We start from the raw sequence: 55,004 nt of genomic DNA on the forward strand, positions 1-55,004 counted from the left end.
GGCCGCCCCCATGCGTCGCGCCGAATCCATCAGAAAATCCCGTTTTCCTTCTGAAGGGCGCGCACATAGGCGGTGATCGCCTTCACGTCGGCATCTGTCACGCCGTCCACCGGCGGCATGTTTCCATAGCGCCAGTGATGCGCCCGGACACCATTCTTAGCCGCCATCACGAAGGCCATGTCCGAGTGATGGCTGGGTTCGTAAATCTTGTGCACCAGGGGCGGGCCTTTGCCTTCGCGACCTGCGGCATCGTCCCCGTGACAGGCTGCGCATTTCGCGTTGAAGGCACGCTCTCCCATTTGCGCCAGGGACGACAAGTCGTCCGGCACGCTGACCGCGACGATGGCCGCACCGTCCGCGATGTCCGAGGTGTCGGGCGGGGTCATGGAATGCCCGTTCGGGCCTGGCCCGGTACGTGTGCTCTGCCAAACGAACGCACCTGCCCCCGCAACCAGCACAGCCGCGATCATCCAACCGAGTTTGCTCATGCTTGACCGACCATGTTGCAAGTGACGGGAACAGGCGCACCGAAAGGATCTCGCCGATCACACGGTTTGCGCAACGAAGTGATGCGATGGGCAGGGTTTGGCTGTCCCGAGTTCTCGATCATCGATGGCATGTGCAAGATATTGAACGTTGCCGCGACGCTCATTGCTGCTGAAAGGGCTCGGTGTCTTTCGCACAAAACCATTGGCAAACTCAGCATATTCAGCCTCACAACACGTCATGATTTGATCGAGCATAGCTATGTTCTTGCACTGAAAGGTCAAGATAAATCAAGGCCTTAGGCGCGAAATTATTGTAACGAAATGTATCCTTGATCTTTCGCGGCAATCGCGCTCTTTTACGACGATACGAGGCCACGGGAACCTATGCGTTTTTTCAGACTGACACGAATGGCACATATTCTGTCGCTCATCTTCCTGATGGGTGCGGCCATGCCATTTGTAGGAACTGAAGCAGGCTCGCCGCACGAAGATCAGAGTGACGTCGTCGCGATGGATGTGCGTGATTGTGGCCAACATCTTGTGTCGGACGATGCCATCCCTGGCTGCCCGGGTATGATGATACACTGCGCCACTTTTTCTAACGTGGACCATGCATTGCCCGAACTGAAACTCTTTGTCGTACATCTCTATCATCGGTCACACGCAGTCGACGCCGAGAGCTTGACGCCAGAAGCTTCTTCGCCCCCGCCGCGAGCCTGAACAAGCTTCGATTTCCATTCCTGCAGCTTGCGTTTGCGGTCTCGGTTCGCGCCCAAGTTTGAATGGGTGTGAATGTCTGACGAGTGCCCCGGTTGGGGCAGCGTCTGAACACCTCCGGCGCTCGCGGGAACACTCCTCCTCAAGCAAATCCATATCTGCCCTTTTCGGGCGAACCCTCACGTCAATCATCAAAAGGGAGAAGAGTATGCGACTCTTCCAAGGAAAACAGCGCGCGCTTTCCGATACCGCGCTCAGCTCGTCGAAACATCTGGCAACAGGTCTGTCCCGGCGTCAGTTCGGTTTGACCGCGGCTGCCGCACTCGCCATGCCAGCGGTGCTGCGCGCGCATGAATCGCCCAAGATCACGTCGAAAGGGACTTATGACGTCACGGTCGACCGGGTTCGGATCGATACTGGGAACTTTCGGAAAATGGGGGTCGGATACAACAAGAGCCAGCATCCAACGACCCTGCGTTTCAAGGAGGGCGAGGAAGTCACCATCAACGTGACCAACAATCTTCGCGAGAGCACCTCGATTCATTGGCACGGGCTGATCCTGCCCTTCCAACAGGACGGCGTCCCAGGCATCAGTTTCAACGGTATTGCTCCGGGTGACACCTTCACCTACCGGTTCCCGATCCAACAGGCTGGCACTTACTGGTTTCACAGCCACTCGGGCTTTCAGGAGCCCGACGGTGCCTACGGGGCGATCGTGATCGAGCCGCGTGACGGTGAACGGGTCCGGGCCGATCGCGATTATGTCGTGCAGTTGGCCGACAAGCACCCGCATCCCGGCAGCCGGATCATGCGCAACCTCAAGATGATGCCGGATTACTACAACCGCTCGCAACGCACCCTGCAGACGCTGATCGAGGACTCGCGTCAGGACAGCCTGCAGGCGGCGCTCAAGGATCGCGGAATGTGGGGCCGGATGCGGATGATGCCGACGGACATCGAGGATGTGCAGGGATTTACCGCCCTGATCAACGGGCGCAGCACCTCGCAGAACTGGACAGGGCTGTTCCGGCCCGGTGAGAAGGTCCGCCTGCGGATTATCAATTCCTCGGCCATGACCTATTTCGACATGCGTATCCCGGGCCTGAAGATGACCGTGGTCCAGGCTGATGGCAACGACGTCAAACCGGTTACGGTGGACGAGCTGCGTGTTGCCGTGGCGGAGACGTATGACGTCATCGTCCAGCCGCGGGAAAACAAGGTTTATAGCATCATTGCCGAGTCCATGGGTCGCACCGCTCTCGTGCGCGGAACCCTGTCGCCAAAAGAGGGCTATGCCGGGGCCGTGCCACCGCTCCGGCCCAAGCCTTTGCTCACCATCGCCGACATGAGCGGGATGATGGGGGGCATGGATATGGGTGATAACGTCATGCAGAGCGCTGGCGGCATGCAGAACATGACCGGCATGGATCACTCGAACATGGGCGCCGCAAGTGCACCGACACCGCAGGCGATGGACCCTTCGGCCATGCAGGGCGCGGACCATTCCGACATGGAGCCGTCGGCACAACCTGCGATGAAGGACATGGATAACTCGCAGATGTCTGGTTCGAGCACGCCTGGCATGAACGGGATGGACCGCTCCGGCATGGCGATGTCTAACGGTGACGACCCGTTCTACGCGCCCGGCAGCGGGCTGACACCCAAGGCCTATAACGGCGGGAAGTTCCTGTCCTACACCGATCTGCGCGCCGCACGACCGCTCTATCGGAACCGTACTCCGTCGCGCACCATTGAGCTCCGTCTGACGGGCAACATGGAGCGCTACATCTGGTCGATCAACGATGTGAAATTCGACGACGCTGATCCTATCGTCCTCAACTACGGCGAACGCGTGCGTATCCGGTTCATCAACGAAACGATGATGGCGCATCCGATGCACCTGCACGGGATGTGGTCGATCGTCGATACCGGTCAGGGCGCGCGCAATCCCATCAAGCATACGGTGAGTGTCCAGCCCGGAGTGACCTCCGACATCGAGGTCGAAGTCGATGCCCCTGGGCAATGGGCCTTCCACTGCCATCTCTCCTACCACGCAGACGGCGGCATGTTTCGCAAGGTTGTGGTCAAGGGGCGTCCAGCCTGAGCCAGTCAATATAAGGAAAATCATGATGAAATGTTTCAAACTGGCCGGACTGGCCGGCTTTCTTCTTCCCTTTGCTCAGGTTGCACAGGCCGAACCGTTGATCTGGGGCTTTCAAGCGGAGCAATTCGAATATCGCTCGATGGATGGCGAGGACGCCCTGGTCTGGGATTTCGACGCTCTGGCGGGGTCGGATGAGATGAAATTCGTCTGGCGCAGCGAGGCGGAACTTGGTCTCACATCGGATGATTTCGAGAAGCTGGAAAACCAGCTGCGTCTGCAGTTTCCGGTCTCGACGTTCTTCGACGCCGTGGTGGGGGCCTATGCAGGCACACCGGACGGTGCCCCCGACCGTTACGCTGGCGTGGTGGGCATCAAGGGCCTCGCACCGCAGTGGTTCGAGATCGATGCCGATCTCTTTGTCTCCGATCATCCCTTCTTCCGTTTCGAGGCGGAGTATGAGGCGCTTCTGACCAATCGGCTGATCCTCACCCCGAGTATAGAGGTTGATCTGCCTCTCAAGGATGATCTGGCGCGCGACCGGGGCGCGGGCGGCGCCGTTGTAGAGATCGGAGCAAGGCTGAGCTACGATGTCATCGACCGCGCGTTCTCTCCCTATATCGGCGTGAACTACGAAGCCTCGTTTGGCGACACAAAGGACATTCTCCGCGCCAATGGCGAGGATACGGATGCGTTCGCCATCGTGATCGGCACGCGTCTGATGTTCTGACAATAGGCCGCTCCGGTTGTAGGCCGGGGCGGCCTAAAGATATCTTTTTCCCAAAAGATGCGCCAAAGTTTGAAAACCAAACTGGAAAGGAGACCATGATGAGCGGACAGGGACACGCAGGTCACATGCCGCAGAGCGGTCGTGGCATGGCAATTTCAGCTTGGTTAACAGGTGTTTATTTCGTCATCGAGATGGCAATCGGCCTCTGGACCGGTTCCATCGCGGTGATCTCGGATGCGTTCCACACCTTCTCCGCAGTGGGGGGTGTCCTCGTGGCAATCATTGCAGCGCGACTCGCCCGCCGTCCGGCAGATGAGGATCGCAGTTTTGGCTGGTATCGCACGGAAATCATCGGCGCGCTGGTCAATGGCGGTTTCCTGCTTGCCATGGCGATCGTGGTGATCGTGATGGCGGCAATGCGTCTGGGGTCTCCTATTGATCTGCCGACCGGGCCAATGCTGTGGGCAGCGGCTGGCGGCCTTGTGACCGAGTTCATCTCGCTCGGGTTGATCTGGAAGCAGAGCCAGAGCGATCTGAACGTCAAGGGCGCGCTCTGGCACATCATTCAGACGTTCATTGGGAGTCTGCTGATCATCATCACTGCACTGGTCATCAAGTTCACCGGTTTTCTGCTCATCGATCCAATTCTCGGCATGGCTTTCGGCTTCGTTCTGGTTTGGGCAAGCTGGGGAATCCTGCGTGATTCCATCCACTTGCTCATGGAGGGCACCCCGAGCGACGTTAGCCTTGGCGAGGTCACGCGGAACCTGGAGGCAATCGATGGCATCGCGGACGCACATCACGTCCACGCCTGGGCACTGACCAGCGGCAAATATGTCTTTTCGGCTCACCTGCGTGTCCGGCAAGGGGCCGATCCGCAAGAGACGCTGAAGACAGCCCATAGTATGTTGCGCAAGCGCTTTGGCTTCTTTTTCGTCACCTTGCAGGTCGAGGACCGCTGCCTCGATGAAAGCGGCGCAGAAGCCATCGACATAACTGCGGACGGGAACCACAACACGCCTAGCCGCTCCTGACGCGCACCCGTGTCCGCCGTGTCGCGGCACTCACGGGCCTTTTGAGGCACATTCGGGCGCTTTGTTCACAGACGTCACCTGATCGGATGCCGGATATGAAAACCATATTTCTTTTACTTCTGATCACATTGTCCGAGGCGACGATCGGTGTCTTCGTCAAGCTGACCGACGGCAGAATCCCGATTCAGACGTTGAATTTCTACGCGATCCTGACAGCAGCCGCCTTCCTGATGCTCGCGTTGCCAGTCGCCACCGGCCGACCGATCCGCCTGCCCTGGGGGAATTTGAAGGACACCATCGTCATCGGTGTTCTTATCGCGACGCAGATCAGTGTCTTCAACTACGCCATGACGCTGGTGCCAATCGCCAATGCCGTCATTTTCTGGAGCGTGGCGCCCTTCTTTACCTTTATATTCTCGGCGATTTTCCTCGGCGAGAAGGCAGGCTTGGGCCATGTTCTCGTCTTCGGTATCGCCATCGTCGGCATCGTCCTCGCCAAACCCCTCTCAGGTGGATACATGATCGGCAATCTCGTCGCGCTGACGGACGGCGCGATCTATGCGGCGATGATCACCTACATGCGATACGAGGGCAAGTCAGAGACGGGCAACGATATCGCGTGGTCGATGCTTGCGGCGGCGGTCGTCCTGTCGCCGGCGCTGTTGATTTACGGCACCGGCGACCTGCTGGGCACGGCGGAAAACGAGAGACTGGGCATCATCGTGCCTGCCGGTGTCTGGGCGCTGGCGCTTGGGTTGGTATCTACGGGATTTGCCTATTTCGGCATCTCCATCGTCCTCAAGACTCTCAACGCGAACGTCTATTCCCTCGTCGATATCATCGTCTCGCCGGTCGTCGCGAGCACACTGGGGTTCTTGGTCTTTGCCGAGATGCCGGCCAAGGGGATGATCTATGGCGGCGGGCTGTTGCTGTTGGCCGGGTTTCTGCTGACATGGATGATGACCCGTGATCGACCCGATATCGCGGCCCATCCCTGTCAGTGCGCCGGGTGACCCACGCTGTGGAGCTTCCAAAAGAGTAAGGACGCCACCGCGTCTCGCGCCAACCTTCCAGTTCTTCCAGCGTGTTCCCGCTGGTACTCGGCCAAGGCGAGGCTGGGCGATTGTGGGGATTCAAGAAAAGCCGGTGAGGTCATTCGCATTCGGTTGTCAGAGTTGCCTTTGGCAAGCAGCAAATCGAAACCGTGTGAGGAACTTTTGCCGAGCGTTTCGATACAAAACGTTACACCAAAGTCTGGCGGCACCGGATGAACGGGCCTTGGGACATCTTATATCGGCATGGTGATTCAGGAATAAAGGAGATCACCATGTTACGACATTCTTTTCTCGCCCTCTCGGTGGCCGCTGTAACCGCAGTTGGTGGGGTCGCTTATGCCCAAAGCGCCCATGGCCACGGTTCGATATCCGGGCCCGCCGGTGGTGGCATGATGATGCAGGGCGACGGCTCCGGCATGATGGGCGATATGTCCGCCATGATGCAGATGATGAACAAAATGCACGGTATGCATGGCGGCATGATGGGCGGAAAAGGGCACGGAATGATGCGCGGTGCCATGATGCAGATGCTCGATGCCGATGGTGATGGCCAGGTCACACCACAGGAGATGCGCGAAGGAATGCAGGCCAAGCTGACCGAGTATGATAGCGATGGCGATGGCACACTCTCGATCGCAGAATTCGAAACCCTGCACAGCGCCATGATCCGCGAGAAGATGGTTGATCGGTTCCAGCACCTCGACGCGGATGGCGATGGCGCCATTACGAGCGAGGAAATGACAAAACCTGCCAAGAGGATGGAGCGCATGCAGAAGATACGTGCCCGCATGGGGCAGCAGCAGGGCCCGCAAGGCAACGGTCAAGGCATGGGGTCCATGATGCAAAGCACTGATGGCTCCGACGACAATTGAACATTGCGGCGCCGACATGCGATCGGCGCCGTCTCAATACTAAGGGGGGCAGGACGACCTGATCGGTTTCGGAATGGGCGGTTTCTGGATGCTGCTTGTTATCGTGCTGATCGTGCCGGGGATACTGGCGCTGGTCAAACACCCCTCCAAGCGACCGGAAAAGAAATCGACTTCGATAAGGAGCGCTATTCCAGATAATGGCTTGAGCTTCCATCTACTGGAATGATTAGAGTTGCGGTGGCTAGGCCGCAACGCCGGTGAAGATGAGGACGGCACGCCGCATGACAAGCTATGGAACGCGGGTCAGCAGGATCGCTAGCGGGAAGCTTGGCCCAAGCGCGATTGGTGCGGGCCTGTTCGTTGCCTTTGCGCCGATCCACCTGTGGGTCACCGAAGAGGTCTCGGCGGCGATCGCCGCCCTGACCCTTGCCTTGATCGCGGGCACCTATATTGGCTTCGGGGCGTCCGACGGTTCCGTCCGTGTCTTCTGGCTGGAGCCGGGCGTCGCCGCCTTCTACACGGGAGGCGCTTTGGCCGGGCTGCTCTGGACTCCGCTCGCCCTGCCCTTGGGGCTGGCGGCGCATGCGGCCTGGGACATTTTGCATCATAACGGCGCTTTCGGCGCCCCGGTGCCAAGATGGTATATCCCCTCATGTGTGGTGTTCGACCTGCCCGCCGCTGCTTTTCTCCTTCTCCTTTATCGCCCGTGAGGTCCATTCGGTGGCGCAAGTTGTCTCGATCAGAACAATAGCGAAGATCGGCGTGGCAGTTGTCATCGTCGTTGTCGCCGTGGCGCTGTTCCTGGGCCCACTTTCCGGCCTCTGGGAAGATCTGAGTGGCGAACGAATATCGGCATGGGTGAAGGCCTCCGGTGCGTGGGGTCCAACCGTCATCATCGGCTTAATGACGCTCGCCATCGTCGCCACGCCGATTCCGAGCGCGCCCATTGCCCTGGCCGCGGGTGCCGCATATGGCCATACGATCGGCACCATCTATATCGTTATTGGCGCTGAACTCGGTGCCATGGTGGCCTTCGTACTGGCGCGGCTACTGGGGCGCGACGTGCTGACCAGATGGCTGGGTGACAAGGTAGACAGGGGCTTGCTTGGCTCTCAGAATGCGCTGACCTTCACTGTGCTCGCCAGCCGGTTGATGCCTTTCATCTCGTTCGACATCGTGAGCTACGCCGCCGGGCTCAGCTGCCTGCATTTCTGGCGTTTTGCACTCGCGACTCTCGCCGGGATTATCCCGGCCAGTTTTGTCCTGGCCCATTTCGGCAACGAAGCGGTCAGCGGCGGCCCCGGGCGCACCGCTTTGGCAGCCATCGGACTCGGTGCGCTGACACTAACCCCGCTTGTCTTTGTGGCTATGAGGGAGAAGCGCCGAAAGGAGGCGACGCATGAGTAAACTGCGGACATCGCCGGAACCAACACCGCTCCACTGGAAAATGGTGCGCTGGCTTCTCTGGCGCGAACTGCGCCGCACCTGCCACCGGCATCTGGCGAACCGGACACTGCACGACGAGGGCGGCGCCGCGATGCGCTGGCTGCGGCAGGACAGGGACAGGTTCCTCGAGACGTTGGATCAGATCGTCGAAGAGATGCGAAAGGTCGCCGGGCTGCACGCTCTGCCCAACGGCGGAAGCCGTCTGATGGTCGAACTCGCCGTATATACCGTCGCCGCCGATGCGGCGCTGCGACGGCACGGGGTCAGAACGGATTGCGCGCATTCGGTAGTGGCCGATATCGGCTGGGACCTCTACCGCCGCATGCTGCGCCTGTCGTCGCTGCCGGCGCGGATCGCTAGCCGCGATCCCGGGCGCAGGCTGCGCTGGACGATCCGGGCTCTTCTGGTTTTTCCGTTCCGCCCGGTCGGTGCGCCCGGCTATGAAACGCGCGTCTTCCGGGAGGGCGACGATCTGCACACGCATTTCACCCATTGCCCGCCCCAGAGCTTTGCGCGCAGGGTAGCCACGCACCACGAGGATCCCGAACTGCTGGAGGCTTTTCGGCAAAGCTGGTGCCTCTACGATTGGCCCGGCGCGGACCTCATCGCCGGGGATGGCCAGCGAGGGCATTACCGCAGACCTAGCACGCTGTCGGCTGGTGATCCGGTCTGCGACATGTGCTGGCGCGCGCGCAGCGCGAAGCGCACAGACCGAACCGAGGACACCTCCTGGTCAGACGAAGGGGCAGGTGTAGAATGAACTCGGAATACAAGGCGAACAGCACAATCCAAAGGGCTCCGGTTCCGGCTGGATGAAAGTTCAGTGGCAGGTCACCACAGCCCATAACCGGGGTCATGCGTCATGGCTTGTCATCTCCGCCATGCCCCCCGTGTCCACCGTGCATGAAGAAATGCATGACGACGCATCCCAGAAGTAGCAGCGCGAGAAACCCATTGCCTCCGAAAATATGGACACGGTGTTCGAACGCGAGCAGGAACGCACCGATCCCGAGAGCAATCAAAAGGTAGATGCCCGTGCGGGACTTCCAGAAACCCTTGTCGCGATTGTCGTGATGATTGTCCTCGTCCTGATGTTGCTTTGTCATTTGGTCTGGCCCTACTCAGGTTGAATGGTGGAATTATCCACCATAAGCGGTTCAGAATTTCAGTCGCCGCAGCCGAAGGGAGTTCACAACGACCGACAGTGAAGACGCGCTCATCGCAAACGCGGCGAAGATCGGTCCGATCAGGATACCCAGGAATGGGTAGAGCACGCCGGCCGCGATCGGCACGCCCGAGGCGTTGTAGATCAGCGCGAAGAACAGGTTTTGGCGGATGTTGCGCATCGTGGCCTGACTCAGTTTCCGGGCGCGCACGATGCCATCAAGATTGCCCTTGACCAGGGTGAAACCCGCGCTCTCGATCGCGACGTCTGCGCCGGTGCCCATGGCAATGCCAACATCGGCCTGGGCCAGCGCCGGGGCATCGTTGACCCCGTCGCCTGCCATCGCGACTTTCCTGCCCTGATCCTGCAGTTCCCTGATTATCCGGGCCTTGTCTTCGGGCAGGACATCGGCGCGGATCTCGTCGATGCCCAGGCGGTTCGCGACGGCCTGCGCGGTGCGCTCGTTATCGCCTGTGGCCATGATGATACGAAAACCCAGCTCGTGCAGCGCCTTCAGGGCCGCTGGCGTGGTTTCCTTGATCGGGTCGGCGACGCAGACAAGCCCGGCGATCGTACCGTCCAGCACGATGAACATAACGGTTTCGCCCTCGTCGCGCCGCGCATTGGCGGTATCCACCAGCGCGCCGCTGTCCAGCCCCATATCCCGGATCAGGGCCGCATTGCCGAGCGCGACCGATTTGCCGTCGACCCGCCCCTTGACGCCCTTGCCGGTGACGGCCTCGAAATCCTCGGCCTTGGCAAGATCGACGCCCCGTTCCTCGGCGCCACGCACGATCGCCTCGGCCAGCGGATGTTCCGAGCCGCGTTCGAGCGACGCGGCAAGGCGCAAGACTTCATCCTCGTCATGGTCGGCTTCAGGGAGTACCGCGACCAGCCTGGGCTTGCCTTCGGTGAGGGTTCCTGTCTTGTCCACGATCAGTGTATCGATCTTCTCGAAACGCTCCAGCGCCTCCGCGTTCTTGATCAGCACACCCAATTGCGCGCCCCTGCCAGTTGCCGTCATGATCGACATCGGCGTGGCAAGGCCAAGTGCACAGGGACACGCGATGATCAGCACCGCCACGGCCGATACAAGGCCATACGCCATGGCCGGGTCCGGCCCCCAGATTGACCAGGCGACGAAAGACACGATGGCAGTCGCGATAACAGCAGGCACGAACATGCCCGCCACCTTATCCGCATATTTCTGGATTGGGGCGCGGCTGCGCTGCGCGTCGGCCACCATTTGAACGATCTGGCTGAGCGTCGTGTCCGCGCCTACGCGCGTGGCCTCGATCACGAGGCTACCGGTGCCGTTGATCGTCGCCCCGGTGACGGGTTCGCCCGCGACCTTCTCGACGGGAACGGGCTCGCCGGAAATCATTGACTCGTCCACCGAAGAACGACCTTCGACGACGACACCATCGACCGGAACCTTGTCGCCCGGCCGCACGCGCAGGTGATCGCCCAGTTCCACTTGGTCGAGATCGATCTCTTCCTCGGTTCCATCGGGGCGGATCACCACGGCCGTCTTCGCGGCCATGTCAAGCAAGGCGCGGATCGCTTTTCCGGTGCCTTCGCGGGCGCGCAGTTCCATTACCTGCCCCAGGAGAACCAGCGTGACGATCACGGCCGCGGCCTCGAAGTAAACTCCGACATTGCCATTCTCGTCGCGGAAACCCTCGGGGAATATCTGGGGTGCCACGACAGCAAGAATACTGAACGAATAAGCCGCACCCACGCCCATGCTGATGAGGCTGAACATGTTCAGGTTCATTGTCCGGAAAGAGTGGTAGCCGCGCACGAAGAACGGCCAACCCGACCACAGGATCACCGGTGTCGACAAGACCAGTTCCAGCCAAAGCGACGTACGCTCGCCCAGCAATTCCATGAAATAGGTGAAGCCGACAAACGGTCCCATCGAAAGGATAAGAACCGGGATGGTCAGAACGGCACCGATCCATAACCGCCGGGTGAAATCGACCAGTTCGGGGTTCGGGCCCTCGTCTTCGGCGGCGACGGTCTCCGGCTCTAGCCCCATGCCGCAGATCGGGCAGGAGCCAGGGCCGGGATGCCTCACTTCGGCGTGCATCGGACAGGTATAGACCGTGCCGGTATAGCCTTCGGGCACGGTGTCGTATTCGCCTCCCCTTGTACCGACCGAAGCAGAACCGTGAGCATGGGCATCGTGGCCGTGATGGTCATGCGTACACCCGCTTCCTTCGGCAACCATTGTCTCCGGCTCCAGGAACATCCCACATTTTGGACAGGAACCTTCTTCTATGCGGCGCACTTCGGGATGCATCGAACAGGTATAGACGGTGCCGGAATATCCGTCCGGTACCGTGTCATAGCTCTCGTTATCCTGTTCTTTTCCGCCTCTCCGGCCTTTTGTCACGTTCATCCTGCGTCCTTTCCTGTCCACGGTTAGCTCGTCACAAATGGGTCGAAGTATCCGACGCCCCCAATGCGCAACGGTGATCGCCAAGCCGTGGCTTCTGGAGACTTGCTCATTGGTTTGTCATGCCTTCGCCTTGCGCGAAAAGAAGTTGAACGCCGGCACGAAAATCACGGCAATATACCAGCCATAGGCGAAACTTTCGATCAGCCCCAGAAGGGCGCTTGGCCAGCTGATCCAGGTCACGCCGGGCAGCAGAGGCAGCCAAGCCTGATACATGGTGGCGTTCGGGAACAATAGGCCAAAGATGACGCACAGCACAAAGCTGAGCGCAAGCAATATCCCAAGGGCCATGCCTACGGGAAAAATGCGAACAGGTGTGAAATCTGACATGATTTTTCCTTCCAAGTCTTTTGAAGCGATATCGTTATGAGGGTGAGCGCACCCACAGACGGAGGGGTGTCACGACATTTCCTGTATCGTTTTGTCGTGATGGACGCCAAAAGTAGCACCCGATGTGTGATCTCGTTCGCGGATAATCGGAATGGCTATTTCGCGATTTCGCAGCGAGTAACGCGATTGGACGAGAAGCAGGACACAGAGCCCCGCAAATGCGCTTAGCGTAATCATGACTATCATGTCCTTCCATTGACGAATGTTGACACGTTACTGGCCTGACCTTCTTGGTTTGCGAGGTCGTATCACGGCCGATCTCATTTGTTGCTGCAGCAGCATCCCCCTGACCTTGCAGACGTTGGCCGAACCTCTGACCCAACATCAGCGGCGGGGCTGGCGGAATGACCGCCACAGCACCCGTCGGGTTTTGGCTTCCGGGTTTGGGAATTATCGGTCTGGGTGGTTTTCTGGTCCATCTTGGCCTCCTTCAATCAAGGTTTCGTATTGGAGACGCCCGTCACGACATTACATTACAGGGAAAACGGCAGATCTCTCGAACTTTCCGCCAGTTCACGCAGTTCCAATATTCAGCAGCAGATCAGACCCGAGGCTATAGGGCGGAATATCGAGATTGCGCGGCGCCGGGCCTTTGCGAATTCGGCCCGACCGATCGTAATGCGATCCGTGGCACGGGCAGAACCAACCCCCAAATTCTCCTACGCCGGAGCCATCCTGACCGACCGGCACACACCCCAAATGTGTGCACACTCCGATCACGATCAACCACTCACCGCCCTCACCAGCCGATCTGTTCTGATCGAGCGCCGGCATTTCCTGACTGCTGTTGGGATTTTCTCTTGTGTTGTCAATCGGATCTACCAGATCATTGAGCGATGTCGCTCGCGCCTCTGCGATCACCTCCGGCGAACGCCGCCAGATGAAAACGGGCTTGCCCGCCCAACTGACGGTGACCCTGGATCCCACCGTGACGTCCGTCAAATCGATGACAATGCTCGATTGGCTGACAACATCGGCCGAAGGGTTCATGGAATTGATCAACGGCCAGACCGCGGCCCCCGTCGCAACTCCTCCGGTGGCTGCGGTTGCATAGTAGAGAAAGTCGCGCCGATCGGCTGCGCCTGTGTCATTCGTCATCTGTTGAGAAGCGGGCATCATGCTCTCCTTCGCCTGCTCTTGATCGGTTTCACGATGACATCGGTTGCGGTGCCGTCCTGTTGGGTCTGAGGCCCCGAATTGACGCCCCCACATGGGCCTTTCGCAGAAGGGGACGCCTCCTGACGGAAACCATTACAAGCAAACGAGACATTACTCGTTTAGTTGGATGCATCCCTGGGAGCGCAGCACATCTCGTCCTCTGGACTTTCGCTGCCAACCGGAGGGCAGTAGCAATCGTCCCAACCTGCCTTGCAGCACTTGCCACAATGGCCAGTCAGCGCATCACGCAAGGCCGCGCGGGCGCGGTATAGCCGCACTCCAAGCGCGTTCCTGGTCAGGCCCATGTCGTTGGCAACCGCAGCGCGGTCCTCCTCGCCAAAGTCGATCCGACGGATCAGGTCGGCATCCTCATCGCGCAAGGCCGGTATCAGGCCGTTCACGCAACGGCAAAATTGCGCCATCTGTGTGGGAGCATCATCAGCCAACTCCTTGGGTTCCCCGCCATATGCATCGGCCAGGCGCCCGCGACGTGCCGTCTTGCGGAAATGATCGTTCATCGTCGAACGCAAGACGGCGTAAAGCCAGGAATCCATACGCGCCACATCACGCAGCTGATCCTTGCGCGTTAGCACGCGAATGCAGAATTCCTGCAAAACATCCTCGGCATCCGCTTTGTTGCCCAAACGGCGCATCAGGAATCCCAAGAAGGCTTGCCGACCTTCTGAAAGCGCCATTTTGGCCGGGTCGTGGTCATGCGCGATTTCTCGCGTTTCTTTTTCTGCCTCGGTCATACTTTGCCGCCTCCTTCTGACTGAGACGCAAGGGCACCGTCATCAACCCTTAATGCGAGGCCTTCCCGTCCTGTGATGAACCATCGCTATCCCCAAGAATATCAGAACGATACCGACAGTTTGCAAGAGCGATAGCCGCTCGCCATAGATCACAATGCCCAAGCTCAGTCCGAAGACCGGAATAAGAAAGCTGAAGGCGTTGGCCCGGTTCAAGGGAACCGTCTCCAGCGCCGAGAACCATAACCAATACACAAGAGCGGATCCTGCCAAGGCCAGAACAAGAAGCGAAGCGATGAACGCCAGCGTCCAATTTATCGTGGCAGGCTCCTCCGTGATCAAAGCCGCAATGACCAGTGGTATGCTGCCCAACAGCATCTGCAATCCCATTGCCGAAAGGCTATCAACCTTTCCTGCAACGGATTTTATCATGACGTTGCTAAGCGTAACGCCTGCCGCTGCGAGAATGATGTAGAAAACGCCAATTGCATAACTCTCGTTTCCTCCCCCAAGAAAATCTGGCAGCGCAATCAGCACGATTCCCGCGAAGCCTGCGATCAAACCTGAGCTACCCAGGAAAGACAACTTCTCCCCCAGCCAGAACGCCGCGAGGACAGCCGCCAGAAGAGGTTGCGTATTCGCTATGACTGTCGCAAGGCCAGGCGAGACGAACTCTGCCGCATGAAACATTCCAAGGAAACCGAGACTTGTCGCACCGAGGCCAACACCTGCAAGCGTCATCCAAACCCGCCACCCACGCGGAAAGGGCCGCCCCAGGACAAGTGCCAAAAGCGTAAGAACGCTGCCTGCCAGGATCGCCCTCATAGCTGCGAAGGTCAGGTGAGGCGAGTATTCGAGTCCGGCCGCGATGACGGGAAAACACAATGCCCAAAGCACCATGGCAAAGACAATCTTCAGAGTCGCAACTGGCGTCATGGGTAGCCCCAATGTCGAAACGGTCACCTTCGTCCTGACCTGGACCTACAGGATCGAACGCCACTCACCGAGAAAATCTGTCACCAAATGTAACCAGGTGGAGTTCTGTGACAGACCGTTACACGACTACTCCAGGAGCCCGTTGCATAGCACATCCGATTTGCCAAGTTGAACATGCAACACGCAAAATGGAGGCACTCAATGAAACGCAACACCTCACTCATTATCGCAACCGCATTCGCCACGGTTGTCGGCGGCGCGGCACTCGCAGACATGGGATACGTAACCGGGCATCATGACCTGCCTGATCGTGACAATAACATTCACATGACCGACAACATGCGCGGCCATTTCGACCACTCGGATCGGAACGACGACGGCAAGGTCACGCGCGAGGAAATGGATGCCCACATGGCGACGGCGTCAGAGTTTCAGCGTATGTTCGAAGAGCGTACCGGCCCGCAGCAAGGTCGCTGAAGCATTCAATCGGGCGCTCTGGCTGACAAAGGGACGCCCGAATGCGACAAGTAGGACCTGACTGCGGCGCGCGACATGTGCCGCAGTCAGAGTAGACGCCGCGAGGATTACGACCGTGATATGAACCGTGCTTTGCTTCGTGAAAGGGGACGCACGACCGACGCTGTGCGCCGGTTCTGGTTGCGGACAGGGTCGAATGCTCAACACGGAACACCATTGGAAAACAAGGAGCTATGCTATGAGAATTCCACTAATGGCAATCGGTGCCGCACTACTGACTGGCAGTGCTGCATTGGCCGATGTCTACATCCCGGAAGGAACGCGCGGAACGGTGCTTCATTTGGATGAAGCTTTCAGGGCTACGGGCCGCATCGAAGGGCTCGGCAACGTTCACGGGCTGGCAGGCGCACCGAAACGGGGCATTCTGGTAGCTGGCAGTCTCACGGAAACCGAAGGCGGCGAGGTGGCCAAACCCTCCCAGGTTTCCGAAGAGGATCACGAAGCCCACCACGGAGGCGGAGAAAAGTCCGAGACAAGCGCCACGAGTCTGGTCACCCTGGTCGATGCCGACAGTCATGAAATACTGCGCCGCATCGAAGTGCCCGGCATCGTTCACCATGTCGGGATTTCCTCGGATGAACGCTTCGCCGCGATGACTCATCCTGGGCTCGGTTCTGTTTCGCTTATCGACCTGGAAAGCGGTGAGGTGACAGCGACTATCGCCACGGGACCGATCCCCGAATATGCAATCGCTGATCCGAAGACCGGCAATTTCTTCGTTTCCAATGCCGGCAATGACACAATCAGCGAACTCGACCCAGAAGACGGGATTGTAACGCGAAACTTCAAACTGCAAGGCCCACCCAACCACATGCTGCTGGATGCCGAGGCCCGTCAACTGATTGTCAGCGAGTCCGACACCGGGAAAGTTTCCATCATCGATGCCGACAGCGGTGAAGCCCTTGTGTCGTTCGAAATTGGCGGTGAACTGCATGGCGTCGCAGCCGACAAGGATGCAATCTGGTCGAGCGCACGCGACCGCAACCGCGTGGTACGCATTGATCGCGCCACAGGTGAACGTCTGGAAGTCAACGTCGGCCCCGAACCCTATCACATGGCGCGCGTGGGCGACGCGCTTCTGGTGAGCAGCGCGGCGAAGAACGAGCTATGGGTTCTCGACCCAAAGACGCTTGATCTGATCACGACTGTCGAAACGAACAGCACAGGGCATCAGTTCGTCCGAATCCCATAGATGGAGCAATTGAAGCCATGACGGGCGCGAACGTGCCCGCCACCGCGCAAATCAACCGACAAAGCGGGTTGGATCATGCGTGTTGCTATAGCGCGTGACAGCATGGCGGCGAGCGCATGGCTCCAGTCCAACGAAGAGCTTCTCGTATCATTAAACTTGGGATCAATCATCTGCGAGGGTCGAAAAGTCTGACTTTGTTACGTTTCGCGACAAATCTTCTCGGCAACGATCCTTCAACCACCTAGATACAAGCCATGACGAACCCGCCCCACGTACTTCTGGTCGATGACAGCGCAGAAATTCGTAAAGCTGTTGCGCGATATCTGGAAAAGAATGACATGCGCGTCACGAGTGCGGTCGACGCGGCCCAGATGGATGACCTGCTGAAGGTTGGCCGCTATGACCTCATCGTCCTGGACGTTATGATGCCCGGCGAAGACGGGATATCGGTCTGTCGCCGCTTGTCCGCCAAGGGGTCGGCCCCGATCCTGATGTTGACAGCGCTTGGTGAGGAAATGGACCGTATCATCGGCCTGGAGGTCGGTGCGGATGACTACTTGCCCAAACCCTTCAATCCTCGCGAGTTGCTTGCGCGGATCAAGGCAATTCTGCGCCGGGCGCAGAAACCGAAAGCCCTGGCGGGAAGTCTTACAGGCAGCCGTGTACGGTTCGCGGATTGGACGCTCGAAACCGACACACGCCGTCTTGTCGCGGCAGACGGCCGCGAGGACGTGCTGACAACATCAGAGTTCAAACTGCTGACAATCCTGCTGGAACGCCCGCGTATCATAATGAGCCGCGAGCAGCTTTTTGACTTGTCGGTCGGACGAATACCCGCCGCTTTCGACCGGACCATCGACAATCAGATCAGCCGTCTCAGGCGAAAAATCGAGGACAACCCGGGGCGACCCAAAATCATCACCACGGTTCGAAACGGGGGCTATTGCCTTGCAACGGATGTCGAGGTGAAGCAGTGACCCGCAAGCGTCTGGATAGCTTGCGTGTCCAGATTCTGTTGCTCATTATAGGCAGTCTCCTGGTGGCTCAGGCTATAAGCCTCTGGCTGTTCGTGGACGAACGCAGCCTCGCCGTGCGCGCTGCGATCGGGGCAGAGGCGGCCGGGCGCGCAGCGAATGTGGCGCTTCTCCTCGAACGGGCGCCACCGGACCTGCATACCTCTATTCTCCGGGCCGCTGACTCCCCGCTTGCAAGGTTTCGGATCGACCCGCAGGCGGCTGTGGATCATCTTGATCACCGTGCAAGAGGAGTGGTTGAAGCGCGCATCAGGTCGCTGCTTGGAAGCGAAGACAGCCGCGAGATCCGCGTGGAGTTGCATGAGGTTGATCGCGCGTTCCCTCCGATGAAGACGATGTCACCGCAGATCACCGCCGCGCACGAGCAGATGATGCATGACAAGTTCTCGGGGCTTGAACTAACGCTCTCTATCGCGCTTGCAGATAGCACCTGGCTGAATGTCGATACCCGCTTTCAGCGCCCGCCCCTGCAATGGCCGGTCTTTTCCGCGGTGAGCTTTGGCCTCACGGCGGCGTTGCTGATTGGTGTCGCTTGCTGGTACCTGCTTGCCCGCCTGACGTGGCCGCTCAGGCGTTTGGCCCAAGCCGCCGACAGCATTGGTCGTGGAGAGGAAAGCGAACCGCTTCCGGTCGCCGGTCCAAGCGAAGTCAGAAATCTGACAGACTCCTTCAATCGCATGCAGGAGCGACTGGTACGCACGGTTGCGGACAAGACGCGCATCATGGCCGCTCTGGGTCATGATTTGCGCTCGCCACTTACCGCCTTGCGGGTTCACGCCGAGATGGTGGATGAGGAGGAGACCCGCGACGCCTTGGTGAAATCCATCGAGGAAATGCAGGTTATGGTAGAGCGCACGCTGGCTTTTTCTCGCGGTATGGCAATCAATGAACCCCCGGAAACGGTAGAGCTGGGAAAATTTCTCACTGAGCTGAAACAAGACATGCTCAACGCATTTCGACTCGAAGCGGGTGCACCGCTTCAGATCAGGCTCCGGCCTCAATCCATGCGCCGAGCACTGCGGAACATCATAGAGAATGCAGTGCGTTACGGCGAAGGTGTCGAGGTCACCTATTCCCGGCAATATGACAGAGCCTTGATCTGGGTTCGCGATCATGGCCCCGGCATCCCGGACACTCAACTTGAAGAGGTTTTTGAGCCTTTTTACCGGGTCGAGACGTCACGCTCGCGCGAGACAGGTGGCACCGGTCTCGGCCTGTCAATTGCACGCACAATCTTGCGATCGCATGGTGGCAACATCACTTTACGTAACCACCCGGACGGTGGGCTTCTCGTGCGACTTGACTTGCCGTTCTCACAAAGTCTCAACTATCAAGAAAGGACAAGATCATGAATGACTATATGTGGTTGAAAACCAGCGTGATCGCTCTGTTGGCGGGCACCGTGCCGGCGCTCGCGGATCCGGGCAGCAATGCCAATGACACCTATGGGCACATGATGTGGGGTGGCGGACATGGCTGGTGGGCAGGTTTCGGTATGATCCTTTTCTGGGGGTTGATTATCGCAGTTGCCGTTTTCGCCTTTCGAGCGCTTACCAGTAACCGGGTTGGCGAGACCCGCGATCCGATGGAGATCCTCAAGGAACGCTACGCGCGCGGTGAGATCGACGAAGACGAGTTTCGGCGCCGGAAGCAGGAACTTCAAGGTTGAGCCATCAGGCCCCTGCCTGCGTCGTCAACAGCTCTCGCAGAACGATGCCTTCCGGTGTGCTCGGTCCGTAGTCGGCGGCGATCACAGCCCGAATCTCGGCACTGAGCTGGCCGCCGCGTGTCAGCATATCCAAGTCGTCCTGAGCAAATCGAACCGTGAGCCCCTGATCGATCGCGTCGCCAATATCCACCCAGTCACGAAGGGCTAGCCATAGTTGCACATTCTGGCCCGCTCAAACACATGAAAAGAGGTGGGCCAACAGGGTGGTCGACTTCACACCGGCCAAGTTTATTACGTATTTTCAATGTTCTATTATATGTAATGGTGCGGTCGAGAAGACTCGAACTTCCACGGGTGTTACCCCACAGCGACCTCAACGCTGCGCGTCTACCAATTCCGCCACGACCGCACGTGCCTGGTAGGCTGCGGGGCATATACGCAATGCTCATCCGGTTGTGAAGGGGCAAATCGCATCGCCCCTCCGGTTTTTCGACCCCCCTCGCCGGTGGCCTTCCCGGCTCAGTCCACGTCGAAGGTGGGCAGCGTCGAGGCGGGCTGCACGGCCCCGCCCTGCACGCCCGCATCGGCGCCGAACACCGCCTTGCGCAACAGCGCGTTGCGTCCCGGATCGCCGGGGGCAAAGACCGGCTCGGCCCCGTTCTCCACCGCCTCGACCGCCGCGGCGAACCACTGCTTGGCCAGCGCGGGGCGGCGCGCGGTGCCGAATCCCTCGTTGAGGTGATGGCCCATCAGCTCGCCATAGGCATCCTCGCCCAGCGCCGCGAGCAACAGGCCCGAGCCGAGCGCCACGTTCATGTTGTCGATGCGATACCCCACCGACAGGCAGATGCGCGCGGTCCCGGCCAGTTGCGCGGGCGACTGCCCGGTCTGGCGCACGAAGCCCCGCACCCCGTCGAGCACCGTTTCCCGGTCGTCAAGCGACAGCGCCGCCACGTGCTCACGCATTGCCGGGCCGAAGGCGCGGCACTGCTCCTCCAGCTTCTCGGGCGTGATCCCCTGAAGCGAGGCGGCCATGCTCTCGCCCTCGGCGATGGCATAGGTCCGCGCGATGCAGAACTGCTCGCTCAGGGCAAAGCGCGCGTCCTGCATCGAGGCGGCGGTGACAAACCCGCCGTTCGAGCTGGTGACGAGACTCACCTGGTTGCAATGCGATGCCAGCGACGGGCCGTCCCCGCCCGAGGCCATCAGGTTGGGCAGCGCCCCGCCGTCCGATTCCGAGCCGGAGGCCGCCTGCGTCTGCTCATCCTGCGGGGCCAGGGCCATCATCCCGCCCTGCCCCTGCTGCTGCATGCCCAGCGCCTCGTCGCGATAGGCATGCAAAAGACCCCGCGTGCCCTGCCCGCTCTGCGCGGCAATCTGCGCCGTGGCCGCACCGCCCGACTGCGCCCGGTAGTAGGACGAGATCAGGAACTGCCGCTCATAATCCTGCAAATGCCCGCTGACCGGATATCCCATATGCGCCTGGAACTGCGAAGTCGCGTTGCGCGTATTGCGCCCGCGGATGCCATCTGGCGTACCCGCAGGAAAGCCGAAATAGTTGAGCGCTGCCTGCTCCTCGCGGACCTGCTGGCTAGACACGGAGGGCGCGCGATAGACCCGCCTCGTCGTCGTGGTCGTCGTCGTGCGCTTGCGCTCGCGCGCCTTGGCGCTCTCGTTGACGATGATACCGCTCACCGCGCCGCCGACGAGCCCGCCCACGAGACCGTCGGCGAAATCCGCTGCCGCGCGGGTGCCCGGCATCGCCGCCACGCTGGCCGTCAGCGCCGCCATGAGAATTGCTTTCGAACCCATCTCGCTTCTCCCTCATCAGGTACATCGGAACCGCACCGATCATAGCACAAGTCTCGGCACTTGCGCCGCACGAGTCACCCCTCGATGCGCGATTCGCCCCGCGCGCGGCGGCAATCCCCCCGGAGAGGCAGCATTCCGCCGGTCCCGGGGCCAGCCGGAGGGCACCTCCGGCAGCGACGCCCCAAACCGCGCGAATCAGGCCCGCTCCGCGCGCACCCCGGCTGGGCCGATGCCGCCGCAGCCACAGCACCGCCAGCGCCGCCGCGACGGCCAGCGCGACCACGCCAAAGCCGGCCCAGCCGGTCTCGCCCGTCACCATCCGGTGCGCGATGCGCCCCGGCGCGAGGGCGCGCGCGGTCTTGACGATGAGCACGGGACAGGACATTCCCATAAGCCGGTCGCGCGTGGCGACGGTGAAGGAGGCCGGGCTCCTGCCCGGACAGGCACATGGTAGAGTGGATCAGGTCCGACCGTCCCGTCCCCTATCCCGAGGCCCTGGCCCGGATGGAGGCGCGCGCCGACGCCATTGCGCGCGGCGCGGCGGACGAGGCGATCTGGCTGCTCGAACATCCCTCTCTCTATACCGCCGGAACCTCCGCGCGCCCCGCCGATCTGGTGGACCCCGACCGCTTCCCCGTCTTCGAGGCCCGGCGCGGCGGGCAGTATACCTATCACGGCCCCGGTCAGCGCGTGGCCTACGTGATGCTCGACGTGGGCCGCCGCGGGCGCGATGTCCGCCGCTTCGTCGCCCAGCTCGAATCCTGGGTGATCGCCACGCTCGCGGAATTCAACGTGACCGGCGAAATCCGCGAGGGCCGCGTCGGCGTCTGGGTCACGCGCCACGACAAGCCGCTCACCGCCGCAGGCACGCCGCCGGAGGACAAGATCGCCGCCATCGGCATCCGCCTGCGCAAATGGGTGAGCTTTCACGGCATCTCGATCAACGTCGAGCCGGACCTCGCGCATTTCTCCGGCATCGTTCCCTGCGGCATCTCCGAACATGGCGTCACCAGCCTCGTCGACCTCGGCCTGCCGGTAACGATGGGCGATCTCGACGCGGCACTGGAACGCAGCTTCGAGACCGCTTTTCCCCCGGACTGACAGCGACCCGCGTGCCGAAATTGACCTCGTCGCGCGCGTGACAGGCCGCCCACGGATCGACCGTCGCACCATCCCCCGCCACTACTCTACGCGGCGTGGCAACAGCCAGCACCATCCCCGCCGCCGCTGCCAGCCGCAGCACCGATGCCCCCCGCGTCGCCTTCCCCATCACCTGTCCCCCAAGGCCCCCCCTTTGTTTGAAGCGGAGCCTATCCCCGCTCTTCTGACACCCTGCCTGAGCGACCTGCGCAGGGCTGCCCGCCGCGGCGATTTGACGGTTGCATGACCACCCGGCGCGGCTATGGTCGGGGTCGCAAACGCAACCCAACCGAGAGGTAGCCATGAAATCCGTTCTCACCGCATCCGCCGCGCTCGCCCTCCTCGCCCTGCCCGCTTTCGCCGAAGGCGACGCTGCCAAGGGCGAGAAGGAATTCAACAAGTGCAAGGCCTGTCACATGATCGCCGACGGCGACGAAACCATCGTCCGCGGCGGCCGCGTCGGTCCCAACCTCCACGGCGTGATCGGCCGGGTGATGGGCAGCGTCGAAGACTACCGCTATTCCGACGGGCTTCAGGCCAAGGCCGAGGCGGGCGAGGTCTGGACCGAGGAAAACCTTGCCGAATTCGTCAAGGACCCCAAGGAATTCCTCGGCGACCGCTCCAAGATGACGTTCAAGCTGCGCAAGGGCGGCGAGGACGTGGCCGCCTACCTCGCCACCTTCTCGGAGTAAGCATGGGCCACCGGCCCGGACACGACAGGCCGCGCGGCCCCCGCGCGGCCTTTTCACATCCGCCCGCTTCGCCCGTCATCCCCGGACGCGCCCGGCACCCCCCGTCCGCCTCGGCTTGACCCGGGGATATCCCCGCACATGGCGATTCCGGGCGTCACGGGACCGGCCGGCGCGGCGCGGCGCGAGATTGTGGCTTGGAGCGGTCGTTGAATCATCCGGTGATGAGCCGCGCGAGCGCCAGCCCGCGGGATGGCGATGCAACGGCTGGTCTATCGTGCTTCATTCCTGAGTTCCCGAGAGAGATGAAAGCTTTGCGCCAGCGTTACCCGATCGCCAGCCCTCGGGGGCGGGCTGGCGATCGCGCGGCGGCGTGCAAGCACGCCTTGTTCCGCGCGGGGCGCAGGAGGGGAATGGCAGTTGAACGCCAACAGCTCAGTCACATGCACCCGCGGGCCCTTCCCCAACCGCGCGCCACCTGCTACCTGCCCTCATGCTCAGCTACCAGCACCATTACCACGCGGGCAATCCGGCGGATGTCCACAAGCACGCCGCGCTCGCGTGGATGCTTGCCTACCTCACCCGCAAGGACAAGCCGCTTACCTATATCGAGACCCATGCCGGGCGCGGGCTCTACGACCTCGCCGACCCCGCGGCGCAACGCACCGGCGAGGCGGCGCAGGGCATCGGGCGGCTCGAATCCGCGCTGCCCGCCGATCACCCCTACCGCCTGCGCCTGCACGAGACGCGGGCGCTGCACGGCGCCTCGGCCTATCCCGGCTCGCCGCTTCTTGCTGCTCTATCACTGCGCCCCGGCGACGCCCTGCACCTCGCCGAACTGCATCCCGGCGAGCACTCCCGCCTCAGCGCCGCACTTGCCCCCCACACCGCCCGCATCCGCCGCGAGGACGGCTTCGCGATGGCCCACGCGATCTGCCCGCCGACGCCAAGGCGGGGGCTGCTGCTGTGCGATCCGAGCTACGAGGTAAAGGCCGATTACGACAGCATTCCCCGCCACTTCGCCCGGATCGCGCGGGCCTGGAACGTGGGCATCCTGGTGCTGTGGTATCCGATTCTCGCCAGCGCCGCGCATGGCCCGATGCTCACCGCGCTCACCGCCACCTTTCCGGGTGGCCTGCGCCACGAAATCCGCTTCCCCCCGGTCCGCGAGGGCCACCGCATGACCGGCTCGGGCCTCTTCGTGGTCAACCCGCCCTACGGCCTGGCGGAAGAGACTGCGCACCTCTCACAGCTCTTCGGCTGACCGGTCATCCCCCAAGGGGGGGTGCGACAAGATTCTTTGATCTGCATCAAATTCGCACATTGCCCGCCCGCGCCCGAGGCTCTAGAACCAAGTCAATAACGGAGACGTGAGGCGAGGGTCCGCGTCCCCTGCGGTATTGTCAACAGGAGGCACCCAATGGCAGACGCAGCCATTCACGGCCACGAGCACGAGGATCAGCGCGGCTTCTTCACCCGCTGGTTCATGTCCACCAACCACAAGGATATCGGCATCCTCTACCTGGTCACCTCGGCGGTGGTCGGGCTGATCTCGGTTCTGTTCACCGTCTACATGCGGATGGAACTGATGGAACCGGGCGTTCAGTACATGTGCCTCGAGGGCGCGCGCTTCTTCGCCTCCGATACCGCGAGCTGCACGCCCAACGGCCACCTGTGGAACGTGATGATCACCTATCACGGCGTGCTGATGATGTTCTTCGTGGTGATCCCGGCGCTGTTCGGCGGCTTCGGCAACTACTTCATGCCGCTGCAGATCGGCGCGCCGGACATGGCGTTCCCGCGGATGAACAACCTCAGCTTCTGGCTCTACGTCGCGGGCACCTCGCTGGGCGTCGCCTCGCTGCTGGCGCCGGGCGGCAACGGTCAGCTCGGCTCGGGCGTGGGCTGGGTGCTCTACCCGCCGCTCTCGACCAACGAGTCGGGCATGTCGATGGACCTCGCGATCTTCGCGGTCCACGTCTCGGGGGCGTCCTCGATCCTCGGCGCGATCAACATGATCACCACCTTCCTCAACATGCGCGCCCCCGGTATGACGCTGTTCAAGGTGCCGCTGTTTAGCTGGTCGATCTTCGTCACCGCGTGGCTGATCCTCTTGTCGCTGCCGGTTCTGGCGGGCGCCATCACCATGCTGCTCACGGACCGCAATTTCGGCACCACCTTCTTCGACCCGGCGGGCGGCGGCGACCCGATCCTCTACCAGCACATCCTGTGGTTCTTCGGGCACCCCGAGGTTTACATCATCATCCTGCCGGGCTTCGGCATCATCTCCCACGTGATCGCCACCTTCGCGCGCAAGCCGGTGTTCGGCTACCTGCCGATGGTCTGGGCGCTGATCGCCATCGGCTTCCTCGGCTTCATCGTCTGGGCGCACCACATGTACACCGTGGGCATGTCGCTGACACAGCAGAGCTACTTCATGCTCGCCACGATGGTTATCGCGGTGCCAACAGGGGTAAAGGTGTTTAGCTGGATCGCCACCATGTGGGGCGGCTCGGTGGAGTTCAAGACACCGATGCTCTGGGCCTTCGGCTTCCTGTTCCTGTTCACGGTGGGCGGCGTCACCGGCATCGTGCTCAGCCAGGCGGCGGTGGACCGCGCCTATCACGACACCTATTACGTGGTGGCGCATTTCCACTACGTGATGAGCCTCGGCGCGGTGTTCGCGATCTTCGCCGGCATCTACTTCTACTTCCCCAAGATGACCGGCCGCATGATCCCCGAATGGATGGGCAAGTTGCACTTCACCGCGATGTTCATCGGCTCCAACCTGACCTTCTTCCCGCAGCACTTCCTGGGTCGTCAGGGCATGCCGCGCCGCTACATCGACTACCCCGAGGCCTTCGCGGTCTGGAACTGGTGGTCCTCGGTGGGCGCGTTCATCTCGTTTGCCAGCTTCGTGTTCTTCTTCGGCGTGGTGTTCTACTCGCTCTTCCGCGGCGCCCGCGTGACCGAGGCGAACCCGTGGAACGAATACGCCGACACGCTGGAATGGACCCTGCCCTCGCCACCGCCGGAGCATACGTTCGAAACGCTCCCCAAGCGCGAGGACTGGGACAAGCAGCCGGCGCACTGATCCCCGGCTGACAAGACAAGCAAAGGCCCCGGGGCACCCCCGGGGCCTTTTGCCATCCGGCGGCAGGGGGGACATGGCCTGTTGCGGACTCGGGATTAGCCGCGCATCGACGGGCCGCGGCGCGGCGATCCAACGGTGGTTCTGCCGCGCTTTATGGCAGCCAAATCCGAAAAGGCCCGAGCGGCGCACAGGTTGCAGCCATATCGCCGGGCCAGGGGGCGGCCCGGCGATGCGCGGCGGCGTGCAAGCACGCCTCTATTTCGCGCCGGGGCCAGACGGCGACCGTCCCCTCCAAACCAAAACCTGCCCACCCCCCTGCCGCACCCCTCCCTCCATGCGTCGGATTCCCCCATTCCCCGCATCGTCCCCCCATGCTACCCAATCCGCACGAAACACAGGGACCGCCCGCATGAGCCACGAAATCCGCCTCGCCTTCGAGCATCCGCAGGCCCGTGCCCGCGCCACCGCCCCCGATGGTCCGCTCGACCGCATCTCGGTGCGCGATCACATCGTCGCGGTCGAGATCGGCGCCTTTCAGGCCGAGCGCGGCACCACCCAGCGCATTGCCTTCAACGTGGTGGTCGAGGTCCGCCCGATGACCGGCGCGCTTGAGGATGACGTGGATCGCATCCTCTCCTACGACCGCGTGACCGAGGCGATCGAGGCGGCACTCGCCGAGGAACGCCTCAACCTGCTCGAAACTCTGGCCGAGCGCATCGCAGAGCGCATCCTGTGGGAGCCGCAGGCGGTGCGCTGCTTCGTCCGCATCGAAAAGCTCGACCGCGGCCCCGGCGCGCTCGGGGTCGAAATCGTGCGCTCGGTGGATGATCTCGCCACCCGGGCCCCGGTCGCGCCCGACACCGCGCCGCACCCGCATGTCGTCTACCTCACCAACGCGGCCATCACCTCGCCCAATCTCGGGCGCTGGCTCGACCAGCTTCAGGCCCGGGCCGAGCCGGTGATCCTCTGCGTCGGTGCACCCGACACCCCGGCGCCCGACACCGGCCACCGCATGACCCAGCGCCGCGTGGACCTGCTCGCGCTGGAACAGAACGCCTGGGTGCTTGCCGGGCGCGACGACCGTTGCGTCGTCGTCGCCACCCGCACCGAACTCGACTGGGCGATGAAGCACGACCAGATCAGCGTCTGGGCACCGTCCAAGATCGTGCTCGACGCGGTCGACGGCCCCGCACCCTCGACCCACAACCCCGTCGATCTCGCCGCGTGGTTCGCGGGCCATATCGAGGCGTCAGACCTCCTGCTCATCGGCGCGACCCCGCCCGCCGCGTGCCGCGTGCCGGTGCTGATCCAGGACATCGCCCGCTCCGGCCTCTAGATGACCTATTATCGCCCGATCCCCCGCACCGATCACCACCACCACGCGCGCCCCGAGGGCGCGCTGCCGCTTGCGGGTGGCTGGTGCTGGTTCGACACCGTCGAGGTGCTCGCCCGCGACGCGCCGCCCCGCCTCCTGCCCGCGCGCGACCTGCCCGCCGACGTCGCACATCGGCTCACCGCACCGCGCCCGCCGCTCTCGGGGATGGACATGGACGCGCCGCGCCTCATGGGCATCCTCAACATCACCCCCGACAGCTTCTCCGACGGCGGCCGGCACTTCGACCCCGCGACCGCGCTCGCGCATGCCCGCGCCATGGCGCAGGCTGGGGCCGACATCCTCGACGTGGGCGGCGAATCCACCCGCCCCGGTGCCGCACCCGTGCCGCTCGACGAAGAGATCGCCCGCACCGCGCCGGTGATCGCCGCCATCCGTGCCGAGATCGCCACCCCCATCTCCATCGACACCCGCAAGACGCCGGTGGCCGACGAAGCGTTCCGCGCGGGCGCGACCCTCGTCAACGACGTGTCGGGCTTCACGTTCGACGCCTCCCTCGCCCCCTTCGCCTCTGAGCACGCCCTGCCGGTCTGCATCATGCACGCCCAGGGCACCCCCGAGACCATGCAGCAGGATCCGCGCTACGCCGACGTGCTCCTCGATGTCTACGACTGGCTCGGGGCGCGCGTCGAGGCGCTCACGGCTCTAGGCATCCCGCGCGGGCGCATCGCCGTCGATCCCGGCATCGGCTTCGGCAAGACGCGCGACCACAACCTCCGCCTGCTGCAAGGTGTGTCGCTCTTTCACGGGCTCGGCTGTCCGGTCCTGCTCGGCGCGTCGCGCAAGCGTTTTATCGGCGACCTGACCGGCACGCCGGTCGCGTCCGACCGCGTGCCCGGCTCGCTCGCCATCGCGGTGATGGCCGCAAACCAGGGCGTGCAGATCCTGCGCGTGCACGACGTGGCCGAGACGCGTGCCGCGCTTGATGTGTGGGACGCGATCCGGTCTTGCTGAATCTCCACTTTGGGGGCCAATTCACCCCCGAATTCTCGCCAATTCTTTACAAAACCCTGCATCGCCGTGCGTTTATCCCTGCGAACCTATCGGTTCGCGCGTTGAACCTTCAGGTTGGCCGCCCCGCGAACAACCGCCGCAGCGCGCCCCATTGGCTGATCGCCACGCCCGCCAGGATCATCGCCATCGCCAGGAACAGCCGCGGCGGCACCGCCTCCGACAACAGCACCGCCCCGAGGATGACCGACCACACCGGCACCATGTAATTGACAAGTCCGAAGAATCCCGGCCCCGCCTCGCGCGTGACCTGCACCAGCAACAACTGCGCCACCCCCGTGGGCAGGATGCCCAGATAGATGAGCGCGAAAAACCCTTTCAAACTCATAGAGTTAGGGATGCCTTCCACGATCAGCGCCACCGGCACGATCATCCCCGCCGCCAGTGTCATCACCGCCGCCGCCAGCGCCAACAGGTGCACGGGCGGGCACAGCCGCGTCAGGATCGAGCCCGTCGCATAGCACATCGCCGCCCCGAGGCAGGCCAGCCTTGCCAATGATTCCAGGTCCTTACCCGTTGATGCAAAGGCCTCCGCCCCGATCAGCACCACCACCCCCGTGGTGCCCAGGACAAACCCCCCGGCCCGCCGCAGGTGCATCCGCTCACCGGGCACGAAAACATGCGCCAGCGGCAGGATCAACAGCGGCACCGCGGCCATGCACACCCCGGCAAAGCCCGAGGCCACCGATTGCTGCGCCCAGCCCAGCAAGGAGAATGGAATAACGTTTGAAAACAAGGCCATGAAGACCGAAAAACGCCACACCTTGCGCCCCGGTCCCGGCTCCGTGGACGGCAGGCGCAGCCCGCGTATCCGCAGCAGCGACAGCAGAAACACCGCCCCCAGCGTGATCCGCACCGCCGCCACGGTGAACGGCCCCACGTCCCGCAGCGCCACCGAGATGAAGGTGAACGACGCCCCCCAGATCAGGCCCAGCGCCCCGATCCTCAGCCAGTTGACCGGCGCGATGTCCTGCAAGGGGCCCCTCCCGGTTTGAAAAGGCGCCCGCGCGGGGCGCCCTTTCCTTTTTATTTCAGTGGGTTCAGTTCTTTTCCTGATCCACGAGCTTGCCCGCGCTGATCCACGGCATCATGCCGCGCAGCTTGCGGCCGACCTCCTCGATCTGGTGCGCGTCATTCATCCGCCGCGTGCCCTTGAAGAAGGGTTGGCCAACCGTATTTTCCTGCATGAAATCACGGACAAAGGCGCCACTCTGAATGTCGTGCAAAATCTTTTTCATCTCCGCCTTGGTGCGCTCATAAGGCAGCACCCGCGGCCCGCTCACATACTCGCCGTATTCCGCGGTGTTGGAGATCGAGTAGTTCATGTTCGCGATGCCGCCTTCGTAGATCAGATCGACGATGAGCTTCACCTCGTGCAGGCATTCAAAGTAAGCCATTTCAGGGGCATAGCCCGCCTCGACCAGCGTCTCGAAGCCCATGCGGATAAGCTCGACCAGACCGCCACAGAGCACCGCCTGCTCGCCGAAGAGGTCGGTCTCGCATTCCTCGCGGAACGAGGTCTCGATGATCCCCGAACGCCCGCCACCGATGGCCGAGCAGTAGGAAAGCCCTAGTTCCAATGCCTTGCCGGACGCATCCGTGTCCACCGCCACGAGGCAGGGCACGCCGCCGCCCTTGACGTATTCGCCGCGCACCGTGTGGCCGGGGCCCTTGGGCGCCATCATGATGACGTCCACACCTTCCTTGGCGTCGATGAGCCCGAAATGCACGTTCAGCCCGTGCGCAAAGGCGATCGCCGCACCGGGACGGATGTTGTCGTGCACGTATTTGCGATAGGTTTCGCCCTGCAACTCGTCGGGCATGGTGAACATCATAAGGTCGCACCACGCCGCGGCCTCGGCGATGCCCATGACCTTGAGCCCCTCGGCCTCGGCCTTCTTGGCCGAGCGCGAGCCTTCACGCAGCGCGACGACAAGGTTTTTTGCCCCGGAATCCCGCAGGTTAAGTGCGTGGGCGTGGCCCTGGCTGCCATAGCCAAGGATGGCGACCTTCTTGTCCTTGATGAGGTTGATATCGCAATCGCGATCATAATAGACGCGCATGGCGGTCTCCTTTCTTTGGGGTTCTGACTGTAGCGGAGACTACGCCTTGCTGGTGGTGAAGGTGTATGATTATTGGGGTTTATACTGGGCTATCTTGTATATATCATTCTTACTTGATCAGATATTCGGAAATATCATGCTCGACGACACCGACCGCCGCCTCCTCCGCCAGTACCAGCACGCCCCGCATCTCGGCCCGGCAGAGCTTGCCGAGCGCACCGGCCTCACGCCCGCCACCTGCGCCCGGCGGCTCGACCGGCTGCGCAGCGCTGGCATCATCCGCGCCAACCGCGCGGTGATCGACTGGCGCGCACTTGGCTACGAGGTCGAGGTGAGCTTGCGTGTCTCGCTTGACAAGACCGCCCCCCGCGCCTTCGACGAGTTCATCACAGAGGCGAGGAACGTGCCGGAAGTCATTGAAATACAGACATTCCTTGGTCGTGTCGATCTGCGGCTCTCGGTGATCGCGCGCGACATGGCGCATTATCAGCAGATCTACCGCAGCGCCATCCTGACCCTGCCGCATATCGCCGATATCGAGGCGCTGATGCACGTGGCGCGGATCAAGTCCGACGAGGGCCTGCCGCTGTGATCGCGCTCGACACCATCGACCGGCGCATCCTGCGGCTGCTGGCCGGGGATGCCACGCTCTCGGCCAGCGCCATTGGCCGCCGCCTCGGCCTGTCCCAGCCCGCCGCGTGGCGACGCGTCCGGCGGCTCCTCGACAGCGGCGCGATCAGCGGCCAACGTCTTGAACTGGATCATGAAAAGCTGGGCTTCGGCGTGACCGTCTTTCTTGGGGTCAAGCTCGCCACCAAGGGGCGCGTCAGCCTGGAGGATTTCGAACGCGCGGTCACCGCCATCCCCGAGGTGCAGACGGTCGAGCACATCCTTGGCCTATATGACTACCGCCTGCGCGTCGTCGCCCGCGACATCGCGGATTTCGAGCGCGTGCTGCGACGTCGCATCATGACGCTGCCGGGCCTCGGCAATGTCGAGGCCAACGTGCTCCTGAGCGAGGAGCGCCGCCCCGGCCCGATCGGCTAGGCCGACCACTGGACATCCCCGCACGCCCGCTGCATCCTGCCGCCGACCCAACAGGAGACGCCTCATGACCGCCCTTCTCGACCATGTCGATCCCGACGGACTTCTGGAATACTCGGTCGTGTTCACCGACCGCTCGCTCAACCACATGAGTAAATCTTTTCAGCATGTTATGCGCGACATCTCATCCATGCTGAAAGAGGTCTATTCCGCCGACGCCGTGGCGCTCGTGCCCGGCGGCGGGACTTACGCGATGGAATCCGTGGCACGGCAGTTCGGGCACGGCGCCCATGCGCTGATCGTGCGCAACGGCTGGTTTTCCTTCCGCTGGAGCCAGATTTTCGACGCAGGCCAGTTCACCGCCGAGACCACCGTCTGCATGGCCCGCCAGACCGGCAACGGCGCGCAGACACCGTTCGCCCCCGCCCCGATCGAGGAGGTGGTGGCCAAGATCCGCGAGGCAAAACCGGACGTGGTCTTTGCCCCGCATGTCGAGACTTCCGCCGGGCTGATCCTTCCCGACGACTACATCACCGCGCTGGCAGAGGCCGCGCACGACGTTGGCGCGCTCATGATCCTCGATTGCATCGCCTCGGGCTGCGCCTGGGTGGACATGAAAACCACCGGCGTCGATGTGCTGATCTCGGCCCCGCAAAAGGGTTGGTCGGCCTCGCCCTCGGCAGGGCTTGTCATGCTGTCCGACCGCGCGATGGCCCGGCTGGAAGAGACCACTTCGGACAGCTTCGCGCTCGATCTGAAAAAATGGCGTGCGATCATGCAGGCTTACGAGGATGGCGGCCATGCCTATCACGCGACCATGCCGACCGATGCCTTGCGCGGGTTCCGCGACACGATGATCGAGACGCGCGATTACGGGTTCGACCGGCTGCGGCAGGCGCAATGGGAGTTGGGCGACGGCGTCCGCGCAATGCTGGCCGCGCACGGCGTGACCTCGGTCGCCGCCGAGGGCTTCGGCGCGCCGGGTGTCGTGGTCAGCTACACCGACGACCCCGACATCCAGAACGGCAGCAAATTTGCTGCCGAAGGGATGCAGATCGCAGCGGGCGTGCCGCTTCAGTGCAATGAACCCGAGGGCTTCCGCACCTTCCGCCTTGGCCTGTTCGGGCTCGACAAGCTCTACGACGTGCCGGGCGCGCTCGCGCGGCTGGAAGCGGTGCTTGATCGCGTGCTCTGACCCTCAGCCACGCGCCCCGAGGCCCATCTGCATCAGCGTCCTGCGCACCGGGGCCAGCGAATAGATCGCGTCGAGCGCCTGCGCCCGCGCGTCCCGCAGGGGGCGCGCGCGCAGCATGGACGCGCGGTTGAGCACGTCGATCCCCGTCACCCGCGCGCACACCTCCATATGGCGACAACGGTGATAGGTCTCGAGCATCGCGCGCTCACCCAGCCGCTCCGGCGCGGCCTCTGCCAGCTCCAGCAGCACCCGCATGTCGCCAAGGCTCATGTTCAGCCCCTGCGCGCCGATGGGCGGCACCACATGCGCCGCCTCGGCCACCAGCGCCACGCGCTCGGACCACATGCGCTCGGCCACCTGGCTGATGATCGGCCACACCGTGCGGCGCGAGGCGAGCGTCAGCGGCCCGAAGAGATGGCAGGAACGCGCGTTCATCTCAGCCTCGAACTCCGGCACCGGCAACCCGGCGAGGCGCATGGCCTCCGGCCCCTCTTCCATCCAGACGATCGCCGAGGACGGTCGCCCGTCGAAATCCGGCAGTGGCACCAGCGTGAACGGCCCGCCCGAGCGGTGAATCTCGGTCGAGACATTGTCGTGCGGGATCGGGTGGGTGACGGCGAAGGCCAGCGCCTTCTGCCCGTAACGCGTTGTTTTCACGTCGATTCCCGCCGCCTCGCGAATGGGCGAGTTGCGCCCATCGGCAGCGATCACCAGCCGCGCGCGCACGCCAGTCCCGTCGCTCAGGCCCACGAGCGCCTCGCGCTCGCGCGTCAGTAGCGTGGTTGTGCCGGTGCCAGGGCGAAAGCGCACCCCCGGCAGGCTCTCCAGATGCGCCACCATCTCGCGACGCAGGAGCCAGTTGGGCAGGTTCCACCCAAAGGGCCGGTCGGAAATATCCGCAGCGTCGAAATCCTTGACGATGCGCGGCTCCGGCTCGGCGCCCCCGGCATCGACGATCCGCATCACCTGAAGCGGCATCGCGTGAGGGCCAAGCCGCGCCCACAGCCCGGCGCGCTCCAACAGCGCCTGCGCCGGTTGCAGAAATGCCGTGGTGCGCAGGTCAGCCCCTTGGGCCTCGCGCTCGGTGACCGGCGGGGCGGGATCGACGCAGAGCACCGAGAATCCCGCCTGCCCGAACACCGCCGCCGCCGCGAGCCCGGCCACGCCCCCGCCCGAAATCAGGATATCGACATCTTCGCGCGTCATCCGAGCCTCCTTGCCGCGCGCCTCTTCACCGTTCAGACGCGCGAGACGGTGATGAGCAGCCCCCACACGACCGGAACCAGCGCCAGCGCAGGAATATAAAGCCCGGGAATACCCCAGAGCGCAACGCTTGTCGCCCAGCCGGCGACGAAGACGGCGACGCTCAGCAGGATGCGCAGCACCGTGGCGGTCTCGGCGTCGGTCTCTGCCTGCGGCGTGGCGTGGGTTTCGGTCGCGGTCATGGTCGGTCCTTTCAGGAAAATGGTGACTTCGACGGTCACCTAGGCCAGGCCCGCACCCCCTTCAAAGAGACGTCTCGCCGCAGGCCCCGAGACTCAGACCAGCCGCGCGAGAAACCCGCCGAGATCATCGGTGTGGTAATGGATATGCGTGGCCGGCACCGGCTCGGGTGCGACGTGGACGGTGCGCATCCCCATGTCGTGCGGAGCGGCGAGGTTGCGCGGATCGTCCTCGAACATAGCCGCGCGCCCCGCCTCCGAACCATCGCGCTCGAGCACGGCGGCAAAGGCGCACGCCTCCGGCTTGGGACGAAACCCGGCATGTTCCACGCCATAGACCGCATCGAACGCCCCCGACAGGCCCCGCGCCGCCACCACGCGGCCCGCATACTCGCCCGAGCCGTTGGTATAGACGATCTTGCGCCCCGGCAGCGCGCGGATCGCGCCCGCGAGGTCCGGGTCGGGCGCGAGATGGTCGAGCGAGATGTCGTGAACCTCGCGCAGGTACCGGTCGGGATCGAGATCGTGGCACCGCATCAGCCCGGCCAGCGTGGTGCCATGCTCGCGCCAATACGCGTGCCGGATGCGGTCTGCCTCGGCGCGGTCCACGCGCAGGATCTCCATGACAAAGGCGGTCATGCGCGCCTCGATCTGGTCGAAGAGCCGCGCCTGCGGCGGGTAGAGCGTGTTGTCGAGATCAAAAACCCATGTCGTGACGTGGGTGAAATGCTGCCTGACCATGACCCCGCGTATAGGCCAATGCGACACACCGCGCAATCGTCCGGGCTTGATCATGCTCTCAAAGCGCGTAAGCTGCCGTTTCACTGGCATAAAGGACCGCCATCCCATGAAATCGCCGAGCACAGATGCCTATTCACTGATCCTCGAGGCCATCGACAGCGGCGTGTTCAAGCCCGGCGACCGGCTGGTGGAAAGCGATCTGGCAGAACGCTTCGGCGTGTCGCGCACGCCCATCCGCGAAGCGCTCCAGCGGCTTGAGACGCAATCCATGCTCACCCGCGACGGGCGTAGCCTGATCGTCGCCTCGCTCGATTACAACCAGCTCTCCGAGCTGTACACCGTGCGGGCCGAGCTCGAGGGGCTGGCCGCGCGTCTCGCCGCGATGCACGCCACGCCCGAGGAGATGCGCGTGCTGCGCGACATGGTCGAGGACGACCGCGCGCTCATCGGTCGCCCGCAGGACATGGCGCGCGCCAACCGCCGGTTTCACAAGCAGGTCCACCTGACCTCGCACAACCGGTTTCTGGTTCAGCAGCTCGATCTCGTGCACCGTTCGATGGCGCTCCTCGCGACCACCTCGCTCGCCGCCGAGGGCCGCGGCGAGGACGCGCTGACCGAGCACAATGCCATCGTCACCGCCATCGAGACCCGCGATGGCGACGCCGCCGCGCAGGCGCTGCGCGATCACATCTCAAAGGCCTTCGTGACCCGGCTCAAGCTTGATTCCGGCGAGATCAAATCCACCGTCTGACCGCCGCCGCCCGCGCGCGGCGATCGACAGGCCGTGCACCGTCTTGTCCCAGAAGAACGGCTTGAGGATCAACTCGTAGAGCGCCTTGTAAGCGGCCACCGCCGCCAGCGGGGCATAGAAGTGCATGGTCGGCACCCATCCAAGAAGATGGCGATGCCGCCGCCCCGAGACCGCTTGCGCGTAGATACTCAGGTTTATCACTTCGACAATGAGGAATAGACTGCCAAGCAGCACCAGGAGCGGCCAGGCCACCACCGCTTCGAGGGGATGGGGCAACCCGAACAACAAGAGCCAGAAAGACCACAGAACCGGCGCGAGCAGCACCTGGCTGACAGACGAGACAAAATGCGCCTGGAACCCCCAGAACCGCCATCCCCCCAGTTGCGAATAAAGCTGCCGAGGCGCGCGCATATGCACCAGGTAAGTGGTCATATAGCCCTTGAGCCAGCGAGAGCGCTGCTTGACCCACGCCCAGGGATGGCAATTGGCTTCCTCCTCGGTGACCGTGCCAACCATCTCGGTGCGATAGCCGTGGCGCGCGAGGCGAAAGCCGAGATCGGCATCCTCGGTCACGTTATGCGCGTCCCAGCCCCCCAAACTCTCAAGCACGTCGCGCCGGATATAGAGCGTGGTGCCCCCCAGCGGCAACGCCAGCCCAAGCCGCGCCATCCCCGGCATGATCGTGCGAAACCACGTGGCGTATTCGATTGTGAAGCAGCGCGCCACCCAGTTCTGGCGCGGGTTGTAGTAGTCGAGCACCCCTTGCAGGCAAGCGAGATCGTGCGGCGCGGTCTGAAAGCGCCGCGCGACCTGCGTGATCTGGTCAGGGTCGGGCGCATCCTCGGCGTCGAAAATGCCGATGATCTCACCCTGGCAGAAATCGAGCGCGTAATTCATCGCCCGCGGCTTGGTACGCGGCTGGCCATCGGGCACGATCACCGGCCTGATCCAGGGCGGCAGGTCGATGGTGGCCAGCGTCTCCTGCGTGAGCCGGTCCTCCTCTTCGAGAACCAGGATCACGTCGAGCAGGCATTTGGGGTAGGTCAGCCGGGACAATCTTGCCACCAGCGCGTGCGCGATCTCGGTCTCGCGAAACAACGGCACGAGGATCGAGACGCGTGGCAGCGGGGCATTTGTCGCGGCAACAGGCATGTCATGCTTGCGCGGACCGGTCATCGCAGCGACGAAAGCCGTAATCTTGAGCCCGGCGGCCACGATCAGCGTCAGCACCGCCCACAAGGCGAGCGCCCCGAAAACCCCCAATGGAAAGACCAGACAGAGCGCGCAGGCCACTGCCAGCACCGCAAAGGTCAGGCCCATCCGTGCATTGGCATGTGCCTCCCAGGTTCGACAGCTTTCGTTTTCAGGCGTGCGCGCGGCAGCCATATCGCGGAGCACGTCGCGCTGCAGCTCTGCGATGCGCCCCTGAATCGCCGCCCGCGGGGCGACAAGCGACCGGGCACCGGCCAGATCGGCGGGCAGCACCGAGCGCAACGCACCAAGAGGCTCGGCGCCGTCGCTCACGATCCGCGGCTGTCCATCCTCGGCACGCAAGATCGCCGCGCCGTGCCTGAGCAGAACGCGCGGATCGAGCCCGGTCTCGACCGGCGTCATGTCGGTGAGGGTATCCGCCTCGATCCGCTCCGCGTTGATCCGGCGGGCATGAGCGGTGAGGAGATCGTCCTCGCGCGCCAGCCCCTCGGCCATCAGGATACGATCGAGCGAGGTATCGCAACGCCTCTGCACGAGCTCGGCGAGCGTGGCATCGGCACCGCTTATGACCCCTTGGCGCACCAGATCGCGGCCCAGCGGGTGCATCGGCACCCGCGTGCTCTGTCGCTGACGGTCAAAGCCGCCCTGACGCAACTCGGAAATTCCCATGTCCGGCCTCCGCTGCCTGTCCCCTTCGGAAAAGCTAGCGGGCGGAAGGTTAACGATCCTTTAACAAGCAGTTAACGCTGGCCAAAAAGCTGACGGTATCGCGGGCTTACCCGGCCATGGAGTCAGCGAACCGTTCGAACAGGTAAAAGCTGTCCTGCGGGCCGGGACTGGCCTCGGGGTGGTGCTGCACAGAGAATACCGGGCGGTCCTTCAGCCGGATGCCGCAATTCGAGCCATCGAACAGCGAGACATGCGTCTCGATCACGCCATCGGGCAGGCTCTGCCCGTCCACCGCGAAGCCGTGGTTCATCGAGGTGATCTCGACCTTGCCGGTCTCGATCTCCTTGACGGGGTGGTTGGCACCGTGGTGGCCGTGGTTCATCTTGACCGTGCGACCGCCCAGCGCCAGTGCCAGCATCTGGTGCCCGAGACAGATACCGAAGAGCGGCACCCCCCGGTCGAGCACACCACGGATCATCGGCACCGCATATTCCCCCGTGGCCGCCGGATCGCCGGGGCCGTTCGACAGGAATACGCCGTCGGGTTGCTGCGCCAGCACCTCCTCTGCGGTGGTCGTGGCGGGCATCACCGTCACCTCGCAGCCCGCGCTCGCCAGGCAACGCAGGATGTTGCGCTTGGCGCCATAGTCGATCGCGACCACCTTGTGGCGTGCCTCGGTTTGCCGCTTGTAGCCCTCGGGCCAGGCCCAGCGCATCTCGTCCCAGCGATAGGATTGCCGGCACGATACCTCGCGCGCGAGGTCCATCCCCTCGAGCCCGGCAAATCCGCGCGCCTTCGCCACCAGCGCGGCGGCATCGAAATTGCCCGAAGGGTCGTGCGCGAGCGCCACGTGCGGCGCACCCTGCTGGCGGATCGCGCGCGTGAGCCGCCGCGTGTCCACCCCCCCGATAGCGATGCGCCCGCGCCGCGCCAGCCATGTCGAGAGATGCTCTTCGGCGCGCCAGTTCGACGGCTCGGTCGGATCCCACTTGACGACCATCCCCGCCGCCACCGGCTCGGCGGTCTCGTCATCGTCGGTGTTCACCCCCACGTTGCCCACATGCGGAAAGGTGAAGGTGACGACCTGCCCGGCATAAGAGGGATCGGTCATGATTTCCTGGTAGCCGGTCATCGCGGTATTGAAACACAGTTCCGCCACCGTCTCGCCAATGGCGCCAAAGCCCTGCCCGTAAAACAGCGATCCATCGGCCAGCGCAAGGCAGGCGGTCGGGTGAGGTCTGGACGCTTGGGCCATCGCGGGGGTCTCCGGGCTGGGGGTAAATCGGCGCATCAATACGGCCAGCCCCTGCCTTGGTCAACCCACCACCATGCGCGGCCCGGACGGTTGTCATGCCCGCGCCTACCCGCTAGGCTTAATGCCTTGCAAACGGTCATGGGGATGGACCTGATGGAGTTACGTGACCGGATCGGTCAGGCGCTGAAACAGGCGATGAAGGACAAGGATCAGAGTCGCCTCGCGACCCTGAGGCTCATCAACGCCGCGATCAAGGATCTTGAAATCGCCAACCGCGGCTCGGACGACGTCGCCGCGCTCGGCGATGCCGAGATCAGGGCGATCCTTGCCAAGATGGTCAAGCAGCGCAACGAGAGCGTGCGCGCCTACGAAGAAGGCGGGCGCGTCGATCTTGCCGAGCGCGAACGCGCCGAGATCGCGGTGATCGAGGAATTCCTGCCGCGCCAGCTCGACGCTCAGGAAATCGACGCCGCCATCAACCGCGCCATCGCCGATGTCGGGGCCGCCTCGATCCGAGACATGGGCAAGATCATGGCCAAGCTCAAGGAACGCCACGCGGGGCAGATGGATTTCGGCGCGGTCGGCGCACAGGTCAAGGCGCGGCTAAGCTAACGCGGGGCGCGGGTCTGGCCTGGCGCGCGCGGAGGGGCAATCAGCGATGAGCCACGCGGGGGACTGTCCTGAACGTCCACCCCCGGCCAGCACCACCGCCCCCTTATCCCGTCATCGGCGCGGGGGGTGGGCGGATGGCGTCGGCCAGTTCACCGTGCAGGACCTTGCGCTCATCCTCCGAAAGGAACGCGCCGATCTCCACCTCGCGCCCGCCGCCCCTGAGCGTCAGGTAATGCTCCACCGGCCCGCCCTCGGGATGCATCTGCACCCGCGCCCAGTAGCGATTGCACGCCCATTCCTGCACGTCGCCGCGCGGGTTGGTGCGCACCAGCCGCAGCTCGTCGGGCGTGATGGTCAGCACCTCGCGCAGCCGGGCGCTGCGATAGGTCGCCTCGAGCCCCCACCACACGCCGCCCACCGCCAGCAACAGGAACGGCAACAGCCCCCACAGAAGCATCGTGCCCAGAAGCGGGTAAAGCGGGATGGTGATGAGCGCGAAGGTCGCCAGCACGAACGCGGCAAAGCCGCGGCGCGGCAGCGACCGGTGCGGCCAGAGTTGAAGTTCGAGATCGGGGTCCGCGCCCTGCGGCGGGCTGCTCCATTGATATGGCATGCCTCGTTTGTAGCCTGACAGGCGAAAATGAAAAGAGCGCGCGGAGGGCCTGTAAGCCGGATTCTGTCCCGGGGGCGCGGGGCCCCCTTCGGATGACCATTCGTCTCGACGCGCGGTTGCCCGCGCGCCTCTAGCTGCCTACCCGGACCGCCGGGCCAAGACGTGGCCTGCGGGCGGTATCGGTTGCCCGACCTGCCCCGCGCGCGGTCCCTATTCGGCATTGCTCCCGGTGGGGCTTGCCGTGCCGGTCCGGTTGCCCGTCCCGCGGTGGGCTCTTACCCCACCGTTTCACCCTTGCCACGGTCGTAACCGGGGCGGTCTGTTTTCTGTGGCGCTTTCCCTCGGGTTGCCCCGGCCGGGCGTTACCCGGCACCGTCGTCTTGTGGAGTCCGGACTTTCCTCGCCACCCCGTTGCCGGGGTGTCGCGGCCATCCGGCCCTCCGCGCGCCCCATCGCTTAGGCGTTCGGCCCTGCCCGGTCAACGGGAAAGCGTGCCGCCAGATCGGCCATGCGCGCGCAATCCGCACGGTCCAGCGACCCCGTGGCATGCGGGCGAAAGCGCAGCCGAAACGCCGCGAGCAGCGCCTCGCGACCCGCATCGCCCACGGGATAGCCGAACCGCGCCGCCGCCGCCTCGAACCGCGGCCAGCCCGCGGCCCCCTCCGCCCCGGCGTCCGACCACACCGACAGCCCCGCGCACGCCAGCCCCCGCCAGTCAAAGCGCGGGCCGGGATCGGTCTTGCGGCCCGGTGCCAGGTCGGAATGCGCGATCACCCGCGCGGGCGGGATCGCCCGTCGCGCCATGATCCCGCGCATCAATGTCTCCAGCGCGGCCATCTGCGGTCGCGGATAGGGATGGTCGCCGCAATTGGCCAATTCTATCCCGATGGAGCGCGAATTGACGTCGCCCACATCGCCCCAGCGACCTGCCCCCGCGTGCCACGCGCGCGCATCCTCGTCGACTAGCTGCCAGACGCGCCCCCGCTCGCAGATCAGGTAATGGGCCGAGACCTCTGCCACGGGATCGCACAGACGCGCCAGCGCCGCCTCGGCGCTCTCCATCGCGGTGTGGTGCAGCACGATGAGATCGGGCCGCGCCCCATCCCGGCGCGGCCCGTGGTTGGGCGAGGGATACGCCGCGACGCCCGCGCCCGGATCAGTCGGCCAGGGCACGGCGGAACGGTGCCGGATCCCAGTCGCAGGCATAGCCGTCGCCATCGGGATCGAGCGCCATCCGGTCGCGCTCGGGCCCGCCCTTGCGCAGGAAATCGAGCTGTGCCTGGTCTGGCGAGGAATATTCCGCGCAGTTGCGCACGTGCCGCGCTTCCGTCGCGAACGCGCTGCGGGAATAGAGCTGCGTGCCAACCGGGTGCTTCGAGGACAATGCGTATTCCACGATGTTGGGGCCCACGTCGCCCGGGCGTGTGCCGACCTCCTCGGGCTGAACCACCTCGTACCGCTCGCGATTGCGCGCGATGCGGGCAGCGTCCTCTTCTATCGAACGCTCGGAATCGACCGCGTCAAAGCTGTTCTCCCGCGAGATGCCGACATCGTTGACAACGGCAGGCGCCGGGTTCGACGGGCTGGCCACAAGCGGCTCATCCCCCGACGCGGCCCCTGATCCGGCCGCTTCCAATGCCGCCTCGGCCTCGGCCGCGATACGCTCGGCCTCGGAGAGTTCGGACGCCTCGGTCGCGCCCCCCGTGGCATCGAGCGGTTCGGACGAGATCGCGCCAGCCGGCGGCAGCGTCTCTCCCGCCAGCGCCGCCTCGCGCGCGGCCTTCTCGCGCTGGTAGGTTTCGTAATCCTCGAATCCCACGCCGGCCCCGCTGTCAGGGATCGCCGGGGCACAGGCAGCCAGCGCCGCCATCACCACAAAACCAAGCGTCAACCGCATCCGCATCATCCCGTCCAGACCCGCATCGTCGCGGGATTTACCACCATTTCGCCGGCTTATCCACAAAGCCCGCCGCCCGCTCCAGCGCATGCGCGGTATTCAGCAGATCGCCCTCTTCCCACGGCCGCCCGATCAGTTGCAGCCCCAGCGGCAGCCCCTGCCGGTCGAGCCCCGCGGGCACCGCGATGCCCGGCAGCCCGGCGAGGTTCACCGTCACGGTGAACACGTCGTTGAGATACATCTGCACCGGGTCGGCCTCGGCCATCTCGCCCAGGCCAAAGGCCGCCGAGGGCGTGGCCGGCGTCAGGATCGCGTCGATGCCTGCGGCGAACGCCTCTTCGAAATCGCGCTTGATGAGCGTGCGCACCTTGCGCGCGCGATTGTAATAGGCGTCGTAGAACCCGGCCGACAGCACGTAGGTGCCGACCATCACCCGGCGTTGCACCTCCGCGCCGAAGCCCTCGGCGCGGGTCTTTTCGTACATCTCGGTGATGCCGTCACCCTGGGCGAGTTTCGCCCGGTGGCCATAGCGCACCCCGTCATAGCGCGCGAGGTTCGACGAGGCCTCGGCAGGCGCGATCACGTAATAGGCAGGCAGCGCGTATTTCGTGTGCGGCAGCGAGATGTCGCGGATCTCCGCGCCCGCATCGGCCAGCATCTCACGGCCCCGCGCCCACAGCGCCTCGATCTCCTCGGGCATGCCGTCCATGCGGTACTCTTTAGGAATCCCGATCACCTTGCCCCGGATATCCCCAGAAAGCGCCGCTTCGAAGTCCGGAACCGGATAATCGGCCGAGGTGCTGTCCTTCGGGTCGTGCCCGCACATGGCAGAGAGCATGATCGCTGCGTCGCGCACCGACTTGGTCATCGGCCCGGCCTGATCGAGCGACGAGGCGAAGGCCACGATGCCCCAGCGCGAGCAGCGCCCGTAGGTGGGCTTGATCCCGGTGATCCCCGCGAAGGCGGCCGGCTGCCGGATCGAGCCGCCGGTATCGGTGCCGGTCGCGGCAAGGCACAGATCGGCGGCCACCGCCGCCGCCGAGCCGCCCGAAGAGCCGCCGGGCGTGAGCGGGCCATCGTCATTGCCGCGCCGCCACGGGTTGACCACGTTGCCGTAAGCCGAGGTCTCGTTGCTAGAGCCCATGGCAAACTCGTCCATGTTGAGCTTGCCCAGCATCACCGCGCCCGCGTCAAAGAGATTCTGCGTCACGGTTGATTCGTATTCCGGGCGAAAGCCGTCGAGGATGCGGCTCGCCGCCTGCGAGGGCACCCCCTTGGTGCAGAACAAATCCTTGATTCCCAGCGGGATGCCGCACATCGCGGGCGCGTCGCCCTGAGCGATCCGCGCATCCGCCGCCCGCGCCTGCTCGCGCGCCAGATCGGGGGTGGGGTGGACAAAGGCGTTGAGCGCCCCCGCCGCCTCGGCGGCAGCGAGACAGGCGTCGGTCAGCTCGAGGCTCGTCACTTCGCCACGGCGCAGCGCGTCGCGCGCCCCGGCGATGGTCATCGCGTTCAGCTCAGACATGCTCACTCCACCACTTTCGGCACGGCAAAGAACCCCTCGCGCGCGTCCGGCGCGTTCGAGAGAACCCGCTCCTGCATCCCGCCCGCGGTCACCTCGTCTGCGCGCCGCTTCAGGCGCATGGGCGTGACGCTCGTCATCGGCTCCACCCCCTCGACATCGACCTCGCCCAACTGCTCGATAAAGCCGAGGATGGTATTGAATTCCTGCGCCAGCGCGGGCAGCGCGTCCTCATCCACGCGAATCCGCGCGAGCTTGGCCACGCGGGCGGCGGTCTCAAGGTCTATCGACATGCGCCTCTCCATGATCGGGTCGGGATGCGTTTACCCGCGCGCGCGGGCAGAGGCAAGCGGTGGCCCCTTTCCTTGCGGCCCATGCCTGCTAATCTCTTCCCGACCAACAGCGAAGGAGACCCCCATGCGCATCACCTGGCTCGGACACAGCTCTTTCCGCATCGAGATCGCGGGGCAGGTCCTGCTCGTCGATCCGTGGCTCGACGGCAATCCGATGCTGCCCGAGGACCAACACGAGACGGCCACCGCGGGCGCCACTCATATCCTCGTCACCCACGCCCATTTCGACCATATCAACGGCCTCTTGCCGCTCGCCAAGCGTCTTGGCGTGCCGGTGGTGGGACAGTTCGACCTGATGTCGCACTGGGCCGAGGCCGAAAAGATCGAAACCGTGGGCTTCAACAAGGGCGGCACCGTCGATCTCGGCGGCGTTGCCGTGACGATGGTCCACGCCACCCATTCCACCTCCATCGCCACGCCCGACGGCCCGCAAGTGACGGGCAGCGAATGCGGCTACATGATCGAGGGCGAGGGCCACGTGATCTACGTCTCGGGCGACACCGACGTGATGGCCGACATGAAGGTCTTCAACGATCTGCACGCCCCCGATATCGGCATCCTCTGCGCGGGCGGGCATTTCACGATGGACATGGCGCGCGCGGCCTACGCGGCGAAAACCTTCTTCGATTTCAATACGGTGATCCCCTGCCATTACCGCACCTTCCCGCTGCTCGAACAATCCGCGGAGGCGCTCGTCGAGGCGCTGCCGGGCGTCGACGTGATCGAGCCGCAGGTGATGGAGGCGATAGAACTCTGAGCGCGGTGTGGGGGCCAGCCCCCACACCCCCGGGATACTTGCGGCAAGATGAAATCAGGAGCGCGGGCGGCGGCTGCGCTGCGGTTTCGGTTTGGCCTTCGATTTGGGCTTGGCGTCCTTGCCGTCGTCCTCGTCCTTCAGCCCCAACTGATCGCGGAGCACGCGGGGGCGGATTTCCTCCACCGTGCCGGGCTTGAGATTGCCGAGCTGGAAGGGGCCGTAAGAGAGCCGGATCAGCCGGTTGACGATCAGTCCCACCGCCTCCATCGCGCGGCGCACCTCGCGGTTGCGGCCCTCGCGAATCGATACCGTCACCCAGGCGTTGGCACCCTTCTGACGGTCGAGCGTCACGGTCATGGGCTGGAACCGCTCGCCCCCGAGCGTGAGCCCCTGCCGCAGCGGCTCGAACGTGGCATCGTCGGGCGTGCCGTTGACGCGCACGCGGTAGCGGCGCAGCCAGCCGGTCGAGGGCAGCTCCATTCGCCGCTTGAGCGCGCCGTCATTGGTCAACAATAGCAGCCCCTCGGAATTGAGGTCGAGTCGGCCCACGCTCATCACCCGGGGCATGTCCTCGGGCAGGTCGTCGTAGATGGTGGCACGGCCCTGCTCGTCGCTCGTCGTGGTCACGCGGCCACGCGGCTTGTGGTAGAGCCACAGCCGTGGCGGCTCTGGCGCGTCGAGCGCGCGGCCATCCACGGTCACGCGGTCAGCGGGTGTGACATTGAGCGCGGCGCGGGTGATCTTCTGCCCGTTTACCGTGACACGTCCCGCCTCGATCAGGCGCTCGGCCTCGCGGCGGCTGGCGCGGCCTGCGCGGGCGATGACCTTGGCGATGCGTTCGCCCTTGGGGGTGTTGCTGTCCATGCCCGCGCGCATAGCGCAAAGCCGGGGCTTGCGAAAGGGACATGCGCACGCCACAAGCGGCGCATGGTGTCCCAGGGTCACATGCAGGCCGCGCTTGCCGAGGCGCGGGCCGCCGCCGGGCGCGGCGAGGTGCCGGTTGGCGCGGTGGTCGTGGCGCCCTCGGGCGCGGTGGTGGCGCGCGCAGGCAACCGCACCCGCGAGCTCAATGACCCCACGGCGCATGCCGAAATCCTCGCCATCCGCATGGCCTGCGCCGCGGTCGGGTCCGAGCGGCTGCCGGGCCACGCGCTCTACGTCACGCTGGAGCCCTGCGCCATGTGCGCCGCCGCTGTCGCCGCCGCGCGGATCGCGCGGCTGTGCTACGGCGCGGATGATCCGAAATCGGGCGGGGTGGCGCACGGTGCGCGGGTGTTCGCGCATCCGCAATGCCACCACGTGCCGGAGGTCTATGACGGCATCGGTGCCATCGAGGCCGAAACGCTGCTCACCAGCTTCTTTGCCGCGCGGCGCGGCTCATAGGATCGTCACCCCGTCGGCAAGGAACGGGTGCGCCGCGATGGCCGGGGCGACAATGGTTTCGGACAGCACCGGCTTGAGCCGCGCGGCCAGAGTCTCGGGCATGTCCTGCAGTATCCCCTTGCGCGCGGTGACGGCGATGGTGCGCGTCAGCGGTGCCAGCGGCAGCTCCATCACGTCGATCTGATCGGCGAATCGCCGCGCCCGCATCAGCGCCAGCGGCGTCAGGATCGACCAGCCCGTGCCCTGCCCCACCAGCGCCAGGATCGAGTGATAGCTGTCGAGCTCAAACCGGTAGGGCAGGTTTAGGTTCTCGCGCGCCAGATGCGCCGAAATGAGCCGTCCCATGTAATGGCGCTGCGTATACTGGATGAGCGGCAGCCATTTTAGCTGGCGCAGGATATCGCGGTCCGGCCGGATCGCGCCACGCGGCGCCACCACGACAAAGCGCTCGCGCAGCACCGGGTGCACCTCGGTCCAGTCCGCGCCATCGCCAAGCTGCGCCGACACGATGATGTCGAGCGCGCGCGCATCGAGCTGATCGTAGAGGTAATGGCTCGCGCCCGTCTCCAGCAGGAACTGGCAGCCCTTCAACTCGCCCGCCATGTGGGTCAGAAGCTGCGGCGTCACGTCCGCCTCCAGATCCTCGATCATGCCGAGCCGGAACCGCGTGAGCGTGGTGAGATGCGACATCGCCAGCTCTGCCCGCGCCTGCGCCGCCTCGTTCAGGATCGCCTGCGCGCGACGGTGCATGATCTCGCCCGCGGGCGTGAGGCGGATGGGCCGGGCGTTGCGTTGCAACAGCGTGGCGCCCACCGCGCCTTCGAGGTTGGTCAATTGCTGGCTCACCGCCGAGGGGCTTGCCCCCAGCCGCCGCGCGGCGGCAGAGATAGACCGCTCATCGGCGGCGGCCATGAATACCTCGATACCCCAGAGCGTGATCCGGCCGCTTTTCTCGACCATCGTGTTACTTGTCGAGCTTGGACAGCTTGTCCTGCAACTCGGCAAGCTGCTTGCGGATCGTGTCGAGATCGTCGTCCGCGCGGTCGGTCTTGCCGGTGTTGTCGTTGTCGTCCCGGCTCGTGCCCGGCCCGGTGCCGCCCAGCCCGCCAAGACCGCCGGTCATCGCCTTGACGAAGGCCTCCTGCTGCTTGCGCATCGCCTCCATCCCCGGCATCGTGGCGAGCGGATTGGCCTTGGTCATGTTCTCAAGCATCTTGGACTGCCCGTCGCGCAGCATTTCGAAACTGGCGGCCAGGAATTCCGGCACCACGCTGGTGGCCTGCGTTGTATAACTGCGCACCAGGTCGTTGAGCACGTTGATGGGCAGCACGCTCTCGCCGCGGCTCTCGTGCTCGGCGACGATCTGAAGCAGGTATTGCCGCGTGAGATCGTCACCGGATTTCAGGTCGATGATCTGGACCTCGCGCCCCTCGCGGATAAAGCCGGCGATATCCTCGAGCGTCACGTAATCAGAGGTCTCGGTATTGTAGAGACGCCGGCTCGCGTAGCGTTTTATCAGGAGCGGTTTATTCGTATCGGCCAAGGGGGATCCTCCCGCGGAATGCAGCGCTGCGGCAAACCTTAGACGCAGGCGCAGCAAAATGAAAGGGCGAGCCTTTCGGCTCGCCCGGCAAAAGCGCGTCCCGCTTGGGAGGGGATGAGACGCGTCCTGCTGTTCGCTCGCGCCTTACTTGGACGTGGCGGCTTTCTTGGTGGCGGCGGTCACGTCGTCGCTGGCCTTCTTGACGGCGGCAGCGGCGTCTTCCTGCATGGTCTTGCCCGAGGCGAGCAGCAGTTCGACGGTTTCCATCTGCACCTTCTTGGCCACTTCGGCGAAGGCAGCCATGTGCTCGGCGGCGACTTCGGCATTGGCCGACGCGAAATCGGTCATGGCCTTGGCGTAGTCGGCGGGCTCGGTCTTGGCTTTCGACATCTCGTTAAGCTTGGAGAGCGTCTCCTTGGTCCACTTGTTGGAGATCTCGGTCGACTTCTCGGCAGCCGACAGGGCAACGCCCGACAGCTTCTCGTTCAGGGCCGCCTGGCTCTTGAACGCATCTTCCATGGCCTTGGAGTCAACGGGAAAGTTGCCCATGACGTCTTTGAACATCGCGGTGAAATCAGTGGTCTTGGTCATTGTCTCGTCCTTTCGGTTACAGCGGGGGGGCCGCTTCTTTGCTACTGACAGGAATATACTTGCTGCACTGCAGCATTTCAAGTTTTTTCTGCACTGCAGCAAAGAAATTCGCGAAAGGCGCCTCGCGCCGCGTCAGGTGGTCGCCTTCTTGCGCACGTAGGTGCCGGGCGCAGGGGCAAGCGGCGGGTGCTCGGCGTCGCCAGGCTCGCGCGCCGGGACCATCTTGCCCGATCGTTTCTTCAGCCACGCCTCCCAGCGCGGCCACCACGATCCATCGTGCCGCGTGGCGCCCGCCATCCACTCGTCCGCCGTGCCGCTCAGGTCGTCATTGGTGTAATGGCCGTATTTCTTCTTGGCGGGCGGGTTGACGATCCCGGCGATATGGCCCGATTCCGAGACGATAAAGGTGCGGTTCTTCGATCCGGTCTGCTGAAAACCGCGATAGCAATCCTTCCACGCAGCGATGTGGTCGGTCTCGCAGGTCACGGACATCAGCGGGATTTTCACGTCGCGGATATGCAGCCGCTCGCCGCACAGCTCGAATCCGTCCTCGACGAATTCGTTGCGCTGGCACAGGCCCCGCAGGTACTGCATCGTCATCCGGCCCGGCAGGTTGGCCCCGTCGCCGTTCCAGTAGAGCAGATCAAACGCGGGCGGCGCCTCGCCCATCATGTATTTGCGCACCGCGGGCTGATAGATCAGGTCGCGCGAGCGCAGGAACGACATGGTCCGCCCCATGATGAACGAGCGCAGTACACCCTGCGCGGTCACCTCCGCATCGATCCCGTCGATGAAATCGTCCTGCAGGAACGGGGTGAATTCCCCCTGCTCGGCAAAATCCGTGAGCGCGGTAAAGAACGTGGCCGATTTCACCGACTTGTCGCCGCGCTTGGCCATCAGCGCCAGCGCGAGGTGTAGCGTGGTCCCCGCGATGCAGTAGCCCACGGCGTTGACCTGTTTCTCGCCGGTGATCGCCTTGATCTCGCGGATCGCGGTCAGGTACCCCTCCTCGATATACTCCTCGAGGCCCACCTCGGCATGGCTGGCATCCGCGTTGACCCAGCTCACCACGAACAACGTATAGCCCTGCTCGGTGATCCACCGGATCAGGCTGTTCTCGGGCTTGAGATCCATGATGTAGAACTTGTTGATCCACGGCGGAAAGATCACCAGCGGCGTGGCGTGGACCTCCTCGGTCGCGGGCGCGTACTGGATCAGCTCCATCATCCGGTTGCGATAGACCACCTCGCCCGGCGTGGTGGCGATGTTCTCGCCCAGTTCGAACGCCTTGTCGTCGGCCAGCCGCACAACCATCTCGCCATCGTTGGCCTCCAGGTCGGCGATCAGGTTCTCCAGCCCCTTCACCAGGCTCTCGCCCTCGGTCGCCAGCGCGCGTTCCAGCGCGTCGGGGTTGGTGCCGAGGAAATTGGTCGGCGACATCAAGTCGATTATCTGGTGCGCGAAATAACCGAGCCGCTTGCGTTCCTTCTCCGGCAGGTTCTCGTCGATCTCCGCAAGCGCCTTCTCGATCGCCTGCGTGTTGAGCGTGTATTGCCGCTTGACGTATTTGAAATACGGATGGCTGTCCCACAGCGGGTTGGCGAACCGCTTGTCCCCGGCGAGCGGGTCGGGCGCATCCTCCGCCTCGTCCTCGTCACCGCCGCGCAGCATCGTCTGCTGCGCGTCGAGGAAATGGTGCACGGACTTGCCCCAGTATTCGAGCTGCTGCTCATAGAGCTTGCCGGGATTCTCCAGCATCTCGGCCCAGTAGGACGTCGCGGCCGTGGTGAAAAGCTCCTGCGACGGGGTGTTCAGCGTGGGATTCGCGGGGTTTCGGGCGGCCAGTGCCTGGATCAACCGCTGCGACAACTGTTCGACCTTCGCAAGATTTTCGTTGAGTTTCTCGATGTTTGCGCCTGCGACATCGTCTTGCGTTGTCATTTTGAACATTTCCCCTTAACAATTTCTGCCATGCAGCATACCGTTTCGCAAATGCGAAGCTGCCCGCGTCGATCGCCCTCAGCTTCCCGCGAAAGGAGAAGACAATGCGCCAGATGTCCACCTACGACCTGATGGAATCTTTCCGCAACGCCAATCAATGGTTTGGTGCCTCCGCCCTCTCCTTCGCATCCTATCCGCTTTTCAGCATGTTGCCAAACCCCGCCTTTCAATGGATGTCGGCATGGGGACAGGTCACCGAACGCACCTTCGAGCGCATGGTGGCCAAGCCCGACTGGGGCATCCGCACCTTCACCTGCGAGGACGGAAGGGACCACCTCGTCAACATCGAAACGGTGGTGTCGCGCCCGTTTGGCGATCTCATCCATTTCAACGTCTCGGGCCGCGCCGAACAGCCGCGCAAGGTGCTCTTGGTGGCGCCCATGTCTGGCCACTACGCCACGCTGCTGCGCTCGACCGTCAAATCGCTGATCGTCAATTGCGAGGTCTATGTCACCGACTGGCATAATGCGCGCGACATCCCGGTGTCCGAGGGAAAGTTCGATGTCGAGGACTACACGCTCTACCTTGTCGATTTCATGAAGGAGCTGGGCCCCGAGATCAACGTGATCGCGGTCTGCCAGCCCGCCCCGCTGGCGCTCGCCGCCACCGCCTACCTCGCCGAGATCGAGCCCGAGGCACAGCCACGCACCCTGACGCTCATCGGCGGGCCGGTCGATCCCGACGCCGCCGCCACCGACGTCACCGATTTCGGCCGCCGCGTGACCATGGGCCAGCTCGAAGAGCTGATGATCCAGCGCGTCGGCTTCCTCCACAAGGGCGTCGGGCGGCTGGTGTATCCGGGCCTTTTGCAACTCGCCTCCTTCATCTCCATGAACTCAGAGCGCCACGCCCAGGCCTTCACCGACCAGATCCTGCGCGTGGCGCAGGGCGATGCCAGCGACAACGACCCCCATAACCGCTTCTACGACGAGTATCTCTCGGTGATGGACATGACCGCTGAATTCTACCTGTCCACCGTCGAGCGCATCTTCAAGGGGTTGGAGATCGCGCAGAACCGGTTCACCGTGAACGGCCACCACGTCGATATCGGCAAGATCACCGATGTCGCGGTCAAGACCGTCGAGGGCGGCAAGGACGATATCTCGGCCCCCGGCCAGTGCGTCGCCGCGCTCGATCTGTGCACCGGGCTGCCCGACAGCATGAAAGCCAGCTACCTCGAACCCGAAGCCGGCCATTACGGCATTTTCGCGGGCCGCTCCTGGCGCAACAACATCCGCCCGCTGGTGCTCGAATTCATCGACGCCAACGCCGGACGCCACCAGGCCACCAAGCCCGCCAACCGCAACACCGCCGCTGGCTGAACGGGGACGAATACGCCCGACACACGGGCATCGGTCACGGCAAACACGCGCCCTCTGCGCGACACGCGCCGCGCGTTCCGGCACTCCCCTTTGATAAGCTAGTTCTCCGTGCGCTCGGCCTCGATCTCGCGCCAGCGGGCGACGTTGCGGTTATGCTCGGCCAGCGTCTCGGCAAAGGCGTGACCGCCGCTGCCATCGGCGACGAAATAGGCGTATTCGGTGTCTGCCGGGTTGACCGCTGCCTCGATGCTGGCGCGGCCGGGATTGGCGATCGGCGTGGGTGGCAACCCGTCGATCACGTAGGTGTTCCAAGGCGTCTCGCCGCGCAGCTCGCTCTGCCGGATGCCACGTCCCAGCACGCCGCGGCCTTCGGTAATGCCGTAAATCACCGTCGGGTCGGTCTGCAATCGCATCCCCCGCCGCAGCCGGTTGACAAATACGCTCGCCACGCGGCCCCGCTCATCCGCGACCGCGGTCTCCTTCTCGATGATCGACGCGAGGATCAGCGCCTCCTCGGCGCTCTCCAGCGGCAGCCCGTCGGCGCGTCCCTCCCACGCGGCGGCAAGGATCGCCTCCTGCGCCTGCGTCATTCGCGCGATCACTCTTTCGCGCGTGTCGCCCGCGCTCACCTCGTAACTGTCCGGGGCCAGGCTGCCCTCGGTCGGCACCTCCGCCACCTCGCCCGTCAGCACGTCCACGGCTTTCAGCCCTTCCACCGCCTGCCAGCTCGTGATGCCCTCGGCAAAGGTAATCCGATAGCGGGTATCGGCGCGGTCGCGCATGGTCACGTATATCTCGGGGAGGGCCTCCTCCTGCGCCGGATCGAAGCGTGCACGCTCGACGAATTCGGCGGTCGCCGGGTCGAGTACGCGCACCAGCGTCTCGGTATCCGTCACGCCGATGCGCCAGACCACCTCGGTTCCGCAGGTGCTCGCCCCGCCCCGGGTTACAAGGTCGGTAATCTCGGCCATGCTCGCACCCTCGGGGATGAGCCAGCTTCCGGCCTTCAGGTCGTCCTCGCGCCCCGCGTAATCGGCGCCCACGCGAAAGATCGTGCCGCTTGTCACCGCGCCCTCGGACTCGAGGTCGCGCGACACGCCGCGCATGGTGGTGCCGGGCGGTACGCGCAGGCAGATCGCATCTTTCAGGGGTCCGGTCGCGGTGTATTGCGACTGTCCCCACAGAATGATCCCCCCCAGCAGGAACACCATCACCACCAGCAGTGTCAGCAAGTTCGAAGCGATGTGGCGCCACATCAGCGCGGTTTCCCCACCAGCAGCGCGGCATTGGTGCCGCCAAAGCCAAAGCTGTTGGACAGCGCCACGTCGATCCGGCGCTCGCGCTTGGCATTGGGAGCCAGATCAATCGGTGTCGCCGCCGCCGGATTGTCGAGGTTGATCGTCGGCGGGGCCACCTGATCACGCACCGCGAGAATCGAGAAGATCGCCTCGATCGCGCCCGCCGCGCCAAGCAGATGGCCGGTGGCGGATTTCGTCGAGCTCATCGTGGCCTTGCCCGCCGCGTCGCCCAATAGCGTCTCGACCGCCTTCAATTCGATCGTGTCAGCCATGGTCGAGGTGCCGTGCGCGTTGACGTAATCCACCGCCGCAGGCTCCAGCCCGGCATTGCGCAACGCCGCGCGCATGGCACGCAGGCCGCCGTCGCCATCCTCCGACGGCGCGGTGATGTGATAGGCATCGCCCGACAGACCATAGCCCAGGATCTCGGCATAGATCTTGGCACCGCGCGCCTTGGCGTGCTCGTATTCCTCGACCACGACGGCCCCCGCACCCTCGCCCATGACAAAGCCATCGCGCTCGGCATCATACGGGCGGCTCGCGGCCTTGGGGTCGTCCGCCCGCTTGGTCGAGAGCGCCTTGCAAGCGTTGAACCCGGCGATCCCGATCTCGCAGATCGCCGCCTCGGCCCCGCCCGCCACCATCACGTCGGCATCGCCGAACATGATGAGCCGCGCGGCGTCGCCGATGGCATGGGCACCGGTGGCGCAGGCGGTCACGACCGAGTGGTTGGGCCCCCTGAAGCCGTAGCGGATGCTGATCTGCCCGGAGATGAGGTTGATCAGCGCGCCGGGAATGAAGAAGGGAGAGACCCGCCGCACCCCCTTGTCGCGGATGATGAGCGTGGTCTCCTCGATCGAGCGCAGCCCGCCGATCCCAGACCCCATCATCACGCCGGTACGCTCGAGGCTTTCAACATCCTCCGGCGTCCAGCCCGCATCCTCAACCGCCTGCTGCGCGGCGGCCATGCCAAAGAGGATGAAGTGATCGACCTTGCGCCGCTCCTTGGCCTCCATGTAGCGGTCAGGATCGAACGTGCCGTCGCTGCCATCGCCATAGGGCACTTCGCAGGCATACTTGGTAAGCACGTTCGCCGGGTCGAACCGGGTGATCGTCCCCGCGCCCGACTGACCGTCCAGAAGACGGCTCCAGCTTTCCTCGACCCCATCGGCGAGCGGGGTCACAAGCCCCAGCCCCGTGACAACGACACGCCGCATGATGCTGACCTTTCACTGCTTCACTTCCCGCCGCTCTTACCCCGGCTTGGGGCGGCGGGGCAAGGGCGCGGGCGCGCGCCCGCGCCCGGTTCGCGGCGTCAGAGAAACTCGGCGGTCGGCTCGGCGGTCGGCCGCGCAAGCGCCAGCACCTCGCCCAGATCGATATCGCGCGCCATCAGCGCGCGACCGATCAGCGTGCCGGATATGTTGGGAATATACTTGAGCCGCGCCACGTCATCGACGCTGCGCACGGTGCCGCGCGCGATCACCGGGTGACGCGTTCTGGACGCGAGGCCGGAAATCACCCCGAGACTGCCATCGCTGTCCTCGATATCGGCGTCGATATCGGTGATCAGGATCGCGGCCAGCGGCGCGTTGTCGAAAGCGGCGATGAAATCCTCGGCGCTGATCGCGCACGGGCTTTGCCAACCATGCGTCATGAGCTGCCCCTGGAAGACATCCACCGCCACCACGATTTGATCGGGGTGATACTTGGCCAGTTCGCGCACGCAATCTGGGTCCTGCACCGCCAGCGTGCCGACCACGATCCGCCCCGCGCCGCGGTCGATCCAGCCGGTCACCGAGTCGCGCGTGCGAAACCCGCCGCCAAGCTGAACGGGGATACCGGCGGCGCGGATGATCTCCTCGAT

General features: G+C 63.9%; 60 protein-coding genes, 1 tRNA gene and 1 other RNA gene (1 of these 62 running past the window's edge). 30 read left to right on the forward strand and 32 right to left on the reverse strand.

Going from position 1 to position 55,004, the window contains the following annotated elements:
- Nucleotides 1-29 precede the first annotated feature (29 nt).
- Together CRJ03_RS03790 and CRJ03_RS19580 are read right to left on the reverse strand one after the other, a co-directional pair.
- Nucleotides 30-488 carry a c-type cytochrome gene (locus tag CRJ03_RS03790; protein ID WP_104017109.1) on the reverse strand — a complete coding sequence of 153 codons (459 nt, stop codon included), beginning with the start codon at nt 486-488 and terminating at the stop codon, nt 30-32.
- Between the two features lie 57 nt (nt 489-545).
- The gene (locus CRJ03_RS19580) at nt 546-743 is read right to left on the reverse strand and encodes a hypothetical protein (protein WP_129590227.1); all 198 of its coding nucleotides are present in this window, start codon (nt 741-743) and stop codon (nt 546-548) included.
- A 153-nt stretch (nt 744-896) separates the two neighbouring features.
- Here CRJ03_RS19580 and CRJ03_RS19585 point away from each other — a divergent pair, with 153 nt between their 5' ends.
- The 10 genes from CRJ03_RS19585 to CRJ03_RS03830 all read left to right on the forward strand — a co-directional run bounded on the left by CRJ03_RS19585 (nt 897) and on the right by CRJ03_RS03830 (nt 9,203).
- Entirely contained in the window at nt 897-1,208 is a 312-nt protein-coding gene (locus CRJ03_RS19585; RefSeq protein WP_129590228.1) for a hypothetical protein, read from the forward strand.
- A gap of 205 nt (nt 1,209-1,413) precedes the next feature.
- Nucleotides 1,414-3,309 carry a copper resistance system multicopper oxidase gene (locus tag CRJ03_RS03795; protein ID WP_104017593.1) on the forward strand — a complete coding sequence of 632 codons (1,896 nt, stop codon included), beginning with the start codon at nt 1,414-1,416 and terminating at the stop codon, nt 3,307-3,309.
- Between the two features lie 25 nt (nt 3,310-3,334).
- Nucleotides 3,335-4,036 (forward strand): copper resistance protein B, encoded by a 702-nt coding sequence (locus CRJ03_RS03800; RefSeq protein WP_104017594.1) that lies wholly within the window; start codon nt 3,335-3,337, stop codon nt 4,034-4,036.
- Nucleotides 4,037-4,134: 98 nt separating this feature from the next.
- The gene (locus CRJ03_RS03805) at nt 4,135-5,070 is read left to right on the forward strand and encodes a cation diffusion facilitator family transporter (protein WP_104017595.1); all 936 of its coding nucleotides are present in this window, start codon (nt 4,135-4,137) and stop codon (nt 5,068-5,070) included.
- Nucleotides 5,071-5,165: 95 nt separating this feature from the next.
- Complete coding sequence (locus CRJ03_RS03810) at nt 5,166-6,083, forward strand: DMT family transporter (RefSeq protein ID WP_104017596.1); 918 nt, start codon at nt 5,166-5,168, stop codon at nt 6,081-6,083.
- A gap of 314 nt (nt 6,084-6,397) precedes the next feature.
- On the forward strand, nt 6,398-6,997 hold the full coding sequence (locus CRJ03_RS03815) for an EF-hand domain-containing protein (RefSeq protein WP_240611545.1): 600 nt from the start codon (nt 6,398-6,400) through the stop codon (nt 6,995-6,997).
- 73 nt (nt 6,998-7,070) lie between these two features.
- The gene (locus CRJ03_RS19805) at nt 7,071-7,223 is read left to right on the forward strand and encodes a hypothetical protein (RefSeq protein WP_206018291.1); all 153 of its coding nucleotides are present in this window, start codon (nt 7,071-7,073) and stop codon (nt 7,221-7,223) included.
- Nucleotides 7,224-7,278: 55 nt separating this feature from the next.
- Nucleotides 7,279-7,707 carry a hypothetical protein gene (locus CRJ03_RS20235; RefSeq protein WP_104017597.1) on the forward strand — a complete coding sequence of 143 codons (429 nt, stop codon included), beginning with the start codon at nt 7,279-7,281 and terminating at the stop codon, nt 7,705-7,707.
- A 10-nt stretch (nt 7,708-7,717) separates the two neighbouring features.
- A complete protein-coding gene (locus tag CRJ03_RS03825; RefSeq protein ID WP_240611546.1) occupies nt 7,718-8,404 on the forward strand; it encodes a TVP38/TMEM64 family protein in 687 nt (228 codons plus the stop codon).
- A complete protein-coding gene (locus CRJ03_RS03830) occupies nt 8,397-9,203 on the forward strand; it encodes a hypothetical protein (protein WP_129590230.1) in 807 nt (268 codons plus the stop codon). Before CRJ03_RS03825 ends, CRJ03_RS03830 begins: the two co-directional genes overlap by 8 nt.
- Before the next feature lie 100 nt (nt 9,204-9,303).
- Here the strand turns inward: CRJ03_RS03830 and CRJ03_RS03835 are convergent, their stop codons facing one another.
- Complete coding sequence (locus tag CRJ03_RS03835) at nt 9,304-9,465, reverse strand: DUF2933 domain-containing protein (RefSeq protein ID WP_240611551.1); 162 nt, start codon at nt 9,463-9,465, stop codon at nt 9,304-9,306.
- On the opposite strand from CRJ03_RS03835, the gene CRJ03_RS20240 reads away from it, so the two are divergent.
- Nucleotides 9,412-9,573 (forward strand): hypothetical protein, encoded by a 162-nt coding sequence (locus CRJ03_RS20240; protein ID WP_240611553.1) that lies wholly within the window; start codon nt 9,412-9,414, stop codon nt 9,571-9,573. The two genes, CRJ03_RS03835 and CRJ03_RS20240, sit on opposite strands and share 54 nt — an antisense overlap.
- A 27-nt stretch (nt 9,574-9,600) precedes the next feature.
- Here CRJ03_RS20240 and CRJ03_RS03840 read toward each other — a convergent pair whose 3' ends face one another.
- From CRJ03_RS03840 to CRJ03_RS03860, 5 genes are all read right to left on the reverse strand, one after another.
- Nucleotides 9,601-12,012: a copper-transporting P-type ATPase gene (locus tag CRJ03_RS03840; protein WP_276308220.1), complete on the reverse strand. Its 2,412-nt coding sequence runs from the start codon at nt 12,010-12,012 to the stop codon at nt 9,601-9,603.
- A gap of 117 nt (nt 12,013-12,129) precedes the next feature.
- Nucleotides 12,130-12,399, reverse strand: a complete 270-nt coding sequence (locus CRJ03_RS03845) for a DUF5676 family membrane protein (RefSeq protein ID WP_206018292.1) — start codon at nt 12,397-12,399, stop codon at nt 12,130-12,132.
- Nucleotides 12,400-12,972: 573 nt separating this feature from the next.
- Complete coding sequence (gene petA / locus CRJ03_RS03850; protein ID WP_439126617.1) at nt 12,973-13,578, reverse strand: ubiquinol-cytochrome c reductase iron-sulfur subunit; 606 nt, start codon at nt 13,576-13,578, stop codon at nt 12,973-12,975.
- A 158-nt stretch (nt 13,579-13,736) separates the two neighbouring features.
- Nucleotides 13,737-14,369 carry an RNA polymerase sigma factor gene (locus CRJ03_RS03855; RefSeq protein WP_240611548.1) on the reverse strand — a complete coding sequence of 211 codons (633 nt, stop codon included), beginning with the start codon at nt 14,367-14,369 and terminating at the stop codon, nt 13,737-13,739.
- Between the two features lie 42 nt (nt 14,370-14,411).
- Nucleotides 14,412-15,302: a DMT family transporter gene (locus CRJ03_RS03860; RefSeq protein WP_104017602.1), complete on the reverse strand. Its 891-nt coding sequence runs from the start codon at nt 15,300-15,302 to the stop codon at nt 14,412-14,414.
- Between the two features lie 201 nt (nt 15,303-15,503).
- Here CRJ03_RS03860 and CRJ03_RS03865 point away from each other — a divergent pair, with 201 nt between their 5' ends.
- The 5 genes from CRJ03_RS03865 (at nt 15,504) to CRJ03_RS03890 (ending at nt 19,734) form a co-directional block, all read left to right on the forward strand.
- Nucleotides 15,504-15,779, forward strand: coding sequence for a hypothetical protein (locus CRJ03_RS03865; RefSeq protein ID WP_104017603.1), 276 nt, complete (start codon nt 15,504-15,506; stop codon nt 15,777-15,779).
- Nucleotides 15,780-16,032: 253 nt separating this feature from the next.
- Nucleotides 16,033-17,031 carry a YncE family protein gene (locus tag CRJ03_RS19590; RefSeq protein WP_165375228.1) on the forward strand — a complete coding sequence of 333 codons (999 nt, stop codon included), beginning with the start codon at nt 16,033-16,035 and terminating at the stop codon, nt 17,029-17,031.
- A gap of 254 nt (nt 17,032-17,285) precedes the next feature.
- Nucleotides 17,286-18,008, forward strand: coding sequence for a response regulator (locus tag CRJ03_RS03880; protein WP_104017606.1), 723 nt, complete (start codon nt 17,286-17,288; stop codon nt 18,006-18,008).
- On the forward strand, nt 18,005-19,417 hold the full coding sequence (locus CRJ03_RS03885) for an ATP-binding protein (RefSeq protein ID WP_104017607.1): 1,413 nt from the start codon (nt 18,005-18,007) through the stop codon (nt 19,415-19,417). Before CRJ03_RS03880 ends, CRJ03_RS03885 begins: the two co-directional genes overlap by 4 nt.
- A complete protein-coding gene (locus CRJ03_RS03890) occupies nt 19,414-19,734 on the forward strand; it encodes an SHOCT domain-containing protein (RefSeq protein ID WP_240611549.1) in 321 nt (106 codons plus the stop codon). Before CRJ03_RS03885 ends, CRJ03_RS03890 begins: the two co-directional genes overlap by 4 nt.
- Before the next feature lie 4 nt (nt 19,735-19,738).
- Here the strand turns inward: CRJ03_RS03890 and CRJ03_RS03895 are convergent, their stop codons facing one another.
- The 3 genes from CRJ03_RS03895 to CRJ03_RS03905 form a co-directional block, all read right to left on the reverse strand.
- The gene (locus tag CRJ03_RS03895) at nt 19,739-19,924 is read right to left on the reverse strand and encodes a hypothetical protein (RefSeq protein WP_129590232.1); all 186 of its coding nucleotides are present in this window, start codon (nt 19,922-19,924) and stop codon (nt 19,739-19,741) included.
- 132 nt (nt 19,925-20,056) lie between these two features.
- Nucleotides 20,057-20,143 (reverse strand) — tRNA-Leu (locus tag CRJ03_RS03900).
- 110 nt (nt 20,144-20,253) lie between these two features.
- The gene (locus CRJ03_RS03905; RefSeq protein WP_104017609.1) at nt 20,254-21,546 is read right to left on the reverse strand and encodes a peptidoglycan-binding domain-containing protein; all 1,293 of its coding nucleotides are present in this window, start codon (nt 21,544-21,546) and stop codon (nt 20,254-20,256) included.
- A 447-nt stretch (nt 21,547-21,993) separates the two neighbouring features.
- On the opposite strand from CRJ03_RS03905, the gene lipB reads away from it, so the two are divergent.
- The 6 genes from lipB to folP all read left to right on the forward strand — a co-directional run bounded on the left by lipB (nt 21,994) and on the right by folP (nt 28,816).
- Entirely contained in the window at nt 21,994-22,647 is a 654-nt protein-coding gene (lipB, locus tag CRJ03_RS03910; RefSeq protein WP_104017610.1) for a lipoyl(octanoyl) transferase LipB, read from the forward strand.
- 341 nt (nt 22,648-22,988) lie between these two features.
- Complete coding sequence (locus CRJ03_RS03915; protein WP_104017611.1) at nt 22,989-23,378, forward strand: c-type cytochrome; 390 nt, start codon at nt 22,989-22,991, stop codon at nt 23,376-23,378.
- A 490-nt stretch (nt 23,379-23,868) separates the two neighbouring features.
- On the forward strand, nt 23,869-24,639 hold the full coding sequence (rlmJ, locus tag CRJ03_RS03920) for a 23S rRNA (adenine(2030)-N(6))-methyltransferase RlmJ (RefSeq protein ID WP_104017612.1): 771 nt from the start codon (nt 23,869-23,871) through the stop codon (nt 24,637-24,639).
- 156 nt (nt 24,640-24,795) lie between these two features.
- Nucleotides 24,796-26,469 carry a cytochrome c oxidase subunit I gene (ctaD, locus tag CRJ03_RS03925; RefSeq protein ID WP_104017613.1) on the forward strand — a complete coding sequence of 558 codons (1,674 nt, stop codon included), beginning with the start codon at nt 24,796-24,798 and terminating at the stop codon, nt 26,467-26,469.
- 409 nt (nt 26,470-26,878) lie between these two features.
- A complete protein-coding gene (locus CRJ03_RS03930; protein WP_104017614.1) occupies nt 26,879-27,805 on the forward strand; it encodes a dihydroneopterin aldolase in 927 nt (308 codons plus the stop codon).
- Complete coding sequence (gene folP / locus CRJ03_RS03935; RefSeq protein ID WP_104017615.1) at nt 27,806-28,816, forward strand: dihydropteroate synthase; 1,011 nt, start codon at nt 27,806-27,808, stop codon at nt 28,814-28,816.
- A gap of 109 nt (nt 28,817-28,925) precedes the next feature.
- Here folP and CRJ03_RS03940 read toward each other — a convergent pair whose 3' ends face one another.
- Together CRJ03_RS03940 and ilvC are read right to left on the reverse strand one after the other, a co-directional pair.
- Entirely contained in the window at nt 28,926-29,849 is a 924-nt protein-coding gene (locus tag CRJ03_RS03940) for a DMT family transporter (RefSeq protein ID WP_104017616.1), read from the reverse strand.
- A gap of 64 nt (nt 29,850-29,913) precedes the next feature.
- Nucleotides 29,914-30,936, reverse strand: a complete 1,023-nt coding sequence (ilvC, locus tag CRJ03_RS03945) for a ketol-acid reductoisomerase (RefSeq protein WP_104017617.1) — start codon at nt 30,934-30,936, stop codon at nt 29,914-29,916.
- A 136-nt stretch (nt 30,937-31,072) separates the two neighbouring features.
- Here ilvC and CRJ03_RS03950 point away from each other — a divergent pair, with 136 nt between their 5' ends.
- The 3 genes from CRJ03_RS03950 to CRJ03_RS03960 all read left to right on the forward strand — a co-directional run bounded on the left by CRJ03_RS03950 (nt 31,073) and on the right by CRJ03_RS03960 (nt 33,175).
- On the forward strand, nt 31,073-31,528 hold the full coding sequence (locus CRJ03_RS03950) for an Lrp/AsnC family transcriptional regulator (protein ID WP_104017713.1): 456 nt from the start codon (nt 31,073-31,075) through the stop codon (nt 31,526-31,528).
- The gene (locus tag CRJ03_RS03955; protein ID WP_104017618.1) at nt 31,525-31,983 is read left to right on the forward strand and encodes an Lrp/AsnC family transcriptional regulator; all 459 of its coding nucleotides are present in this window, start codon (nt 31,525-31,527) and stop codon (nt 31,981-31,983) included. The genes CRJ03_RS03950 and CRJ03_RS03955 overlap by 4 nt, the downstream gene beginning before the upstream one ends.
- Nucleotides 31,984-32,047: 64 nt before the next feature.
- Nucleotides 32,048-33,175 (forward strand): aminotransferase class V-fold PLP-dependent enzyme, encoded by a 1,128-nt coding sequence (locus CRJ03_RS03960; protein WP_104017619.1) that lies wholly within the window; start codon nt 32,048-32,050, stop codon nt 33,173-33,175.
- A 3-nt stretch (nt 33,176-33,178) separates the two neighbouring features.
- Here the strand turns inward: CRJ03_RS03960 and CRJ03_RS03965 are convergent, their stop codons facing one another.
- The 3 genes from CRJ03_RS03965 to CRJ03_RS03975 all read right to left on the reverse strand — a co-directional run bounded on the left by CRJ03_RS03965 (nt 33,179) and on the right by CRJ03_RS03975 (nt 35,358).
- Entirely contained in the window at nt 33,179-34,381 is a 1,203-nt protein-coding gene (locus tag CRJ03_RS03965) for a UbiH/UbiF family hydroxylase (RefSeq protein WP_104017620.1), read from the reverse strand.
- 32 nt (nt 34,382-34,413) lie between these two features.
- Nucleotides 34,414-34,620, reverse strand: a complete 207-nt coding sequence (locus CRJ03_RS03970; RefSeq protein ID WP_104017621.1) for a hypothetical protein — start codon at nt 34,618-34,620, stop codon at nt 34,414-34,416.
- A gap of 93 nt (nt 34,621-34,713) precedes the next feature.
- Nucleotides 34,714-35,358, reverse strand: coding sequence for a pyrimidine 5'-nucleotidase (locus CRJ03_RS03975; protein WP_104017714.1), 645 nt, complete (start codon nt 35,356-35,358; stop codon nt 34,714-34,716).
- A gap of 106 nt (nt 35,359-35,464) precedes the next feature.
- Between CRJ03_RS03975 and CRJ03_RS03980 the strand changes: the two genes are divergently transcribed.
- Nucleotides 35,465-36,109, forward strand: a complete 645-nt coding sequence (locus tag CRJ03_RS03980; RefSeq protein WP_104017622.1) for a GntR family transcriptional regulator — start codon at nt 35,465-35,467, stop codon at nt 36,107-36,109.
- On the opposite strand, the gene CRJ03_RS03985 is transcribed toward CRJ03_RS03980, so the two are convergent.
- Together CRJ03_RS03985 and carA are read right to left on the reverse strand one after the other, a co-directional pair.
- Nucleotides 36,050-37,990 (reverse strand): glycosyltransferase, encoded by a 1,941-nt coding sequence (locus CRJ03_RS03985; protein ID WP_104017623.1) that lies wholly within the window; start codon nt 37,988-37,990, stop codon nt 36,050-36,052. The two genes, CRJ03_RS03980 and CRJ03_RS03985, sit on opposite strands and share 60 nt — an antisense overlap.
- 106 nt (nt 37,991-38,096) lie before the next feature.
- Nucleotides 38,097-39,281, reverse strand: a complete 1,185-nt coding sequence (gene carA / locus CRJ03_RS03990; RefSeq protein ID WP_439126618.1) for a glutamine-hydrolyzing carbamoyl-phosphate synthase small subunit — start codon at nt 39,279-39,281, stop codon at nt 38,097-38,099.
- 117 nt (nt 39,282-39,398) lie between these two features.
- Here carA and CRJ03_RS03995 point away from each other — a divergent pair, with 117 nt between their 5' ends.
- Nucleotides 39,399-39,857, forward strand: coding sequence for a GatB/YqeY domain-containing protein (locus CRJ03_RS03995; RefSeq protein WP_104017715.1), 459 nt, complete (start codon nt 39,399-39,401; stop codon nt 39,855-39,857).
- A 103-nt stretch (nt 39,858-39,960) separates the two neighbouring features.
- Here the strand turns inward: CRJ03_RS03995 and CRJ03_RS04000 are convergent, their stop codons facing one another.
- From CRJ03_RS04000 to gatC, 6 genes are all read right to left on the reverse strand, one after another.
- On the reverse strand, nt 39,961-40,470 hold the full coding sequence (locus tag CRJ03_RS04000) for a DUF2244 domain-containing protein (RefSeq protein WP_104017625.1): 510 nt from the start codon (nt 40,468-40,470) through the stop codon (nt 39,961-39,963).
- Between the two features lie 36 nt (nt 40,471-40,506).
- Nucleotides 40,507-40,914: RNase P RNA component class A (gene rnpB / locus CRJ03_RS04005), an RNA gene on the reverse strand.
- A 12-nt stretch (nt 40,915-40,926) separates the two neighbouring features.
- Nucleotides 40,927-41,643 (reverse strand): N-acetylmuramoyl-L-alanine amidase, encoded by a 717-nt coding sequence (locus CRJ03_RS04010; RefSeq protein ID WP_240611550.1) that lies wholly within the window; start codon nt 41,641-41,643, stop codon nt 40,927-40,929.
- Nucleotides 41,627-42,367 (reverse strand): hypothetical protein, encoded by a 741-nt coding sequence (locus tag CRJ03_RS04015; RefSeq protein ID WP_338066334.1) that lies wholly within the window; start codon nt 42,365-42,367, stop codon nt 41,627-41,629. Before CRJ03_RS04015 ends, CRJ03_RS04010 begins: the two co-directional genes overlap by 17 nt.
- A 37-nt stretch (nt 42,368-42,404) precedes the next feature.
- Entirely contained in the window at nt 42,405-43,892 is a 1,488-nt protein-coding gene (gatA, locus tag CRJ03_RS04020) for an Asp-tRNA(Asn)/Glu-tRNA(Gln) amidotransferase subunit GatA (RefSeq protein WP_104017628.1), read from the reverse strand.
- A 2-nt stretch (nt 43,893-43,894) separates the two neighbouring features.
- Nucleotides 43,895-44,182 (reverse strand): Asp-tRNA(Asn)/Glu-tRNA(Gln) amidotransferase subunit GatC, encoded by a 288-nt coding sequence (gene gatC / locus CRJ03_RS04025; protein ID WP_104017629.1) that lies wholly within the window; start codon nt 44,180-44,182, stop codon nt 43,895-43,897.
- 124 nt (nt 44,183-44,306) lie between these two features.
- On the opposite strand from gatC, the gene CRJ03_RS04030 reads away from it, so the two are divergent.
- Entirely contained in the window at nt 44,307-44,999 is a 693-nt protein-coding gene (locus CRJ03_RS04030) for a metal-dependent hydrolase (RefSeq protein WP_104017630.1), read from the forward strand.
- A 54-nt stretch (nt 45,000-45,053) separates the two neighbouring features.
- On the opposite strand, the gene CRJ03_RS04035 is transcribed toward CRJ03_RS04030, so the two are convergent.
- Nucleotides 45,054-45,863, reverse strand: coding sequence for a pseudouridine synthase (locus tag CRJ03_RS04035; protein WP_104017716.1), 810 nt, complete (start codon nt 45,861-45,863; stop codon nt 45,054-45,056).
- Nucleotides 45,864-45,926: 63 nt separating this feature from the next.
- On the opposite strand from CRJ03_RS04035, the gene CRJ03_RS04040 reads away from it, so the two are divergent.
- Nucleotides 45,927-46,382 carry a nucleoside deaminase gene (locus tag CRJ03_RS04040; RefSeq protein ID WP_104017631.1) on the forward strand — a complete coding sequence of 152 codons (456 nt, stop codon included), beginning with the start codon at nt 45,927-45,929 and terminating at the stop codon, nt 46,380-46,382.
- Here CRJ03_RS04040 and CRJ03_RS04045 read toward each other — a convergent pair.
- From CRJ03_RS04045 to CRJ03_RS04060, 4 genes are all read right to left on the reverse strand, one after another.
- Nucleotides 46,377-47,342: a LysR family transcriptional regulator gene (locus CRJ03_RS04045; RefSeq protein ID WP_104017632.1), complete on the reverse strand. Its 966-nt coding sequence runs from the start codon at nt 47,340-47,342 to the stop codon at nt 46,377-46,379. The genes CRJ03_RS04040 and CRJ03_RS04045 overlap by 6 nt on opposite strands.
- A gap of 4 nt (nt 47,343-47,346) precedes the next feature.
- Nucleotides 47,347-47,925 (reverse strand): polyhydroxyalkanoate synthesis repressor PhaR, encoded by a 579-nt coding sequence (gene phaR / locus CRJ03_RS04050; protein ID WP_104017633.1) that lies wholly within the window; start codon nt 47,923-47,925, stop codon nt 47,347-47,349.
- Between the two features lie 144 nt (nt 47,926-48,069).
- Nucleotides 48,070-48,516, reverse strand: coding sequence for a phasin family protein (locus tag CRJ03_RS04055; RefSeq protein WP_104017634.1), 447 nt, complete (start codon nt 48,514-48,516; stop codon nt 48,070-48,072).
- A gap of 132 nt (nt 48,517-48,648) precedes the next feature.
- A complete protein-coding gene (locus CRJ03_RS04060) occupies nt 48,649-50,457 on the reverse strand; it encodes a PHA/PHB synthase family protein (protein ID WP_104017717.1) in 1,809 nt (602 codons plus the stop codon).
- A gap of 104 nt (nt 50,458-50,561) precedes the next feature.
- On the opposite strand from CRJ03_RS04060, the gene phaZ reads away from it, so the two are divergent.
- On the forward strand, nt 50,562-51,839 hold the full coding sequence (gene phaZ / locus CRJ03_RS04065; protein WP_104017635.1) for a polyhydroxyalkanoate depolymerase: 1,278 nt from the start codon (nt 50,562-50,564) through the stop codon (nt 51,837-51,839).
- Between the two features lie 98 nt (nt 51,840-51,937).
- Here the strand turns inward: phaZ and mltG are convergent, their stop codons facing one another.
- The 3 genes from mltG to CRJ03_RS04080 all read right to left on the reverse strand — a co-directional run.
- Complete coding sequence (gene mltG, locus CRJ03_RS04070) at nt 51,938-53,095, reverse strand: endolytic transglycosylase MltG (RefSeq protein WP_104017636.1); 1,158 nt, start codon at nt 53,093-53,095, stop codon at nt 51,938-51,940.
- Entirely contained in the window at nt 53,095-54,354 is a 1,260-nt protein-coding gene (gene fabF, locus CRJ03_RS04075) for a beta-ketoacyl-ACP synthase II (protein WP_104017637.1), read from the reverse strand. The genes mltG and fabF overlap by 1 nt, the downstream gene beginning before the upstream one ends.
- Before the next feature lie 98 nt (nt 54,355-54,452).
- A protein-coding gene (locus CRJ03_RS04080; RefSeq protein ID WP_104017638.1) for a 1-(5-phosphoribosyl)-5-[(5-phosphoribosylamino)methylideneamino] imidazole-4-carboxamide isomerase crosses the window boundary here: on the reverse strand, nt 54,453-55,004 show its 3' portion. The gene runs 192 nt beyond the window's last position; only the last 552 of its 744 coding nucleotides appear in the window; its start codon lies off the right edge, out of view — the gene reads right to left on this strand; the stop codon is at nt 54,453-54,455.

Origin of the sequence: Roseovarius nitratireducens (assembly GCF_002925845.1) — a bacterium.
Taxonomy (GTDB): Bacteria; Pseudomonadota; Alphaproteobacteria; order Rhodobacterales; family Rhodobacteraceae; genus Roseovarius; species Roseovarius nitratireducens.

Coding starts and splice junctions, on each gene's coding strand:
- ctaD (WP_104017613.1), top strand. CDS start 24,796: ATGGCAGACGCAGCCATTCACGGCCACGAGCACGAGGATCAGCGCGGC.
- CRJ03_RS04045 (WP_104017632.1), bottom strand. CDS start 47,342: ATGGTCGAGAAAAGCGGCCGGATCACGCTCTGGGGTATCGAGGTATTC.
- fabF (WP_104017637.1), bottom strand. CDS start 54,354: ATGCGGCGTGTCGTTGTCACGGGGCTGGGGCTTGTGACCCCGCTCGCC.
- CRJ03_RS03975 (WP_104017714.1), bottom strand. CDS start 35,358: ATGGTCAGGCAGCATTTCACCCACGTCACGACATGGGTTTTTGATCTC.
- CRJ03_RS03985 (WP_104017623.1), bottom strand. CDS start 37,990: ATGGGAATTTCCGAGTTGCGTCAGGGCGGCTTTGACCGTCAGCGACAG.
- gatA (WP_104017628.1), bottom strand. CDS start 43,892: ATGTCTGAGCTGAACGCGATGACCATCGCCGGGGCGCGCGACGCGCTG.
- CRJ03_RS03965 (WP_104017620.1), bottom strand. CDS start 34,381: ATGACGCGCGAAGATGTCGATATCCTGATTTCGGGCGGGGGCGTGGCC.
- CRJ03_RS03815 (WP_240611545.1), top strand. CDS start 6,398: ATGTTACGACATTCTTTTCTCGCCCTCTCGGTGGCCGCTGTAACCGCA.
- CRJ03_RS03830 (WP_129590230.1), top strand. CDS start 8,397: ATGAGTAAACTGCGGACATCGCCGGAACCAACACCGCTCCACTGGAAA.
- CRJ03_RS03790 (WP_104017109.1), bottom strand. CDS start 488: ATGAGCAAACTCGGTTGGATGATCGCGGCTGTGCTGGTTGCGGGGGCA.
- CRJ03_RS04060 (WP_104017717.1), bottom strand. CDS start 50,457: ATGACAACGCAAGACGATGTCGCAGGCGCAAACATCGAGAAACTCAAC.
- CRJ03_RS04030 (WP_104017630.1), top strand. CDS start 44,307: ATGCGCATCACCTGGCTCGGACACAGCTCTTTCCGCATCGAGATCGCG.
- CRJ03_RS03855 (WP_240611548.1), bottom strand. CDS start 14,369: ATGACCGAGGCAGAAAAAGAAACGCGAGAAATCGCGCATGACCACGAC.
- gatC (WP_104017629.1), bottom strand. CDS start 44,182: ATGTCGATAGACCTTGAGACCGCCGCCCGCGTGGCCAAGCTCGCGCGG.
- CRJ03_RS04015 (WP_338066334.1), bottom strand. CDS start 42,367: ATGCGGTTGACGCTTGGTTTTGTGGTGATGGCGGCGCTGGCTGCCTGT.
- CRJ03_RS03845 (WP_206018292.1), bottom strand. CDS start 12,399: ATGTCAGATTTCACACCTGTTCGCATTTTTCCCGTAGGCATGGCCCTT.
- carA (WP_439126618.1), bottom strand. CDS start 39,281: ATGCGCCGATTTACCCCCAGCCCGGAGACCCCCGCGATGGCCCAAGCG.
- phaZ (WP_104017635.1), top strand. CDS start 50,562: ATGCGCCAGATGTCCACCTACGACCTGATGGAATCTTTCCGCAACGCC.
- CRJ03_RS03805 (WP_104017595.1), top strand. CDS start 4,135: ATGAGCGGACAGGGACACGCAGGTCACATGCCGCAGAGCGGTCGTGGC.
- CRJ03_RS03995 (WP_104017715.1), top strand. CDS start 39,399: ATGGAGTTACGTGACCGGATCGGTCAGGCGCTGAAACAGGCGATGAAG.
- CRJ03_RS03800 (WP_104017594.1), top strand. CDS start 3,335: ATGAAATGTTTCAAACTGGCCGGACTGGCCGGCTTTCTTCTTCCCTTT.
- CRJ03_RS03970 (WP_104017621.1), bottom strand. CDS start 34,620: ATGACCGCGACCGAAACCCACGCCACGCCGCAGGCAGAGACCGACGCC.
- lipB (WP_104017610.1), top strand. CDS start 21,994: ATGGTAGAGTGGATCAGGTCCGACCGTCCCGTCCCCTATCCCGAGGCC.
- CRJ03_RS03880 (WP_104017606.1), top strand. CDS start 17,286: ATGACGAACCCGCCCCACGTACTTCTGGTCGATGACAGCGCAGAAATT.
- rlmJ (WP_104017612.1), top strand. CDS start 23,869: ATGCTCAGCTACCAGCACCATTACCACGCGGGCAATCCGGCGGATGTC.
- CRJ03_RS03865 (WP_104017603.1), top strand. CDS start 15,504: ATGAAACGCAACACCTCACTCATTATCGCAACCGCATTCGCCACGGTT.
- CRJ03_RS03860 (WP_104017602.1), bottom strand. CDS start 15,302: ATGACGCCAGTTGCGACTCTGAAGATTGTCTTTGCCATGGTGCTTTGG.
- CRJ03_RS20240 (WP_240611553.1), top strand. CDS start 9,412: ATGGACACGGTGTTCGAACGCGAGCAGGAACGCACCGATCCCGAGAGC.
- CRJ03_RS19580 (WP_129590227.1), bottom strand. CDS start 743: ATGCTCGATCAAATCATGACGTGTTGTGAGGCTGAATATGCTGAGTTT.
- CRJ03_RS03890 (WP_240611549.1), top strand. CDS start 19,414: ATGAATGACTATATGTGGTTGAAAACCAGCGTGATCGCTCTGTTGGCG.
- CRJ03_RS03980 (WP_104017622.1), top strand. CDS start 35,465: ATGAAATCGCCGAGCACAGATGCCTATTCACTGATCCTCGAGGCCATC.
- CRJ03_RS19585 (WP_129590228.1), top strand. CDS start 897: ATGGCACATATTCTGTCGCTCATCTTCCTGATGGGTGCGGCCATGCCA.
- folP (WP_104017615.1), top strand. CDS start 27,806: ATGACCTATTATCGCCCGATCCCCCGCACCGATCACCACCACCACGCG.
- CRJ03_RS04000 (WP_104017625.1), bottom strand. CDS start 40,470: ATGCCATATCAATGGAGCAGCCCGCCGCAGGGCGCGGACCCCGATCTC.
- CRJ03_RS03905 (WP_104017609.1), bottom strand. CDS start 21,546: ATGGGTTCGAAAGCAATTCTCATGGCGGCGCTGACGGCCAGCGTGGCG.
- CRJ03_RS04055 (WP_104017634.1), bottom strand. CDS start 48,516: ATGACCAAGACCACTGATTTCACCGCGATGTTCAAAGACGTCATGGGC.
- petA (WP_439126617.1), bottom strand. CDS start 13,578: ATGATGCCCGCTTCTCAACAGATGACGAATGACACAGGCGCAGCCGAT.
- CRJ03_RS20235 (WP_104017597.1), top strand. CDS start 7,279: ATGACAAGCTATGGAACGCGGGTCAGCAGGATCGCTAGCGGGAAGCTT.
- CRJ03_RS03960 (WP_104017619.1), top strand. CDS start 32,048: ATGACCGCCCTTCTCGACCATGTCGATCCCGACGGACTTCTGGAATAC.
- ilvC (WP_104017617.1), bottom strand. CDS start 30,936: ATGCGCGTCTATTATGATCGCGATTGCGATATCAACCTCATCAAGGAC.
- CRJ03_RS03950 (WP_104017713.1), top strand. CDS start 31,073: ATGCTCGACGACACCGACCGCCGCCTCCTCCGCCAGTACCAGCACGCC.
- CRJ03_RS04040 (WP_104017631.1), top strand. CDS start 45,927: ATGGTGTCCCAGGGTCACATGCAGGCCGCGCTTGCCGAGGCGCGGGCC.
- CRJ03_RS03930 (WP_104017614.1), top strand. CDS start 26,879: ATGAGCCACGAAATCCGCCTCGCCTTCGAGCATCCGCAGGCCCGTGCC.
- CRJ03_RS19805 (WP_206018291.1), top strand. CDS start 7,071: ATGGGCGGTTTCTGGATGCTGCTTGTTATCGTGCTGATCGTGCCGGGG.
- CRJ03_RS03840 (WP_276308220.1), bottom strand. CDS start 12,012: ATGAACGTGACAAAAGGCCGGAGAGGCGGAAAAGAACAGGATAACGAG.
- CRJ03_RS03810 (WP_104017596.1), top strand. CDS start 5,166: ATGAAAACCATATTTCTTTTACTTCTGATCACATTGTCCGAGGCGACG.
- CRJ03_RS03795 (WP_104017593.1), top strand. CDS start 1,414: ATGCGACTCTTCCAAGGAAAACAGCGCGCGCTTTCCGATACCGCGCTC.
- CRJ03_RS04035 (WP_104017716.1), bottom strand. CDS start 45,863: ATGGACAGCAACACCCCCAAGGGCGAACGCATCGCCAAGGTCATCGCC.
- CRJ03_RS03915 (WP_104017611.1), top strand. CDS start 22,989: ATGAAATCCGTTCTCACCGCATCCGCCGCGCTCGCCCTCCTCGCCCTG.
- mltG (WP_104017636.1), bottom strand. CDS start 53,095: ATGTGGCGCCACATCGCTTCGAACTTGCTGACACTGCTGGTGGTGATG.
- CRJ03_RS19590 (WP_165375228.1), top strand. CDS start 16,033: ATGGCAATCGGTGCCGCACTACTGACTGGCAGTGCTGCATTGGCCGAT.